Origin of the sequence: Streptomyces bullii (genome assembly GCF_042657145.1) — a bacterium.
GTDB lineage: Bacteria > Actinomycetota > Actinomycetes > Streptomycetales > Streptomycetaceae > Streptomyces > Streptomyces bullii.
On sequence record NZ_JBHSNY010000009.1, the window covers coordinates 1 to 57,074 of the forward strand.

The following is a 57,074-nucleotide window of genomic DNA, read 5'->3' on the forward strand; positions in this document are numbered from 1 at the left end:
AGGGCCCGCTCCCGCTCCACCAGCAGCGGCAACGGCTCACTGCTGGTCACCAGCTCCCGCAGCGGATGACGGGCCAGCACGGCGTCGACCTCCGGGGTGAGCGCCGCCGCCAGCCGCGCCGCGGCCGGGCGGTCCTCGTCGCGCAGGGCAGCCGCGGCGGCCAGCACCACATCCCTCCCGCCGCCGTCGGGCACACCGGCGGCGGCACGCTCGTACAGCTCGGCACCCTCCTCCAGGACCAGCCCGGGGTCGATGCCGGCCGGAACCTTTATCCCGGCGACCCGCCGCCAGGTGGTGACCGGGTCGCCCCACGCCTCCACGCGGTAGGTCCATTCGCCCACGGCGTCCGCGGTGATCTCGGCGCCCCACCGGTCCGTGCCCGGGGCCAGTTCCCGCATCGGCGTCCACGGCCCGGGACGGCCCTCCGGATCCTTCAGGACCACATTGGCGGCGACCGCGTCATGTCCCTCACGGAACACGGTGGCGGTGACCTCGAACGTCTCTCCCACGACCGCCTTGGCCGGCAGCCGGCCGCACTCCACGGCCGGCCGCACGTCCCGCACGGGGATCCGGCCGATCGCCTGGGTCGTCCTCATGAGTCCTCACCTCCATCGTGCTCGACGCCGGGCCGGAGCCCGGTCGGGGATCAGGGGCCGAACTTCCCCCGGAAGGGCGTCATGTGCCTGCCGGGGAACGCTCCGCCGCGGGCGGGCCCCGCCGTACGGCACCGGCCGGGCGGGGTCGTTCCAGCTGCTCGCGCGGCGGGGACTCCTGCAGGTGCGGGCGGGAGAGCCGCAGATAGGTGACGACGTTCGTGCGCAGATACCGCTCGGCGGCGTCCGCCGCCTCCCGCGCACAGCGCTTGCCCATCAGCACGCACAGGGTGTAACCGGAGTCCTCGAAGGTGGCCCGCACCGTGCGGTCGGCCGGTGCCGCGAGCATGACGCGTTCCCAGGCCCGGTAACGCCGCAACTGCCGGGCGACCTCGGCTTTGGCGGGTAGCAGCATGGCGCCGTTCACCTCACCTTTCCGGGCTCGATGGGGCACGTTCTCCCGACGGTCGGGCGGCGGTCGTGCGCGCGATGGCACGGACCCCGTAACGGCGATCGAGTTCTTCACACATGGTGCACGCGTGATGACGCACCGTCTTGTTGGATCTTCAACCACTGGAGTGGGTGCCCCGATGAGCGCTCCACCGCCTCAGGTGTGCGCTCGTGTTGCACGAATGGACTAGCACCCTCAGGCTGAGGGGTGACTCAGAAGCGATAAGCGCTCACGTTCCGTGTTCGGGGCTCGTCCCGCTGGGGCGAGAAGGAGCGGGAGCTTCGCGGTGAGGAGCCAACCGATGAAGACCGCAGTGCCCTGCTACTACCACCTCGAGGTGGAAGTGAGCCCGGAACGGGTGGGACAGGTCAGCCGCATTCTGGCCGCTCACCTGAGGTACTGGGACCTGGAGAACCTGGTCGAGCCGGTCTGCGGCGGTGCCGAGATGCTGCTCAGGGCCATCGACGAGTACGCCACGGACAAGAACACGTCCATCGAGATGTGGTGGAACGGACAGCACCTCATCACCGCCATCGGCGACAACGACCGCGCCCTGCGCCCCGACCAGGAGCTGCGCGGCTGCCTGGAGCACCTCGCCGCGATGAGTGACGGCTGGGGCTGCTGCGCCACCGAGACCGGCAGCAAGGTCATCTGGTTCTCGCAGCGCGCCCGCGCCGGCGAACGCGTCCCGCTGGTGCCCACCGCACCCGCCCCGAACCTGCGCGAGGGCCTCGAGGTGCCCCGCGAGGTACGGGTCGCCCAGCTGGCCGACCCGGCCAGTACGCCGAACGAGGTCCTGGAGGAGGCCCGGTGACCCGGCGGCGCGAAACCCGGACAGGGGTGCCCGCCTGGAGCGGGCACCCCTACCCGCTGGGCGCGGCCCACGACGGCGAGGGCACCAACTTCGCGTTGTTCAGCGAGGTCGCCGAACGCGTCGAACTGGTGCTCGTCGACGACGACGGCAGCCACACCCTGGTGCCGCTGACCGAGGTCGACGGCTTCGTGTGGCACGGCTACCTGCCCGGCGTGGGCCCCGGCCAGCGCTACGGCTACCGGGTGCACGGGCCGTGGGCCCCGGCACTCGGCCACCGCTGCAACCCGGCCAAGCTGCTCCTCGACCCCTACGCGCGGGCCGTCGACGGGCAGATCGACAACCACCCCTCGCTCTACGAGCGCAATCCGGACGGGCCCGACCCGGCCGACAGCGCCGGGCACACCATGCTCGGCGTGGTCACCGATCCGTCCTTCGACTGGGGCGACGACAGCAGGCCCTGCCGGCCGTACGCCGACACGGTGATCTACGAGGCCCACGTCAAGGGCCTGACCCGCACCCACCCCGACGTCCCCGAGGAACTGCGCGGCACCTACGCCGGGCTCGCGCACCCCGCGGTCGTCGAGCACCTGACCTCCCTGGGCGTCACGGCGGTGGAGCTGATGCCGGTCCACCAGTTCGTCCAGGACGGCGTGCTGATGGACCGGGGCCTGGCCAACTACTGGGGCTACAACACGATCGGCTTCTTCGCGCCCCACAACGCCTACGCCGCCCACGGCACGCGCGGCCAGCAGGTCACCGAGTTCAAGCAGATGGTCAAGACACTGCACGCGGCCGGGCTCGAGGTGATCCTCGACGTGGTCTACAACCACACGGCCGAGGGCAACGAGAAGGGCCCCACCCTGTCCTTCCGCGGGATCGACAACTCCTCCTACTACCGCCTGGTGGACGGCGACTGGGAGCACTACTACGACACCACCGGCACCGGCAACAGCCTGCTGATGCGGCATCCCTACGTGCTGCAACTGATCATGGACTCGTTGCGGTACTGGGTCACCGAGATGCACGTCGACGGCTTCCGCTTCGACCTGGCGGCGACCCTGGCCCGGCAGTTCCACGAGGTGGACCGGCTGTCGGCGTTCTTCGACCTCATCCAGCAGGACCCGGTGATCAGCCGCGTCAAGCTGATCGCCGAGCCGTGGGACGTCGGCGAGGGCGGCTACCAGGTCGGCAACTTCCCGCCGCTGTGGTCGGAGTGGAACGGTCTGTACCGGGACGCCGTACGGGACTTCTGGCGGGGCGAGGACCACACTCTCGGCGAGTTCGCCTCCCGGCTCACGGGGTCGTCGGACCTGTACGCGCACAGCCGTCGCCGCCCCCGCGCCAGCGTCAACTTCGTCACCGCGCACGACGGGTTCACCCTGCGCGACCTGGTCTCGTACAACGACAAGCACAACGAGGCCAACGGTGAGGGCAACCAGGACGGCGAGTCCACCAACCGCTCCTGGAACTGCGGCGCGGAAGGCGACACACGCGACCCGGCCGTGCTGGAGCTGCGCGCCCGCCAGCAGCGCAACTTCCTCGCCACGCTGCTGCTGTCGCAGGGCATCCCGATGCTCTGCCACGGCGACGAACTGGGCCGCACCCAGCGCGGCAACAACAACGCCTACTGCCAGGACAACGAGATCTCCTGGATCGACTGGCGGCTGACCGACGAGCAGCGCGACCTGCTGGAGTTCACCCGGCGCGTCATCGCCCTGCGCATCGCCCACCCCGTGCTGCGCCGACGGCGCTTCTTCCGCGGCGAGACCGTGACCCACGCGGGCCAGCCGCTGCCCGACCTGGTGTGGCTCGCGCCGGACGCCCGGGAGATGACCGACGACGACTGGCAGCGCGCCGACGCGCACAGCGTCGGTGTCTTCCTCAACGGCGACGCCATCGCCGAACCCGACCGGTGCGGCAGGCCCGTCGTCGACGACTCCTTCCTCCTGCTCCTCAACAGCCACTGGGAGCCGGTGGACTTCCGCCTGCCGGACACCACCTACGGGGAACGCTGGACGGCCCTGATCGACACCACGGACCCGTCGGGCACGCCCGACGAGGCGGAACACAAGGCACACACCCGACTGACGGTCGGCGCCCGCGGTCTGGTCCTGCTCTCCCGCCCGTCCCGCAGGGCGGCCGGCTGAGAGGGCGGTTGCCCGGTCTGGAGCCTGGCGCGCCCTTTCCCGGACGTCCGGGAAAGGGCGCGCCAGGCCGGTGAGACCCCGCTCAGCGCCCCCGGCGTGACGTCACCGTGAACTGTGCGCCGTCCGGGTCGCGCAGCACCGCCTCGTCGCTGCCCTTGGACAGGACGCTGCCGCCGTGCAGTTCCGCGGCGCGGGTGCAGGCGGACACGTCCGTCACGGTGAAGTGAACCTGCCAGTGCGGCCGGATCGTCGGGTCGGGGGCGGCCTCCAGCGCTCCCGACTCGATGCGCGCCACCACGTCCCCGCGGCTGCGCAGCACCACCTCGCCGCCTTCGTACTGCACCTCGCAGCAGCCGGGAGTGTCCGAGGCCCAGTCGAGGACCTCGCCGTAGAAGATGGCGGCGTCGAAGGCGTCACGCGTGTGGAGGGTGATGAAGGCCGGCTGAGCGTGCCGCCAGGTCTCCCAGTCGGTGAACAGCTCCCCCTCCCAGATCCCGAACGTCGCCCCGTCCCGGTCGGCCAGCAGCGCCGCGCGCCCGGGCGGCAGGGAGATCGGCCCGACCGCGGCCGTGCCCATGCGCTCCTGCACCCGGGCCACCGCCTCGTCCGCGCTGCGCACCGCGAAGTACGGCGTCCACGCCACCGCCATCTGCCACATGGTGGCGACCCCCGCGATACCGGCCACCGGCGCGCCGTCCGCCAGGGCGATGCGGAAGCGGTCGCCCAGCCGGGCCGGCCGCCACTGCCAGCCCAGTACGGCCCCGTAGAACTCCTCGGTCGCCTTCAGGTCCCTGCTGGTCAGGCTCACCCAGCAGGGCGCTCCGAACACGGAGTGCGTGGACATCTTCGCACCGGCGGGGGAGGGCATGTCGTGTTTCATGGCAGTCGCGTCCTGATCTCGTCGGCCGGCAGCCACCGGAGGCATGACACCAGTGTCCGACCGGAACCGCTCGGGGCGCCTGTCGAGTACCCCCGCGACGCTACCGAAACGGCGGCGGAACCCGGGGCGGGCCGCCCGGTGGCACGGTGCGGCGCGAGTGAGGACGATGGATGGGTCGGACCACGGCGCACCGCACCGGAGGTGACCATGCCCACGGACGGGGGCGGCTCGGAGCGGATCTTCGAGCTGCAGGAAGAGGTCCAGCAGCTGAAGGAGGCGGTCGTCTCCCACGCCGTCGTGGACCAGGCGATCGGCATGATCGTCGCCCTCGGCCGGGTGGCGCCGGACGAGGGATGGGCCGTACTGAAGGAAGTCTCCCAGCACACGAACATCAAGCTTCGCAATGTGGCGGAGATGATCCTCATCTGGGGACGCGCGGGTGTCATGCCCCCGGAAATAAGGGCCGAACTGGAGGACGCCCTGGACCGGTTCGGTCCCACGCAGATCCCCGGAGCGCCGCCGGAGCGGTGACCCGCCCGGCGGCGCCGGATGCCGTGCCCGCTCCTCAGCGGACCTCGGTCGTCAGCTCCTCCCGCAGGTGGGCGAAGCAGCTGCTGAGCAGCCGGGAGACGTGCATCTGCGAGATCCCGAGCTGCTCCGCTATGCGGCTCTGCGTCATGCCTTTGAAGAACCGCAGGTAGAGGATGACCCGCTCGCGCTCCGGGAGCGCCTCCAGGCAGGGCTTGACGGCGACACGGTTGACGACGATGTCGTAGGCCGGGTCGGGTCCGCCGATCGCGTCGCCGAGGGCGTACCCGTCGGTCCCCGGCATCTCCGCCTCCAGCGACAGCGCGGAGAAGCACTCCAGCGCCTCCATGCCGGTGCGCACCTCGGCCTCGGTCAGATGCGCGTACTCGGCGATCTCCGCCACCGTCGGGGCACGGCCCGGAGCGGTCTGCGACAGCTCCTTCCCGGCCTGCCGCACCCGGTTGCGCAGGTCCTGGACCCGGCGCGGCACGTGCAGGGTCCACATGTGGTCACGGAAGTGGCGCTTGATCTCGCCGGTGACCGTCGGCACGGCGTACGCCTCGAAGGCGTTGCCGCGCGCCGGGTCGTAGTGGTCGACGGCCTTGACCAGGCCGAGGGCGGCCACCTGGTAGAGGTCCTCCAGGGCCTCGCCGCGCCCCCGGAAGCGGACGGCGATCCGCTCGGCCATCGGCAGCCAGGCCTGGACGAGTTCGTCCCGTAGCGCCTTGCGCTCGGGCCCTTCGGGAAGCTGTGCGAGACGTTCGAACGCCGCGGCGGTGTCCGGGGCGTCGTCGTGGGGGTGCGATGTGGTGCTGCCGGTGCGACGCATGTGCGCACCTCCTGAGCAGGTGCCGAATGGACAGACACCGTGGGAAGCGCGGACTCGGACCTGGCGGAGAACACCGGGGTCGGCGGACCGGATCCCACGGACGTGCCTCCTGTCCGAAGCACTGAAGTGCCCATTCCCGGGCACGGATATTTCGAAACAAATAAGACAATACCGGAATCACGCTCGGCTGGGTCTCTCTGGCGTTCTCTTGGACCGACGGCCAGGCTCAGCCCCCGAGCGGCCTGCGAGATGCCGATGCGCCGTCCGGCGGCGGATCGGGTGCCGGACCAGGTAGCCCGCCCGGGCCGGACCCTGCCGACCGGCGGGCCGCCCGCCTGCTGCTCCCCCGGTGGCCGAGGCGCGGCTGACCGAGCGGCGCAGACGCCGCGCCGCCCTCGTACGGAGCCGGCCGGCCCGGCTGGTCGCGGCGTACCGGCAGGCCCTGTACGCGGCGCTGCCCCGCCCTGCGCAAGCTCGCCGACACCCTGCACGAGGACGCCGAAGAACTCATGAGGCGGAATACCCGCCCCGGAGTCCGCCGTCGCCAGTACCGGGCTCACAGCACCGGCGGGCAGGTCGTTGTGGGTGGTGTGCAGGCTGTGACCCCGAGGCTGATGCTCGCACAGCGGTACAGCGAAGCGTCTCGGCGCAGCCTTCCGGAACGGCCGGCCGATGGTTGCCGTAGGTGCCGGTTCGGCAACGGCGCGCACCCCGAGCGCAATCAGGGTGCCGTCGCTGCGCGCCCCCGGTGACCGGTCGCGGAAGGCGCGACGGGGGCGGCGGCAGCTCCTCGGCTCCGCTGTACTCGATCTCGACGGGGCGCCCGGCGAGAACCGCGATGTCCTCAGTCAGCATCTCCTGGCTGCCGCCGAAGGCGCCGCCCAGGCGTGCGGCGGTGACGTGGACGTTGTGCGGGGACAGGCCGAACAGGCTCCTGATCTGCGGTCACGCACGACATGGCACTCCGGTGCGGTGTGCTGTACCCGGGGGAGGCGGTAGGTCCGGAATGGACGGCGTGGTGTGGATCCGGTGGGCGAGGTTGCCGCCGGAGGCAGGCGAGCCGCGCCGGGCAGGATCGCCTGTTCTCGGCGGCGGGCGGGACCCAGTAGGTGATGCGCACCAGTCGGCAGGCCTCTTCGGCGGTGGCCGCGCTGTAGGCGACGGCGGCGGCGACGCGCTGCCCGACATGACGCACCACGGCGTCCAGGACACGGGTGTCGGGGGGCGTCCTCCGTCCGCTCGTGCAGGGCGGTGGCGGCGGTCCAAGCATGCCGGCGTGCCGGTGCGGGAAGCGCACCACCTTCGTGTGCAGCCGCGTGTCCGGGGTGCATATGTCCAGGGTGAAACGCGCGGTGCCGTACACGTCGGCGCGGGCCGCCGACGGCTCCGGACGCGGGGCGGCTGCCGCGTCGGTGCGGCGGTGTGGGCATCTTGCCGTCGAGGCTCACCCTCGTCCCGGTCTCGTCGATGCCGACGCAATCACCGCCGACAGCAGTCCCCCGTTCCGCGACCCGCGGATCCCAGGAACTTTCTTGAGAAACGCACCCCAATTCCCTTCGGACCGGCTGCAGTCCGCGCAGACGACGGGCCGCCAGCATCGCTGTTGACCTTGGCCGACCCGTAGCTGCTGCCGATCACCAGAATCGCGCTCAGAGCCAGAGCCAATCAAGCGGGGCCCGATACCCACTCGGCAATCCTCAAGCCACGTCCAGCGCGACCCATGTCACGCCACTTTCCCGGGCCTGAACGTCGCGCACCATGAGCGCACGGGTTCCCGCGCTACCGTCGGTGCGAACGGCAGCGCGGGAACCGCTGGGGCTGCGAAACCCAGAACGTCATGGATCTGGCGATAGTTCACCTGGCGTCCCGCGTTAGCAGGCCTCGAAATACGGACGTGCCACCTTCGCCGCGACGGAGACTGGGCGGAACTCCCGGTCGGTGAACACGCGCCAGATAAACTCCCCGGTGGACATGTCGAACCGGTGCCATTCCTCAAGTGGGTCGGTCCGTGCGACGACAGGCCATTCCTCCGGGCGCTTCGATGCATCGGCCAGCCAACAGTACGACGCTTCAGTCACCGATACACCCCAGAGGATGAGACCGCTCTCCTCAAAGACCCGGTACGGCTCAAAGAAGGAACGCACCTGCGGGCTGTCCCGTCGGCTCTTCAACTCCTCCCACCTCCCGACCAGACTATACGGATCAGTGGAGTCCACCGGCAGCAGCAGTTCCAGGTATCCGCAGAAACTGCCGGGGCCGAAGACTTCGCAGATCTCCTTGAAGTCGGCAGGCAGTGGCGTGCCGAACTCGCGCTCGACACCGCTCCACTCCATCTCCTGCCGCCCGGCCTGCCAGCCGGTCAAGGATACGAGTTCCCTCACCCATTCCATGACGTCTCTTTCCTTTCCTGACGTCAGCCCGTACCGGCGACGTACTGCCACGGATACGATCCGCCATCCCCGTCGATGACCTGGGCGTACCCCGTCAACGTGGGTTCCGTGCTCTTGCCCCGGTAGGTTGCGGTGATGGTGTAGTAGACCGTGTTGCCCTTCGCCAGCTCCTCTGTGATGGCATCCTCCCACCCCCGCATGTCGACCTGGTTGACGCGCCAGGGCAGCGATACCAGATTCCGGCGGTCCGTCCCGCTGCCGCCGAAAGTCCGGGCGAGGAGATGTGCGCGGTCATTCCCTGACCTCGGCTTCCATCCCTTCGGAGCGTTGTCCCAGTCGTCGGGCGAGTCCAACGGCCAGGGAGCTGGACTACCGATGATCTTGGTCGTGAGATTCGGTCCCTGCAGTTTCCCTTCGTCGTCTGTGTAGTTGATGTCCGCGGCGGTCAGGCACGCGTTCACGCCGGTGGCGCGTCCCTGGGAATCCAGCGGCTTGTAGAAGACCTGACTCTTCCCCTTGCGGCAGTCCCCCTGGTCGAAGGGGAGCTGGTCGACGGCGGGCGTCCACTCCACCTTCTTCTCCGGAGTGACGAGCAGACCCTTGCTGTAGTCCGGCCGGTCACCCGGTTCCGACTCGTAGCCGCTGGGCGCGGTGGACGTGTTCCAGCCGATGCCGTCCAAGAAGACCTGGACGGCCGTCAACAACCCACCACCGCCTTTCGGGGCCGTCTTAGTGGTCGACCCGCCGCCCGAGAACCAACTGACGGGGTTCCACCACTCGTGGCCGTCGAGTTCTACCCTGCTGGCGGGGTTCCCGCCGGTGAAGGCGTACCGGTTGCCGGTGAAGGGGTCCATGCCCAGGTTCATGTCGGCGAGGGCGCCGCTGTACATGTCCCGGGTGGTGAAGCGGTTCAGGCCCGGGTTGTAGTCGCGGAAGCCCATGTCGTATGTGCCGGACTGGGCGTCCCACCGCTTGGCGTTGAAGCGGTAGGGGTTGTATGCCTCCTTGGTCGGGTCGGCCGCGTCCGGCTTGTCGATGCCCGTGAACTCCGACTTGTCGTCGGCGCCGTAGGCCGTGTAGCCGTATGTGGCTTTGGCGTCGCCGTTCTTGTCCGTGAGGGTCTCGACGTCGGTGTGGCCGTTGTAGCCGTAGTAGCCGTCCTCGGTCGTGCCGTCGCTGTTGTGCTTGACCTGCGACAGGCGCTCGCCCCACGGGCTGTACTGGTACGACTTGGTCAGCTCGCCGGCGACCTTCTCGTCCAGGACCTCGCTGGACAGGCCCAGGTACTGGAAGGTCGTGGTCTTGCCTTCCGCCGTCTTGGACGCGGTGCGGTCCAGCGGGTCGAACGTGAAGGTGGTCGACTTCATCGCACCCGTGGCGTCCATCTTCTGGGACTCCACGACGTGGTCGAAGCCGTCGTACACGCTGCGCTCGATGATCTTGCCGCCCGACGTCACCGACTCCTGACGGCCGAAGGGGTCGTAGTTGTAGGTGGACGTCGTCCCGCCGACAGCCGTGGCGCTGAGCAGGCGGTTGCGGTCGTAGTCGTAGGTGGTGGTGACGTCCTTGATGGTCTGGCTGATGACGTTGGCGTTGTCGTCGTGGACGTAGGTCTCGGTGCCCGCGCCGTTGCCGGTCTTTACCACCTTCTTCAACCGGTCGGCCGGGTCGTAGGTGTAGTCCGTGGTGGACGACAGGTATGTGCTCTTGTCGTCGGCGTTCATCTTCTTCGCGACGTCCTGCGCCTTGTTCCCGTTCCGGTCGTAGGCGTAGGTGTGGGAGTTGACGAGAGTGCCGTTGGGTTTCTTCTCTGTCGACGACTTCAGCACCGCGTCCAGGTAGTACGTGTAGTCGACGGTGTTGCCGTTGGCCTTGGTCTCCTGGAGCTTCAGACCACGGTCGGTGTAGGTGTAGGACGTCACCTTCGGGTTGGTGTCCGTCGCCGTCTTGCCGACCCAGACCGTCTTCACCAGCTCACGCAGGTCGTACGTGTACTTGGAGAACTGGTCCGGGTGCGTAACCGTCTCCGGCTGGCCGTTCGCGTCGTACGTGTACGACGTGGACTTCCTCTCCGTGCCGGACAGCGACTCGGTCACCTTCTGGACCTGGTTGAGGCTCGTGTAGGTGATCGCATACGCGTCGATCTTCGCGGTCGAGGAGGTGTCGTCGATCTGCGTCAGGTTGCCGTTGAGGTCGTAGGAGTAGGCGAAGTCGTTCTTCTCCGTGTCGGCCGGGTCGCCGCTGGTGTCACGGACGAGCTTCACACCGTCCGCGACCACCACGCCGCCGCTGTTCTGGAACAGCTGCAGCTTCGCCGCGTTGCCCTGCTTGAAGGAGTAGGAGCCCAGCGCGACCCATGTGTCCTGGTTCGCGGTCGCGTTCTGGTCGATCGTCTTGTCGACCGTCCCGGTCCCATGGGTGAGCGTGTACTTGGCCGTCGTCGCGGCGCCCGTCACCTTCGGGAACTTCACGTACGCCGTGTACGTGCCGTCCTTGGGGACGTTGAGTGTCCACGTGAAGGCGTCGGTACCGGTACCCGCTGTATGGGTCTCGTGGTTGTAGCCCTGCTGGCCGGCGATGTCTCCCTTCGCCCAGGTGCCGGTCTTCGAGGTGTTCTGGCTGTCGGAGTTGTCCACCAGCACGACCGACTTGCCCACCGGGACGCCGTCGTCCGCCCGCGACTTCAGCGAGCCGTCGGGGTAGTACGACCACGTCATGGTGCGGTCGGAGGAGCCGCCCGCCGAGGTCAGGGTCCGCTTGGTCTGCTGACCCGTCTCGTTGTAGTCGTAGGTCGTGACGATGTCCCACGGGTCCGTGGACGACTTCACCCAGCCGTTGTCGAAGTGGCTGAAGCTGGTGTCGTTGCGGACCGTCTCGCCGTCCGACGGCGGCAGCGAGGTCTTCGCCACCCGGCCCACCTTGTCGTACGTAGTCTCCGTGTAGACGTTGGGATTGTTGTAGCGGGTGTCCGCCGGGTCGTAGGGCAGGTACTGCTTGAACGGACGGTTCAACGCGTCGTACTCGGTACGGGTGGTGAAAGCGGTGGTCGTACCGGCCGCGACGGCACGCGGGGTAATGACCTTTGTGGTGTTGCCGACCTGGTCGTACTCGTACTTCGTCGTGCGGTACGTGATGGTCGACGTGCCGTCGTGCGGGACCTTGACCTCGATCTGCTTGCCGCGCTCGTCGAAGCTGATGAGCGTGGTGTTGTTCTCCGCGTCGGTGGTCGAGGTGACCAGCGAGTCCTTGTCGTAACCCCGCTTGGTGGTCTTGCCGGCCGCGTCCGTGACGACCGTGACCCGGTGGTTCAGATCGTAGTCGGTCTTGGTCGTGTAGTCGGTCGTGTCGGCCGTGGCGTTCTTCTTGGGGTCGATGACCTTGGTGACGTTGCCGACGTTGTCGTACTCGTAAGAGAGCTTGTCGCCCTTCGCGTTGACGACGGAGGTGAGCTGGTAGATCTCGTTGTAGTGGTTCGTTGTGACGTAGTCGGTCGTGTCCGTCGTTGTTGCCGTGCCCTTGGGCTCCGTCGTCGTCTTGAGGTTGCCGACGTTGTCGTATGTGTACGTCGTGGTGCGCGGGTTGGTCTGATTGTTCGCCGGCGCTGTTGCCGACGTGATTTGGTCCGTGGTGTCGTACACCGCAGTCGAAACCGCTCCATTCGGTGCCGTCGACTTGGTGACGTTGTCGTTGGCGTCGTACTCCGGCGCCGGAGTCGTGATCAGAACGCCCGCGTCCTGGTCCTTGGGCACCGTGTTGACCAGCGGCCGTCCGAACGTGTCGTACGTCTGAGTAGTCACCTTCTGGTTGGCGTCGGTGACCTTCGTGACCTGGCCGCGCTCGTCGTACTCGTACTTCTCCGGGATGCTCTTCGCGTCGGTGATCGTCGTCGGGTAGCCCGTCGGGCCGAAGTCGCCGTACGTGGTGGGGTTGCCGTTGGCGTCGGTGGCCTTGGTCAGTTGCCCGTAGGAGTCGTACGTGTACTTCGTGGTGTAGCCGTTGGTGGTCGGCTCACAGACGCCCGTGGTCCAGGTGGCCGTGCCCTTGGGGTCGGTGACCGTCTTGAGGTTGCCGAAGCAGTCGTAGCCGAACTTCCAGGCGCGTCCCTCGGGGGAGGTCTTGCGGACCAGGTCGGCGGAGTAGCCGTCGGCGCGGGTCTGGTACTCGTACGTCGCCGCGTTGGCGGGCCACTTGGAGGGGTCGGTCACGTTGGCCGTGCCCGTCCAGCAGGTGGTCGCCTGGTCCGGCACGCCCGTCTTGTTGTTCTCCGCGTCGCGCTGCCAGAGCGGGTAGCCGGTCTTCTGGTCGTAGCAGTAGGCGGTCTTCGCCCCGTTGTCCTCCTCCAGGTACGTGACGTTGTTGTCCGAGTCCCAGCTCATCTTCGCCGTCTGGGACTTGGCATTCGTCGTCTGGACCGGGCGGCCGAAGTCGTCGCTGAGGTACTTCGTCGTGCGGGACTCGGCATCCGTGATCGTCGTGTCGGTGAACTTTGTGTTCGTGGCGTTGGGCGCGTAAACGAACCCGGTGTCGTAGCCGAGGCGGTCGGTGATGGTCTTGGTCCACCAGTGGTACTTCGGGTCGTCCGTCGGCGGCTGGTTGTAGGCGAGCCGGGTGCTGTTGCCGCGCGGGTCGGTGGCGGCCACCAGCTTGACGTTCTTGTTGCCCTGGACGGCGTCGTAGGTGAACTTGAAGACCTTCGGCTGGCTGGAGCCGTTGCCGTCGACCATGCGGCCCAGCAGGCCCGTGTCGGTGTAGTAGAAGGAGATCCGGCGTCCGGAGATGTCCGTGATGGACGCCACGTGGTCGTAGATGTCGGGGTCGGTGAGGTTGGTGCCTGAGACGAGGGCCCCGCTGTCATTGACGTACGAGTAGGTCGCGTCGCCTCGGAGGTAGTAGCCGATGCGCAGTGACTTGCGGCCGGCCGGGTCGGTGATGTACTTGAGGAACTTCGTCGGCCTGTGGTTGGACTTGCGTTCCTCGTAGGTGTACGTCTGCGTGTTGCCGTTCTTGTCGACCACCGAGGTCAGGTAGCCGTCGCAGCCGAAGAGGAAGCGCGTGCCGTCCGGGCGCAGCATGGTCCAGGCGTCCGGGACCGGGTCCTTGTTGGGGGTGCAGTCCAGGCCCGCCTTCATCGTGATGCGGTAGTGGACGCCTGCCGGGGCCTTCCAGGTGCCGTCGGCCTGCTTGCGGAAGACGTGGGTGGTGCCGTCGCCGTCCGGGAGACGGATTTCGGTGGCGTTGGCGTTGGGGTTGGGGTGGAAGTCCAGGTGCCCGCCCAGCCGGATGGGACCGGCCAGCTGCGCCGACCAGCCCGGACCGGAGACGGTGTCGGAGGTGTCCAGCGAGTTGTAGGCGAACCGCGCGAAAGTCGTCAGACCGCGGCCGGGGTTGGTGAACGCGTTGTAGGACCAGACGCTGTTGCCGAAGGCGAGGTTGTTCATCACCGTCGAGCCGGCGCCGGTGTTCTTGCCGGTGTAGGAGTAGAACTTCTCCAGGCCCAGGGTGTTGGAGGTGGGGTCCTCCACGGCCACGTTCTGCTTCAGCGGCGGGATGCCGCCGGTGCCGGCGGACAGCCAGCTGCCGTCGGAGACCTTGCGCACGTCCCAGCCGAGCACGTACTCGGTGCGCTTGTTGCCGGAATCGGAGTTGATCGGTGTTTTGACCTGCGCCTGGAGCACGGCCGACTGGCCGGGCGCAAGGGCGGGGATGGCCGTGGTGGCCTGGTTGCCGCCGTTGGTGACGTCCGTGCCGTCCGGCAGCTTCCAGGTGTAGGACAGCTGCCGCTCACCGGCTGCCCAGGCGGTGCTGGTGGTGTTGGTGACCGTGAAGTCCACCGTGTAGGTGGAGTTGGGGGTCATACGGGCCGGGGTCTGCGGAGCGTAATAGGTGTCGTCGGTGGTGGAGTCGACGTAGATGACGCGCAGCAGCGGGCCGAGCTGGTAGTCGGACGCCTCCGAGGCCAGGAACAGGGTGCGCTCCTGCGGGCCGGTGGACGACTCGTCCTTCAGCCTGACCATCGCCCCCTTGTTGGAGGTCGGGGTCTTGATCCAGCCCTGGGTGAGCGAGGTGGCGTCCCAGTCGTGGCGGCCCACCTCCGACACCTGCGCGACGGTGTCGGAGACGGTGCCGGAGTGGTCACCGCCAGCCGTGGTCCACGCCGTGGTGGACGTGGCGTTGTTCCAGGTGGCCGACGTCTCGGCGAAGTCCCGGTTCAGACTGCGCAGTTCGTAGATCGCGCCGTCGGTGCCGGTGGTGGTCTCCGCGCCCCACATGAACAGCCGCGACTCGGTCACCGTGGCCGTGGTCGGGATGTCCGACGTGGTGAACTTCATCACCGCGCGGGTCTTGCCGTACGTGGAGGAGTTGTTGCCGACGCTCAGCCACTTCTGGCCCACACCGAAGGACTGGATGGTGTCCTGGTTCGTGGTCGGCTGCGCCGAGGACAGCGTCGTGTCGGCGACGCCGGAGGTCCCCTGGATCAGCCGCATCGTGCGGCCCGTCTTGGGCACGCCCACGATGCGCGTGGGCGAGCCGAGCAGCTGGCCGTCCGCCGTCTTGACCGCGAGCTGGTAGTAGTACGACCGCCCGATCTCCCCACTGTAGGAGTTCGGGGTCGGAGTCGCGGTGGTGTCCGTGTACGTCGTGGCCGACTTGTCGATCGGCGCGATGAGTGTCGCCGCGGACGGCGTGAACGCCTGCTGCGTGGAGCGGTGCAGCTGGTACTCCACGATGTCCAGGCCCGCGTCACCGGTGGTGTTGGAGTACGCCTTCCATGACAGCTCAGGGCCGGTGGAGTGCACCACGGTCGGCGAGTTCAGCGTCGTGCCGACCTTGCCGTAGGTCACCGTCAACCGGGGGATCGTGGACGTTTCGCCGCCGTAGTCGCTGCCGTCACCCGCCTCATAGCGCGGTCCGCCGGTCGGGGCCGTCGACGACTCGTCCGTGGCCTTCAGCACGAAGCCGTTGTTGGTGGCCGTGCCGTCCAGCCACTTCTGCACGGTGTCCGTGACCGGGAACTTGTGCCACTGGTTGTACTCGCCGGTGTTCTTCACGATCGTCGCCGGGTTCACCCAGCGGACCGCGTCCGCGATCACCGCCGTCGAGCTGTCGGTGTCCCCCAGGACGACCTTGCCGGCCGTGCCCTTGGCGAAGTCGATCTGCGCGCCACCGTTGAGCGAGGCCCACACCCCGCCCGAACCGGCCGTCTGGTTCACGGTGTAGGTGGCGGTACCGTCCTGCCCGGTCACCGTGTACGGGGCGGCCGTCGACCGGTCCGAGTACTGCACATAGTGCGCGTCGACCCGGTAGGAAGCCGTCTCCGGGATCCTGGGCTGCCAGGTGTAGGTGTCAGTGGTGATCGAGTCCTTGTTGTACAGGTAGTCGCCGTCGATCCCGTACGTCTGCGACCCCGGCTTCCACGAGCCGACCGCCGCCGTCGTCCCCGCATCCCCGTCGTCCACCTGCACGCTGGTCCCGGACAGCTCGCCCACCAGTGAACTGGTGTTTGACCAGGTCGCCGTCGACTCACTCCACGCCCCGGTCGCCCGGTAGGCGCCCATGGTGACGTCATTGGCGTTGGTGGTGTGCGCCTGGTCGAAGTACATCTCCAGACGCGCCGAGTCGATCTGCGTACCCGAGGGGATCTCGCTCAGCGGAAACTTGATCAGCGACCGGGCCGTGCCCGTGTCGGTCTTGCCCGCCGACAGCTTCCAGCTGGTGTTGAAGTTGACCGACGCCTGGTCCGACAGGACCATGACATCCTGGGAAGCGGACGGGCTCGGCGCGATCGTGATCGTCGGGTCGATGACGACCGGATACTGCCGCTCCTTCGACGCGAGCCACTTCGCATCCGGGGTAACCGTCAGCTTCCAGGAGTCGCCGTCCTTGGTGAGCTTCTGGCTGACCTTGGTGCTGTAGGTCTGGCCGAAGACGGAACGATTCGCCTTCTTCGCGTCCGTCATGTACGGCGCCGGGATCACCAGCTCCGGCGTGTGCGGCAACTCGCCGTACAGCGCGATCGAGCCGTCCTTGCGCGCCTTCGGGGTCAGCCCGTCGGTGTCCAGCGTGAAGGTGAACCTCACCGGTCCGTCGGGGCGTTCGGCGAGAGTGATGTTCTCCTTCACCCGGCCCGGGCCGACCACGTACTCAAGGTCCGCACCGTGCACCACGTCCCGGTAGGTGACCGTGGAACCCTTCGCCGTGGGCTTCAGGTCCTTGTCCACACCGTCCAGACCGAGGGTGACCGACCGGCCGCTCGGCGAGGCGAACCGCACCAGCCGGTCGGCGTCCCCGCCGAACCAGCTGCGTCCGTTGTTGGTGGTGTTGGCGAAGTCGAAGCCCTTGGCCCTCGTGTCACGGACGGTGGTACTGATCGCCTTCCAGGCCGCCTTCTTGCCCGTGCCGGAGCGGTACGACGTCGCAACCGCCGACAGCTCCGCCTCGATCCGGCCGTCCGACAGCTGCCAGAACCGCGCGTGCGCCGTGCGCCGGCCGGTCAGCTCCTTGACCCGCTTCGCCCGCGGAGCGACCTTGCCCTTCGGCAGCTTCTGCCGGTCGGCTATCTCCAGTTCGTCATACGACGGAGGATTTTCACTTCCCTCGTCATCGTCCGAAAACCAGCCTTTGACGGTATCGACAATTCCCTTGCCGTCATCGTCTTCAGCCGGCGCCGCATAGGCGACCTGGGGCAGCGCGGTACTTGTCACCGCGGATACCACCAGGCACGCCATAAGCCTGCCCAGTCTGGGTCTCACGCCAAACCTTTCCTCGAATGTCACGGACCAAACACGCCGCCGGAAACCGTCTCCACCTGTATGGATGAAGGTCACAGACAGCGGCGCCGGGTTTCTATTCACTCCGGTGACACGTTGTCAAGCGCCGGGACATCCAGGCCAGTTGGGGCGAAACTGGGCGGGTGATGTCCGTTATCTCCGTTCACTTGCCAGCCGTTCGCGGCATCCGATATAACCGCCCGGATCAATTCCGAGTACTCCGATTACGAGGGAGACATTTCATGGCCGGCGATATCCGGGAATCCGATGCACCACGCCCGGACCCGACGGAATCGGAAACGCAGGCCGATCCGGAACCGGGCGGCGATCCGGACGACCTGGTTTCGGTCGGCGCCGGGGAAGGCGCGCTGTCGGAGCACACCGAGACTCCGGCCCGCGAGTCCTCCCGCCGCCGGCGCGCGGACCGGGCCGGCTTGTTGATCGCCGGCGCCGCGCTGGCCGCCTGCGGCGGGCTCGTCCTGTACGGCGTGCTCGACACCGGCGACGCGGTCGACAGGCCGGAGCGCCGCATCCCCACCGCCGCGGTGACCTACGAAGTAACCGGCCAGGGCACCGCCGACATCACCTACCAGGCCCGCAGCGAAACCGGCCAGGCCGTCGTCGTCAAAGCAGCCACACTGCCATGGCGCAAGACCGTCCACGTGCCGCTCGGCAAGGACCCGATCGTCAACATCGTCCTCGGCGAAAAAGGTGGACAGGCCCGCTGCGCCCTGGCCATCCGCGGCACACACGTCCAAAGCGCCACCGCCACCGGCACGTTCGGCCGCGCCACATGCTCCGGCACACTGGCCCGGACCGCCGCGACCCGAGGCTGACATCCCGCTGTCAAGCAACGGTCGGCATGTCGCACCAGGCGTGCGAGAGCGGGCAGGGGAAAGGCAGCGAGTCCCTGCCGCGTCCGCCGGAACACCAGCGGCCCAGCCGGCCCAGGGCCGGACCGCGCGCCTGGGCAGGTCCGGAGGATGCGCGCCGCCGTACGGAGCCGAAACGCCGACGGCGAGTCCACCGCCGGAACTGTCCTTGGCTCCGACCGGCTGAAGGGCATCGGACAGGGCACAGGAGGGGTGATCACCACGCCGCTGTTCGTCGGCTCCAACACCCTGCACCCGCCGTCCGTCATGCCCGGCTGCTCCAGGCCGTCGGCAAGACGGAGCCACTCGGCGGCCGGCCCGTTGATCTTGGCGTGGAACGTGATGTACCGCACGCTCGGGCAAGCGCTTTCGAAGGTCGTCGGCGGATTCTTCCTGCGCACGGCTTGATCAGCGATCAAAAGGGGTGAACTGCCAGGCCACAGCGCATTCTGCTCATTTGACAGTGCCCTGAGCACACAGATAGGAAGCAGCTTCCAGAGGTCGAGAGGTGCACTGTGTACGAGCCGAACGTGGTCGGGGACTGGCACGAGTACGACGAGCATGCCGGTCTGCGGGTCCGCGTCCACCGTCTGGAACTCGCCGAGCCGCCGCGGGGACGTGACGACGCCGCCGAGGGCCTGACGTACTTCAGTCTCCGCGTGACCGTCGAGAACCGCGGCAGCCGCCACTACGGCATCCACCTCGAGGACGGCCAGGTCGACGTGCGGATCGGCTCGGACGGTGAGAGCGCGTTCATCGACTGGCGCAACTCGCAGTTCATCGAGGGCTTCGACGTCTACCCGCTGCGCCGGGCCACCGCCGTGCTGTACGCGGCCGGCCCCGAGGCGTCCCTGAGCCATGTGGACGTCCAGGTTCAGCTGCGGGTCGAAGAAGAGTGGACCGACCGGCGGCTGTGGGCGGGCGGCATCGGGGTGCACGAAGGGGTCGTCGGGGCCCAGCCGGGCGCGGCCCGGGAGAGCCTCGCGCACCAGGTGAGCGTCTTCCTGCAGGACCAGGCGGAGGAAGGCACCGCCTGAGCCGGCGTCGGCGCGCCCGTCAGGGCGTCAGTGCGGGATGCCGTCGATGATCTCGCGGGCGCCCTGTCGCAGCAGCGCCACGGCGACCGAGGTGCCGAGCGTGGCCGGATCGAGCCGGCCCGCCCACTCGTGGGCGTTCAGGCGGGTCTTGCCGTCCGGGGTGAACACACAGGCCCGCAGGGACAGCTCCCCACCGCGGTCCACACGCGCGTACCCGGCGATCGGGCTGTTGCAGTGCCCCTGCAGGACGTGCAGGAACATGCGCTCGGCGGTGGTCTCCCGGTGGGTGTCCGGGTGGCCGAGGCCGCTGACGGCGTCGATGAGGTCGGTGTCGTCCTCGCGGCACTGCAGGGCGAGGATGCCCGCGCCGATGGGCGGCATCATCGTCTCGGGGGAGAGGACCTCGCTGATGACGTCCCGGCGGCCGATGCGCTCCAGGCCCGAGACCGCGAGCAGCAGCGCGTCCGCCTCACCGGCGGCGAGCTTCTCCAGACGCCGGTTGGCGTTGCCGCGGAACGGCACGCACTCCAGGTGCGGGTGGCTGGCGGCCAGTTGCGCGACCCGGCGCACCGAGGAGGTGCCGATGCGGGTGCCGTCCGGCAGTTCGTCGAGGGTGAGCCCGCCCGGGTGCACGAGGGCGTCGCGGATGTCGTCCCGCTTCAGGAACGCGGCGAACACCGTGCCCGCCGGCAGCGGCCGGTCGGCGGGCACGTCCTTGACGCAGTGCACCGCGAGGTCGGCCTCACCGGCGAGCAGCGCGGCATCCACCTCCTTGGTGAACGCGCCTTTGCCCTCGACCTTCGACAGGTCGCCCATCCACTTGTCACCGGTCGTCTTCACCGGCACGACCGCGGTGCGCACACCGGGATGGAAGGCCGCCAACTCGGCCCGGACACGCTCCACTTGGGCGAGCGCCATGGGCGAGTCGCGGGAGACGATACGGATCAGTTCAGGGACGGACATGCGGACACGATAGACCCTCGGTGAGGGGTGCCCGTGCCGTATCGCCCGAACCCCGGACCGCCGTCGGCGCGTTCACTCATGTCGTTCACCCCATGACGTTCGCCGCATGTCGTTCACCACACCTCGTTCACCGCGTCGTTCGGCGGACGTCGCCGTCGACCGTGTCGGCGCTCCAGGAGACGAGCCGGGCGGGCAACGGGCCGGACCCGTCGAGCACGTGGGGCACGAACGCCTCGCGCTCGTGCGCCAGCAGTGCCGCCTCCCACACGCAGGGCGCGAGCCCCGCCCGGCCGGAGTTGCCCCGGCCGCACGGCGGGGCCGGTGAAGAGGGCCAGGTCCGACGTGTGGCCCTCGATCCAGGTGTGGACGAGGACGTAGTCCCCGTCGCCGCCGGCGTGCACGATCAGCACGGCGAGCCCGAGAGAGCCCCGCTGTCGCCCCGAGTCGCAGATGGGCCTCGGCGATACGCAGCGCCGCCTCGGCGTCCGCCTCGGCCGCGGTGCGGCCCGGAGCCCGGAGGGCGTACACCTTCACCAGATGACCGGCGGCCTCCCATGTCCCCAGGGGCCGGGCGGAGCGGCCGTGGTGCGCGTCGGCGAGAGCGAGCCATGCCGGGACGCTGTGCGGCGCCGCCACCCGCACGGATCGGGCGAGCGGCGGAGACGGGCCCCGGCCGGGGACCCAGTACGCCGGCCGGAGCCCTGACCGCCGGCCCGCGTCCGGGCCGGCGGCCGGAGCCCGCGCGGCTCAGGCGTTCGGGTCGAAGGCGATGCCGGACGGTTTGGCCGCCGCCAGGTGGGAGGTGAAACTGCCGTCCTTCAGGCCGAAGTTGGCGCTGCCGAAGTCGTGCGCGGTCAGTTTCTCGCGGATGCCCGCCGGGTAGCCGTTCCAGCCGACCAGCGGCGGGTACTGCCAGGTGCCCTTGTGGTTCTCCGGCGGTTCGTCGCCCGAGCCGGCCCGGCGGAAGCAGTGCGTCCTGATGCCGTCCTTGTGGTAGACGATCTTCGGGTGCGTGCCGTCGAAGCGGACCGCCGACCGCGCGTGCACGGTGAAGGAGCCGTGGTTGGACGTCGAGACGTACTGCACCGTGCCGTTCTGCACCCACACCACGACGTGTTCCCAGTCGTGCCGGTGCCCGCCGATGCTGCTGCCGGCGACGGCCTGGTCCTTCTCGAAGTACAGGGCGTAGACGATGGCGCACCAGCCGTTGTTGCACTTGGAGCGCGCGTAGCCGTTGGTGTTGTCGAGGTCGGCGGCGTCGTGGCAGCCGCCGTTGAGGGAGCCGGTCGGCTTCAGGCCGCCGTTGACCGTGCCGTCCGCGCTGATGGCGGGTGTCGGGTAGCAGCCGTCGGTGTCGTAGTCGTAGGCGGGCTGGTACGTCTGTTCCAGCGCATCGGCGTTGGCGGGCAGCGCCGGGGGCGGTGCTGCGAACGCGGTGGTGGGGAAGGCGACGACCAGGGCGGCGGCACCGGCCAGGCCGGTGAGCCATCTCCTGCGGTGGGTTCGGGGTGTAGGCGACGACACTGCGTCCTCCTCTTGGTCCGGGCGCAGCCCAACGGCTGTGGGGAGCGGGGGAGTTCAGCTTCCCGATTAGACGCGTCCATGCCAAGAGGGGGTGGGTGACTCCGTGATGAAGAGCGGCCGAGGACCTGGTGACCGGCGCCGGTTCACCCCAGGTCGTCCGGAAGGTCGGCCGCCGCCTCCTCGGGCGCGAGGTCCGGCCGCAGGCGCACCCAGGACGGCTGGCGCAGCATCCCCTCACGGGTGCGGGTGCTGTAACGGACCTCGCCGACCAGCGACGGCACCACCCAGTGGGCGCCCGGCGCCGGCGGGACCGGGTCGAAGGGGCACACCTCGGTCTCGGCGGCCCGCAGCAGCGCGGCGAGCTCCGTCCGCTCGGTCTCGCTCCAGCCGGTGCCCACCCCGCCGACGTACCGCAGCCGCCCGGCGGCCCGCTGGCCGACCAGTACGGCGCCGGGCAGACCCGTCAGACGGCCCTTGCCGGGCAGCCAGCCGCCGATCAGCACGTCCTCGGTGCGCATGTTGCGGATCTTGACCCAGGCGCGGGAGCGCACTCCCGGCTCGTACGCCGAGTCCAGCCGCTTGCAGACCAGGCCCTCCATGCCGTGCTCGCGGGTGGCGCGCAGGGCCTCGGCGCCGTGGCCGACGAGCGCGGCCGGGGTCGACCAGGACGGCCCGGCGAGGCCGAGGTCCTCCAGTGCGGCACGGCGTCCGGTGTAGGGGAGACGGAGCAGGGAGCGCCGGCCCAGGTGCATCAGGTCGAACAGCACGAGGTGGACGGGAACGGTGGCCGCGCGCCGCGCCGCCCTGCCGGGCGCGTGCGCCAGCCCCATGCGGGACTGCAGCAACTGGAAGTTCGCGCGGCCCTGTTCGTCCAGCGCGAGGATCTCGCCGTCCAGGACCGCGGGCGTGGTGCCGAGGACGGTGCCTAGCGGCAGCAGTTCGGGGTACGCGGCCGTGATGTCCTGCCCGGACCGGGCGCGCAGCAGCACGCCGCCGTCCCCGGGGAGGTAGATCACCACGCGCTGACCGTCCTGTTTCGTCTCGTAGGCCCAGCGCGCGTCCTGTGTGGCGGGCGGCAGAGTGCCGGGCGTGGCGAGCATGGGAGGGATCAGCGGCAGGTCCACGGGTGAGTTGTGGACGCGTCCGTACGCCCTCACGCGCGTTCGCGACCGGTTTCCCCTGAACGGCGCCACTCGGGCGCCCACCGGACGCCGGCGGCACGGCGCGGCCCGGGGTCCGGCCGGCGGTCGCTGGCGAGGGGCCGGCCGCGCGACGGTCCGGCCCGTGGCCGCGCGCGTCTCCCCCCCCGTCGACGGGGGACCGGGTGCTGTCGTGGCGCCCACCGCTGCGGGCCGGTCCTCCGCCAGTGCGTTCCTCGAGGAGTCCGCCGCTCTATCGGTGGCACGCCGGGCACCACGACCGGCGTCCCCGGATCTGACGGCGACCCCGCGTCCACCGCGCGTCTACCGGCCAGTAGGATCACGCGGCAGGCCATCAGAGGAGGAACCGTGCCCCGGTCCGAACGCTCGCCCCTGCTGCTCGCCGGCCTGCTGGCCGCCGCGGGCGTCGCCCACTTCGCCGCCCCCCGCCCGTTCGACGCGACCATCCCGCGCGGCCTGCCCGGCTCCCCCCGGACCTGGACCCGCGTGAGCGGCGCCGCGGAACTCGCGCTGGCCGCGGGCGTGGCGCTGCCCCGGACCCGCAGGGCCGCCGCGCTGGCCACCGCGGCGTTCTTCGTCGGCGTGTTCCCCGCCAACGTCAAGATGGCCCTCGACTGGCGGCACCGCCCCGCGCCGCAGAAGGCCCTGGCGATCGGCCGGCTGCCCTTGCAGGTGCCACTGGTGCTGTGGGCGCGCGGCGTCGCCCGGAACGCAGAGGGCCGGTCGTGACCGGGCGGGTGGAGACCGGCGACACGGTCGAGGACTTCGCCCTGCCGGACGAGACCGGCACCGTGCGCCGGCTGTCCGACCTGCTTGCCGAGGGGCCGGTCGTGCTCTTCTTCTACCCCGCCGCCCTCACCCCGGGCTGCACCGCGCAGGCCTGCCACTTCCGGGACCTGGCTGCCGAGTTCGCCGCCGTCGGCGCCCGGCCGGTGGGCGTCAGCGGGGACCCCGTCGAGCGGCAGCAGGAGTTCGCCGGACGGCACGGCCTGGGCATGCCGCTGCTGTCCGACGCCGACGGCACGGTCCGCGAGCGGTTCGGCGTCAGGCGGGGCTTCACCCTGGCACCCACCAAGCGCACCACGTTCGTCATCGCGCAGGACCGCACCGTCCTCGACGTCGTCCGCAGCGAACTGCGGATGAACGCGCACGCCGACCGGGCACTGGCCGCACTGCGCGCCCACCGGGCATAAGGCGGTACCGGGCGGGCCGACCCCGGTGCCGGGAGTCCGGCCCACGGAAAGGAACCGGGCCGTGACGCCCGGTCACCGGGCGCGGCCCGGGACCGGCTGGGCTCTCCGCGGTTGAACCGGGGCCGTAATCGGATAATCCTGGACGACATGGAGGACGCCTCCGCCGCGGCGGTCATCGACGCCCGCGGCTTTGTGACGGGGTGGAGCGAGGGAGCCCGGCGGCTGACCGGATACCCGGCCGAGGAGGCCGTGGGGCGGGCCGCACGGGAGCTGCTCGCCGAGGAGGTGCCGCCCGCCGCCGTATCCACGCTGTCGGGTGTCGTCAGGGTGCAGCACCGCGACGGTTCGGCCGTGACGCTCCGGGTCAGGGCGTGCGCCGTGGCCGGGGCGGCCGGCGCACCGGACGGATACGTGGTCACCGCCCTGCCGCCCGGCGAGCCGGAGACCAGCCTGGCCGGACAGGCCTTCCAGCAGGCGTCCATGTCGATGTCCGTCTTCGACATCCGCCAGCACTATCTGCGCCTCAACGAGGAGGCCTGCCGCGTCATGGGCGTGTCCGAGGAGGTCCTGCTCGGACGCCACTTCCCGGACACCGTCGAGGAGGCCGAGCACAGCCGGGGCTTCAACTGGCACCTGCGCCAGGTCGTCGAGACGGGAAGGCCGTGCCGGTACGAGAGTTACACGGGCGCCCCGGCCCTGAACCGGGAGCACGCCTGGACCACCGAGATGTGGCCGGTGCACGACCCCTCCGGCGAGCTGATCGGCACCGCCCTCGCGGCGTTCGACAGCACCGAGCAGTACTGGGCACGGCAGCGGCTGGCCCTGCTGAACGAGGCGGCTGCCGCCATCGGCACCACCCTGGACCTGGTGCGCACCGCCGAGGAGCTGATCGACATCGTGGTGCCCCGGTTCGGCGACTTCGCCAGCGTCGACCTGCTCGACTGGGTCCTCGGCGCGGGAGAACAGGAGGCGATGCCCGACACCGAGATCGCGCTGCGCCGGGTCGCCCACGGCTCCGTCACCGAAGGCACCCCGGAAGCGGCCGTGCACCTGGGCGAGATGGACGTCTACCCCGCCTACTCCGCGCCCGCACGGGCGATCCGGGAAGGCCGCGTGATCCTCAGCCAGGCCGGTGAACCCTCCTTCATGCGGTGGGTCGCGGACCGCAACGCCCACGCCCCGCAGGGCCGTGCCTACCGCCGGGGCGTCCACTCGATGATGGCCGTGCCGCTGCGCGCCCGCGGCACCACCCTGGGTGTGGCCGTGGCCATCCGCATCGCGCAGCCCGACGACTACGGCGACGACGACGCCGTGTTCGCGGAGGAACTCGCCAGCCGGGCCGCCGTCTGCATCGACAACGCCCGCCGTTTCGCCCGCGAGCGCACCACCGCGCTGGCACTCCAGCACAGCCTGCTGCCCCGGGGGCTGCCCGGACAGGCCGCCGTGGAGGTCGCCCACCGCTACCTGCCCACCGGCTCGGCGGCCGGCATCGGCGGCGACTGGTTCGACGTCATCCCGCTGTCCGGCAGCAGGGTCGCCCTGGTCGTCGGGGACGTCGTCGGCCACGGCATCCCCTCCTCGGCGACCATGGGCCGGCTGTGCATGGCCGTGCGCACCCTGGCCGACGTGGACCTGCCGCCCGACGAACTCCTCACCCACCTCGACGACCTGGTCACCCACCTCGCCACCGGCGACGGCGCCGACGAGGTCGCTGAACTCGGCGCCACCTGCCTGTACGCGGTCTACGACCCCGTATCGCGCCGCCTCACCACGGCAGCCGCGGGGCACCCCCCGCCGGCCCTCGTCCTGCCCGGCGGCACGACCCGCCTCATCCCGCTGACGGCGGGGCCGCCGCTCGGCGTCGGAGGGCTGCCGTTCGAGGCGACGGAACTGGAGGTGCCCGAGGGGTCCGTCGTCGCCCTCTACACCGACGGCCTCGTCGAGGACCGCGACCGGGACGTCGACCACGCCACCGACGAACTGTGCCGCGCGCTGGCCGTGCCCGCCGACTCGCTCGACGCCCTGTGCGACACCGTGCTGAAGGCGGTCCTGCCGGAGGAGCCCAGCGACGACGTGGCGCTGCTGCTGGCCCGCACCCGGGCGCTCGGCGCGGACCAGGTCGCCACCTGGGACGTCCTGCCGGACCCCGCGCACGTGGCCGCCACCCGACAGGCCGCCACCGAGCAGCTGTCCGCGTGGGGACTGGACGAGGCCGCCTTCGTCACCGAACTCGTCGTCAGCGAACTGGTCACCAACGCCATCCGGTACGGCGCGCCGCCCATCCAGTTGCGCCTGATCCGCGACCGTACGCTCATCTGCGAGGTCGCCGACGGCAGTTCGACCTCGCCGCACCTGCGCCGGGCGCACGCCTTCGACGAGGGCGGCCGGGGACTGCTGCTGGTCGCCCAGCTCACCCAGCGCTGGGGCAGCCGGCAGACCCCCAGGGGCAAGACGATCTGGTGCGAGCAGTCGCTGACACCGCTGTTCTGACCACGGCCACCGGCTTCAGCGCCGGGTGCCGTCCGCCGCGACCTGGGCGAGGGTACGGCCGGACTTCACCGAACGCGCCCGGCGGGGATCGGGAGCGCCGTGCCCGCGCGATCCGCCCTCGGCCGTCCTCACCAGCAGCCACGCCTCCTCGTCCCGCCCGCCGCGGAAGCGGGTCAGGGCGTACTCGCCGCGCAGCTTCGCGCCGTGGAGGCGGAACCGGGCGTGGCCGCGGTCCAGCGACTCCCCGAAATCGACGGGCCGGCCCCGGCGGTCGTGGCTCAGCGGCTCGTACGTGCCGTGGTCCCAGACGATCACGGTGCCGCCGCCGTACTCGCCGCGCGGGATCACACCCTCGAACTCCTCGTACTCAAGGGGGTGGTCCTCGGTGGGCACGGCCAGCCGCTTGTCCTTCGGATCCGACGAGGGGCCCTTGGGGACCGACCAGGACTTCAGGACGTCGTCCACCTGCAGCCGGAAGTCGAAGTGCAGGGTGCGAGCGTCATGGATCTGCACGACGAACCGGGGCTCCCGGCCGGAGGCCGCCCGGTGCCCCCGGGGCTCCCCGGTCCGCTCGAAGTCACGCTTGCCGCGGTAGTCCCGCAGCCGGTCCCGCTCACTCACCTGCGGCTCCTTCCCGTCCTGCCGGTCCGGGTACCCGGTGGGAGCTCGACCTCTCCGGGGCCGTGCCGTCCGTGCGGCGGCACGGATAGGGTGAGGAAAGATCAACCGGACCGGTGGGGGATGAGGGCGGCGGACGGCATGGACAGCGCCGAGGAGAAGCGGACGACGGGACCCGCGCGTCCCACCTCGCGGGACGTGGCCCGCCTCGCCGGCGTGTCGCACACCGCCGTCTCCTTCGTGTTCAACGGCCGGGCCGAGGGCAACCTCTCGCCCGCCACCCAGGAACGCATCCGGCAGGCCGCCGCGCAGCTCGGCTACCGCCCCGATCCCGTCGCCCGCGGTCTGCGCCGCCGCCGTACGGCGGTGATCGGCCTGGTCACCGACGAGATCGCCTCCTCCCCGTTCGCCGGACGGCTGCTGCGCGGCGCCATGGAGACCGCCTGGGCCGGTGAACACCTGGTGCTCACCGTGGACTCCGGCGGCGACCCGGCCAAGGAGGACGCGGCGGTCGCCGAGCTCCTCGACCGGCGGGTGGACGGCATCATCTACGCGGCGATGTCCCTGCGCCGCGTCCGCGTCCCCGAGGGCCTGCACCGCACGCACTCCGTGCTGGCCAACTGCCTGCCCGAGGACGACTCGCTGCCCGCCGTCATCCCCGCCGAACGCGCGGGGGGCCGCACCGCCGCCCGGCTGCTGCTGGAGCAGGGGCACCGCCGTGTCGCCCTGGTCGGCGGGCAGGACGACATCGCCTCGGTCGAACGGCTGCGCGGCTTCCGGGACGCGCTGCGCGCCGAGGGCATCACCGTGCCCCGGGAGTGGGTCGTCCGGACCGGGGGCGAGATCTCCGGCGGGTACCAGGGCGCCACCCGGCTGCTCGACGGGGTCCGCGCCGAGCAGCGCCCCACCGGGATCTTCTGCTACAACGACCGGGTCGCGGCGGGCACCCTGCACGCCGCGACCCGGCTCGGCATCGCCGTGCCCGAGGAGCTGTCGGTGGTGGGCTACGACGATCAGGAGCACATGGCCGCGCACCTCACCCCGCCCCTGACCACCGTTGCGCTGCCGCACCGGGCGATGGGCGAGGCCGCTGCCCGGCTGCTGCTGGACGCCATCGCCACGGGACGGACCCCGCCCGCCACCACGCGGCGCCTGGCCTGCCCGGTGATCAGCCGTGCGTCGGTGGGACCAGCTCCCATCCCGTGACCGTCGCCCCGTCCGGCACGGTCAACTGCCGTACGTCGTCCGGTCGTCGGTAGATCCGCTCGGTGATCACGGCCCGGTCGCCGACGAACAGTTCGTACAGCGAACCGTCGACCAGGACGCGCAGGCTCAGCTCCACGTGGCACGGGACGCGCACCACGACCGGTGCCGCGTCCTCGCCCTGCGTGCGGGGCCGGCCGGAGCGGTCGAGGACTACGGTGCCCTCGCCCGGGTCCAGACGGACGGTGAGGTCCGCGCCGGCGGCCGACCGCAGCAGGCTCACGGCCATCGGGGTGCGGGCGGTGACGGACAGGTCGTACGCCTCCGGGAGCGGGCTCCGGCCCGGCGCCGTGACAAACGGCTCGGCGGCGCGCAGCAGGTCCAGCTCCGGGGCGGGGGTGACGCGGAGCGTGCCGTCGGGATGGACGTCGACGACCCGGGGCGCGGTGAGAACGCCCGCCCAGCCGGCCCGCTCGCACTCCTCCTGGTCGCGGGCCTCCCACGACCATCCCCACATCAGGGCGCGGTCCGGCTCCTGGAGCACGGCGGGGGCGTAGAAGTCCCGCCCGTGGTCGAGCCGGCCGCCGGTGCGTGGCTCCAGGCGCAGACCGCCGTCGCCGCCTGGCACCAGACGCCCCGTCAGGTAGCCGGTGCGCAGCGGCGAGCCATCCCACAGCGACACCACCAGCACCCACGCGCCGCCCCGAGCGGCGTACAGCTGCGGGCACTCCCAGCCGGTCGCTCCGGTGCCGAACGCCTCGACGGCGACCGGGTCGGTGCCGTCCAGGAGCACCCCGGCGAACCGCCAGTCGGTCAGTTCGTCGCAGTCGTACAGCAGCACCGACGCCGTGCCGTCGGCGTGCCCCGCGCCGACCAGCGCCCAGCGTCGGCCGCCGTGCCGGAAGACGAACGGGTCGCGGAACATCACCACGTCGAGGCCCGGGGGCGGGCCCGTCACGACCGGCGTGGGCAGCGGCGTCCACTCGGTCAGCGCGGGGTCCTCCGGGTCAGCCGCCCGCGCCAGGCAGATCGTGCCCAGGCCGACGTGGTCACGGTCGACGCCCGTGTACACCGCGGTCGGCACGCCCCCGTCGTCGACCACGCACCCGGACCAGCAGCCCGCCTCGTCCGGGCCGCCCGGCGTCGGGGTGAGCGCGAGCGGATGGTGCTCCCAGCGGGCCAGGTCCGGGCTGGAGACATGGCCCCAGTGGACGTTCGCGTGCACCGGGGCATCCGGATTGTGCTGGTAGAAGAGGTGGTAGCGACCGCGCCAGCGGAACGGGCCGTTGGGGTCGTTGATCCAGTTGGCGGGCGGGCGCACCCGGAAGCGTGGGGCGTCGGGGTGGTGCGGGGGAGCGGCGAGGCTCAACGGTTGACTCCTGCGGAGGTGATGCCCTCGCGGAGAGGGCGCTGGCCGACGACGAACACGGCGACGGCGGGGATCATGGACAGCACGACACCGGCGAGCACGACGGAGATGGAGCCCGTGCCGAGGTTGCCCTGGAGGGAGACCATCCCCAGCGGCAACGTGTAGTTCTGGGCGGAGGTCTCCAGGATCAGCGGCCGGAAGAACTCGTTCCAGTGGTAGTTGAAGGCGAGCACGCCCACGATCGCCAGACCGGGCGCGGCCAGCGGGGCGTACACGGACCGGAAGGTCCGCCACGGCCCGGCGCCGTCCAGCATCGCCGCCTCGCCCAGGTCCTTGGGCATGCCCAGGAAGTACTGGCGCATCAGGAACGTGCCGAAGGCGGTCGGGAAGGCCGGGACGATCAGCCCGAGCAGGGTGTCGGTCAGGCTCATCGACTTCAGCACCAGGAACACCGGCACGATGGTGACCTGCAACGGCACCATCATCGTCGCCAGGACCAGAGCGAACAGCGGCTTCTTGAAGCGGAACTCCAGGCGGGCGAAGGCGTATCCGGCCAGGCCCGCCGTGACCATCTGGCCGACCGCGATCAGCGCGGTCACCAGCGTGGAGTTCAGCGCCAGGAGCCACACGTCGATCTGGTCGAACACCCCTCGGTACGCCTCGGTCGACGGGTTCGTGGGGACGAGCTGCGGTGGCAGGCTGAAGGCCTCGGCGGGCGTGCGCAGCGAGGTCGAGACGGTCCACACGACCGGTCCGAGCGTCAGCAGGGCGCACACGGTCAGCCCGGCGATCCGCGCCCAGGGCGCGAGCCCGTACCGGACGCGGCTGACGGACAGGGTTGCTCGGCTCATCGTTGCTTGGCTCACGGAACTCACCCGGCTCACTGGTAGTGGACGAAACGCCGGCTGAGCCGGAACTGGAGGGCGGTGACCGCCATGATCAGCACGAAGAGCAGCACGCCCACCGCGGACGCCTCACCGAAGCGGAGCTGTTCGAAGGCCCTCTCGTAGATCACCATCACCACGGTCCGGGTGGAGTCGCCGGGCCCTCCGTCGGTGAGGACGTACGGCTGCTCGAAGACCTGGAGCGCGTTGATGATGCCGACCACCGACGCCACCAGCAGCGTCGGCGACAGCAGCGGCAGGGTGACCGTCAGGTGCTTGCGCAGCCCGGTCGCGCCGTCCAGGGCGGCCGCCTCGTGGATCTCCTTGGGGATGTTGTTCAGGCCCCCGACGAACAGCAGGAACGAAAACCCGAACTGCTGCCACACATAGACCAGGACGACGGTCGCCATCGCCGCGTTCTCCGACGTCAGCCACGGCACCGGCGCGATCCCGACGAGGCCGAGCAGCCAGTTCACCACCCCGAAGTCCTGGTTGAACAGGTACTTCATCACCACCGAGATCGACGCGGCGGACAGCACCAGCGGGAAGAAGAACGCCGAGCGGAACACCGAGCGCAGCCACACCGGCATGCGCCCGTTCACCGCCAGCGCCAGCACGAGCGCGACCGTCAGTTGCAGCGCCACCGCGAACACCATGAAGACCAGCGTGTTGCGGAACGACACCAGCACCGTCGAATCACTGAACATCTCACCGTAGTTGGCGGCTCCGGCGAAGCGCGGCGCGTCGATCACGTTCCAGTGGAACAGGCTCAGCACCACCGACCCGACGATCGGCACGACCGTGAAGACGACGATGCCGACGATGGTCGGCGTCAGGAACAGCGTGGCCAGCAGCCGTGTGCCCCGGTCGCGCGCGGAGAGGCGCGGCGCGGCGGTGGCCGGCGGGGCGGCCGCGGGGCGTGCCGCCGGTACGGCCGGTATCTGGGTGTTCGTCATGCGTCACGCTCCATGGCCTTCTCCAGGTCGCCCTGCATCCGGCGCAGCGCGGGACGCACCGCGCGCGGCGAGGACAGGGCGGTGCCGGTGTGCTTGAGCAGGACCTGCTCGACCTCGGCGACCTGCGGCGGCGCGGGGATCGGCCCGGTGTCGGGGAACTTGTCGAGGGTGTCGTAGAAGACCCGCCAGTGCGCCGGGCCCATCTCCCGGTAGCGGTCGGCGGTGAGCATCGAGCGGCGGGCCGGGGTCGTCTGGTTGGTCTCGAACAGCCGCATCAGGGTGTCCCTGCGGGTCGCGTACTTGATGAACTCCCAGGCCTCGTCCTGCTTGCGTGAGGTGCGCAGCAGCGCGTAGCCGGCCGCCCCGTACTGCATGCGCTGGGTGCGCCAGCGCGGGAAGTACTGCACGTCGAACCCGTCGGGCTTCATGCCCGCCAGGTGCAGGCCGCCCGCCCAGAAGCCGCCCGCGGGCGTGACGCCGACGCGGCCGGTGGAGAACACGCCGATGAGGTTCTGGCCGTTGCCGCCCTCGGGGCGGGTGCACAGGCCCTCCTGGATCAGCGAGGCGAGGTAGTCGTACGCCTCCTCCACCCGGTCGTGGGTGGCCTGCGGGGTGGTCCAGCGGAAGCCGCCGCCGCGTCCGCGCCGCTGGGCGGCGGGGTAGAAGCCGTCCCACAGCCAGGAGCCGCCGGGCGCCTTGGACTCGGCGAGCAGGTTGGTGTCGTTGGCGAACAGCCAGGGCACCACCCCGCCCCACAGCCGGTTCGTCCAGAAGTACGGCGTGAACTGCGAGCCGCTCGACTTCTTCATGTCGCGCAGCAGCGCGGTGAAGTCGTCGCGGGTCCAGTCGGGCGGCGGGAAGTCGGCGCCCGCCCGCTTCAGCACCTGCGTGTTGAAGTACATGTCGGCCGCGTTGAACTCCACCGGCAGCTGGTACAGGCTGCCCTCGTACATCATCGACTCCACCAGCGAGGGGTGGACGTCGGCGAAGTACTCCTTCAGCTCGGCCGCGTCCCGCTTCACCCACCGGTCCAGCGGCACGCCGAGCCGCTGCGCGAACAACTGCACCCCCTCGGTGGCCACGTAGACCAGGTCGGGGGCGGTGCCCGCCGCGATCTGCGTGAGGATCTTCGCGAAGAAGTCCGACCAGTCGACGGCCTGCACGGCGTTGATGCGGACCTTGATGTCGGGGTGGACCTCGCGGAAGCCGTCGGTGAGCGTGCGGATGGCGGTCGGGCCATAGGCCGGGCCGAGCGTGGCGATGACGAGGGAGCCGTCGTCGCGGCCGGGGATGTCGGCTCCGGTGAGCCGGTCCCAGCCGGCGGCGGTGCCGGCCAGGGCGGCGGCTCCCGCGCCGTAGGCGCCGTACCGCAACAGGGTGCGGCGGGAGAGGTGCGAGTCGGTCATCGGGCGGGCCTAACTCGTGTTAGTCAAGGATTGATGCCCTGATGATGGGAACCGTGCACGGGCATGTCAAGACGCGGGAACGCCTGACCTTTAACGAGTTAGGAGCACAGCTGCGCCGCACGGACGGCGGGGAGGCCCTGTCGCCCCGGACGGGGATCGCTGTCACGATCTCCGGGAAGGACCACGCCCACGGACGAGCAGCGGAGCGCGTATGACGACGGACGGCCGCAGGACGGACCACGCGGTGCGGGACGCCGGGATCGAGGTGAAACCGGCCGCCGGTCACATCGGAGCCGAGATCACCGGCGTCGACCTGGCCGGTGACCTGGACGACGCCGTGATCGCCGCGATCAGGGCGGCCGTGCTGCGCTGGAAGGTCGTGTTCTTCCGCGGGCAGCGGCTGGACCACGCCGCGCACGTCGCGTTCGCGCGCCGCTTCGGCGATCCGGTCGTCCTGCCCCGGCGAGGCAAGGCCTCGCCGCCCGGCTTCCCGGAGATCGAGACGACCGCCGACCGGCTGGAACTCGGCGGCCGGTACGGCATGGAGCACGACGAGTGGCTGCGGCGGCGCCGCCACACGCTGCTGCGTGGCTGGCACTGCGACCACGGCGCCCGCGTGGACCCGCCCGCCGCGACGATCCTGCGCGCCGAGACCGTCCCGCCGTACGGCGGCGACACCACCTGGTCGAACCTGGCGGCGGCGTACGCCGGACTGTCCGGCCCGGTACGGGAGTTCGTCGACGGGCTGCGCGCCGAGCACCGGCTGGGCGTCGGCTACCAGCCGCGGCCCGGCGACGACGCCTACGTCCGCCACCTGCTGGACCACCAGGTCGCCACCGTGCACCCGCTGGTGCGGGTCCACCCGGAGACGGGCGAGCGGATCCTGTACGTCAACGGCTACTACGTCGAGCAGATCGACGGCCTGTCCCGGGCCGAGAGCACCGCGATCCTGCAGATGCTGCTGGAGCAGGCGGTCCGGCCCGAGTACACGGTCCGGTTCCGCTGGGAGCCCGGCAGCGTGGCCTTCTGGGACAACCGGGCCACCATGCACCTCGCGCCGAGCGACACCGCCCACCTCGACCACCCCCGGATCATGCACCGGGTGATGCTCGCCGGTGACGTCCCGGCCGGGGTGGACGGCCAGCCGTCGGCGGCGATCGTCGGGAGCGAACCCGGCCGCTGGTGACCGGCCGGGGGAGTCACCCCAGGGGAATCGTCACCTCGTCCTCGACCGGAGGGTCGGTCTCCTGCGCGCGGTTGCCGGTGGCCGCGTAGCAGCGCAGCCGGACTGACTCCGGGCCGACGTCCAGGCGCAGGAAGCACTTGAAGAACGGCGGGCTGTACGTGGCGGAGCTCGGCGAGAACAACTGGGTGTAGATCTTGCGCACCGGCAGCCGGAACCGCTTGGCCCGGTCGGGGCGGCGGGCGGTGCCGAGCAGCCCGGCGACCAGGCGGACGCGCCGGGTGACGCGGGCGTCGCCGCCCGGCGCGCGGGTGGGCGGGATGCCGAGCCGTTCGGCGATCACGGCCGTCGCCTCGGCCTCGGTGAGGGTGAAGAAGCGGCGCAGCCGCAGCCGGCGCCCGTAGAGCCGGCTGTAGAAGGCGAGGGAGTCGCCGCGCAGCGGGTAGCAGCGGAAGTCCCGCTCGGTGACGCCCGCGACCGAGACCCGGGGGATGGTGTGCGTGGCGTGCATGAACGCGCCGCCGCCGCCCGCCACCACGTACTGGAGGGTGCGGCCGTCGTCCAACCGCACCGGATAGCGCTGGTAGTTGTGGATGTCGCCGCCGATCGCCGCCACGTAGTGGTGGGCCGGGTCGCGGACGATCTCGTCGACGGTGCCGCCGTCCTCGATGGCGCAGGGTTCGTGCCTGCCGTCCACGTACAGCGGCGAACCCGTGATGAGGATCTTCGGGCGCGGTCCTTGGGAGACCTCGCGCAGCCAGGCGCCCTGCTCGGCGTCGACCGTGCCCAGCAGACCCGTGTCGATGCCGACGATCCGCACCGGCCCGGCGTCGATCGCCCAGTAAGGGCCCGGCTGCACAGCCTGCTGGGCGGGCGCCGACCGCATCGTCCGTGCCTCGGCGAGGTGCCGGCCGTCGTCCGGACGGGGCCGGTGCCACAGCAGGGAACGCAGCCAGGCCCGGGTCAGCGGGCGCGGTGCGGGCTCGGGCGGCAGGGGCGGGGCGTCGTCGCAGAAGACGCGCATGAAACCGCCGAGGTCCTCGTACCAGTCGTGGTTGCCGGGTATCGCGTAGACCGGTGCCCGGTAGTCCTGGTACGGGCGGAAGAACTTGGTGCCGTAGTCGTCGGCGCTGCCCACCGGATAGATCACGTCGCTGGCGACGACGGCGAAGCTGGTGTCCCGACCGACCTTCAACATCCCGGGCACGACGGCGTACTGCGGGTCGTCGCCCTCGCCGGTGTCCCCGATGACCAGGAAGGAGAACCGGTCCGGGTCGGTGCGCCGGATCACCTTGTCCGCGGGCGCCCCGGCGGCCCGCCGCTGCGCCACCCAGCGGCTCCGGGTGCGGCCGGTGGGGTCCCCGAACCAGGAGGCCAGCACGCCGTTGCGGGCGGCCCAGAGCATCCTCGGGTCCAGCCAGGAGACCTTCTCGGTCCTGTGCGGCATCAGCCGCCGGTACACGCCGAGTTCCGCTGTGCCCCAGCCGGCGCCTTCGGCGGTATCGCGTGAGGAGTCAGACACCGGTGCACCGTAACAACGATCCACCGGCCGGCCGGAGCCGGGTCCATCACCACCCGGGGCGGGACTCCGCGCGGACGGCGGGGAGTTGACGGCCGCACGGCGAGCCGGGCACCGGGCCGGTCCGGTGCCCGGCGGGTGGGCCCGACCTTCTCGCCGACGCGCGCCGGGCGTGAGCCGGCCGGGCGTCAGAACGTGCGTTGCAGCAGGTCGAGCAGGGCCGTCCAGTGGCGCTCGTCCGCCGCCTTGTCGTACGCGGCCGTGTCGGCCTGGGTGAAACCGTGCTGGGCGCCGGCGTACACCTCGCAGCGGTGGCGGACCCCGGCCGAGGTCAGTGCCTGCTCCAGCCGCTCGATCTGCTCCGGCGGCATCCCCGGGTCCTCGTCGGCGTGACCGAAGTACAGCTCGGCGGTGACCCGGTCGGCCACCAGATGCGGGCTGTCCGGCGCCTCGGTCGCCAGACGGCCGCCGTGGAACCCGGCCGCCGCCGCGACACGGTCCGGATACGTGCCGGCGGTGAGCAGCGCGAGACGGGCCCCCATGCAGTAGCCGGTGACGGCGACCGGGCCGTCGGCCGCGGCCGGGCACTCGGCCAGCCGGCGCAGATACGCGCCGGCGTCCCGCATCGCCGTGCCGGCCGTGAGGGCCCGCATGATCGGGCCGAGACGCTCGAAGATCTCCGGACGCGCCCCCGGGTCGATGAACTCGGGCAGCTCGACCACCGGGGCGCGCCCGTGCCGGAAGAACACGTTGGGCACCAGGACCGTGTAACCGGCCGCGGCCAGCCGGTCCGCCATGGACCGCAGCCGCGGACGGAGCCCGAAGGCGTCCATGTAGAGCAGCACCCCCGGCCGCGGGCGCCCGTCGGCGGGATGCGCCAGATAGGCGTCGGCTGTGCCGTCCTCGGTGGGGATGTCGACAGCGTTTCCCTGTACGGCGGTCATGGCTGGGCTGCCTCTCTACGGACGTCGGCCACAGATCCGCACCCGCGCAGGGGGCGGAGCACGGCCATCCTGACAGCCCCGGCCGGGCACGCGTCGCCTGCCCCTGCCTCTCTGACCTGGCCGTTAACGGGCCTTGGCGAGCCCATTACTCGAACCGTGCGGTGTCCCCCGCGCCGCGCCGGACGATCTCCGCCTCCCCGCCGGAGAAGTCGATGACCGTCGTCGGTTCGGTGCCGCACTCGCCGGAGTCGACCACCGCGTCCACCACGTGGTCGAGCCGGTCCTTGATCTCCCAGCCCTGCGTCATCGGTTCCTCCTCGTCCGGGAGCAGCAGCGTGCTGGACAGCAGCGGCTCGCCCAGCTCGGCGAGCAGGGCCTGGGTGACGACATGGTCGGGGATGCGCACGCCGACGGTCTTCTTCTTCGGGTGCAGAAGCATGCGCGGCACCTCCTTCGTCGCGGGCAGGATGAAGGTGTAGCTGCCCGGCGTCGACGCCTTGATGGCGCGGAACACGTCGTTGTCGATCCGCACGAACTGGCCGAGCTGCGCGAATTCCTGGCACACCAGGGTGAAGTGGTGCCGGTCGTCCAGCCGGCGGATGGTGCGGATCCGGTCGATGCCGTCACGGTTGCCGATCCGGCATCCCAGGGCGTAACACGAGTCCGTGGGGTAGGCGACAAGAGCGCCCGAACGGACGCTGTCGGCGACCTGGGTGATGGTGCGGGGCTGGGGGTTGTCGGGGTGCACGTCGAAGTACTTCGCCATCCGTCGAGCTTATGCCGCTCCCGCACCTCGCCGGTGCAGGCCGGGCCCGGCCCACGGACGGCACGCCCGCTCGGGACGGACCCCCCGTTCGGGTGAGGTAACGTCCCCGACCGAGACCGGGGAGGCGCGAGGACGAGGGGAAGACCGAGGTGGCCGGAGGAGAGGACGGAACAGGGCGCGACGGAGGGACGGCCGGCGCACGTCCCACCTGGGCGCGCGAACTGCTCGACCATCTGCGGCCGGCCGGGCGGGACGTCGGCCGGGTCGTCGACTGGCTCGCCGGCACCCTGCGCGCGACGGCGGCCCTCCTGGACGCCGGGGGCTCCCTCCTCGCCGGAACACGGCTGCCGGTCGAGGACGGCCTCGTCGCCGACCTCACCGCGCGCCGGCTCGCCTCCGCCGCCTGGGAGGGGCACGGGCGCCACCTGCGCCTGGTCCGGGTCGACCATCCGGCGGGCCCCTGCGTGCTGGCCGTCTCCCGCGACACGCCCTTCGACCGCCCCGCCTCCGACATCGTCACCCACACCGCCCAGGTGCTCGAACTGCTGCTGACCGCGCACGAGTCGACCGTGGCCGGGCACCGGCTGAGGCGTGCCACCTCCGATCTGCGGCTGGCGATCCTGCAGCTGCTGATGGTCGAGGACACCGTCGCGGCCCGCCGGGTCGCCGCCGGTCTCTGGCCGGGCCTGCTCGACACCGACACGGCGTGCGTCTACGTCGTCGAGAGCAGCCCCGCGGCGCGGGACCGGCTCGCCGAGGAGTGCCTGGACACCACCGGCGAGGAGGCCCTGGTCGTGCGATGCCCCGCCATGGCAGGGCATGTGATCGTCGTCGGGCCGCGCGAGACCACGGGCACCGACCTGCGGTCCCTGGTCGGCCGGCACCCCGGCACGTTCCTCGGCGGCAGCGTCCGGCAGAGCCTGGCCCGGACCGCCACCGCCTACGGACAGGCCGTCAGCGCCCTCGCCGTCGCACACTTCCGGCCGGACAAGACGGCGGTCTACGCCGAACGCACCCACCCCGAGCGGCTGATGGACCCGCGGGCGCTGCGCGGCTGGACGGGCCGTGTGCTGCGTCCGCTGGACGCGCTGCCGCACCACACGCGGGCCGAACTCCTCGCCACCACCCGGCTCGGGCTGGAGTTCACCGCCGTCAACGCGGCCAAGGTCCTGGGCGTGAGCCGCAACACCGTCCGCGCCCGCATGGAGCGCGTCGAGGCCCTGCTGCGCACCGACTTCACCGACCTCACCGTCCGCGCCGTCGTCCACCTGGCGCTGAACACCCAGGTCGGCCTCGCGGACGGACAGCCCGACGGCGACGCCGCACCCCCCGGCCTCCGGGTCGCCGACCTGCTGGCCGGGCCCGCGCTGCGCACCTGGGCCGGGGACCTCCTGGGCCGGCTGGAGGCGGACGCCCGGGACCTGCGCCGCACCGTGCGCACCTGGATCGCGGCCGGAGGCAACGCCGAGCGGGCCGCGCAGGCCCTGGGCGTCCACGCACAGACGGTGCGCGAGCACGTCCGCAGCGCCGAACCCGTCCTCGAACGCCAGCTGCTCGCCGCCGGCACCGACCTGTACGAGGTCGTGCTGGCCCACCTGGCGGTGGGTGACCTCGACCCGCCGGTCTTCCCCGGACCCCCTTCCGGCGGGACGAATGCGGGCCATTCGGACTCACCTGTGCACGGCTGAGCCTTCCGGCGCCCACAGCGGGCATCGACGCGGTTCACAAGGCCCGCCGCCTGCCCGTAGGTTCGACGGGCCGCCAGGGCACGACCGGAACGGGGGACCGGTCGCGCCCCGGCGGCCCGTCACCGGAGCGCTCGGCTCAGCCGTGCCTCAGCCGCGCAGCCGTACCGGGATCTCCCGCCAGCCGAAGGCGATGAACGACGGCACCTGCCGCAGCCCCTCCTCGCCCTCGGCGAGCCGCAGGCCGGGGAACCGGTCGAACAGCGCGGGCAGCGCCGTCAGTGCCTCCACCCGGGCCAGCGGCGCGCCGATGCACCGGTGCACGCCGATCCCGAACGCGAGATGGTCGTCGGCGGCGCGCGTGGCGTCGAAGACGTCCGCGCCGGGCCCGTAGTGCGCCGGGTCCAACCCTGCTGCGGCGTACGTCGTGATGATGGCGTCGCCCGCCGGGACGGTGACACCGCGGACGGTCAGGTCGGTGACGGCGAACCTGAGCGGCAGCGAGGCGATCGGCGGGTGCGCGCGCATCGTCTCGTCGACGACGGCGCCCCAGCCGACCTCCCCGGAGCGCACCCGGGCCAGCTGCCCCGGGTCGCGGAGCAGGGCGACCGCCGCGTTGCCGATCAGGTTGACGGTGGTCTCGAACCCCGCCCCGATGACCAGCAGCAGCGTGTACAGCAGCTCCTCGTCGCTGAGCCTGTCGCCGTCCCCGTCCCGGACCCGGATCAGCTCCGTGGTCATGTCGTCGCCGGGGTGCGCCCGCTTGTGGGCGATGAGCGCGGGCAGCACCGTGCCGATCTGGTGCTGCACGGACGCGGCGTGCTCCGGGCTCGGGTCCGAGGTGTCGATGATGGCCGCGATCAGCCGGGCCGTGTCCTCCCGCAGATCCTCCGGGACGCCGAACAGCTCGCAGATCATCCGCATCGGCAGCGGATGGGCGAACCGCTCCCGCAGGTCGACCGGGCCGTCGCCGGCCGCGTCCAGCGCGTCGAGCAGCTCGGCGGTGATCGCCTCGACACGGGGCCGCATCGCCTCGGTGCGCCGGTGCGTGAAGCTGGGCGCGACCAGTTTGCGCAGTCGTGCGTGGTCGGTGCCGTACGTGGAGAGCATGTTGACCACGCCCACCCAGCCCAGGATCCACGCCCAGGACGGGCGCTCGCCGATCTCGGGCCACAGCCGCCAGTGCAGGCGCGGGTCCTTGCTGACCCGGGGATCGAGGATGAGCTCCTTGAGGACGTCGTACCCGGTGGGTGCCCACGCGGGGATGCCGCCGGGCAGCGCGACGGGCACGATCGGGCCCAAAGCGCGCAGCCGGGCGCTCTCGGCGGGGATGTCGGCGCCCAGCGGGTCGAGAGCGATGCGGTCGGTGACGGTCACGACGGGCCTCCTGGCTGGTCGGGAGAGCGGGGAGTGAAACGCACGGGCAGCGCCGTCAGCGAACGGTGGAACGGGCCGGGCCGCCAGGTGAGCCGCCCGCGGGGCAGCACGGGTTCGAGGCCGGGCAGCCACTGGGTGAGCCGTTCGATCGCCTCGGTCGCGATGAGCAGGGTGGGTTGTCTGGCCGGGCAGGCGTGGGGTCCCGCCGACCAGGACAGGTGCGAGGCGTCGCCCGGGTGCCGGGACGCGCCGTGCTCCCGCTCGGCGGCGTGCGCGAGCGCCCCGTACGAGACGACCACGGGCACCGCGGCCCGGATCCACACGCCGTGGAAGCCGACGGGCCTGCGGGCGTAGTGGATGCCGTAGTTCGCAAGGGGCGTCTCGTGGCGCAGCACGTCCAGCACCGCGTCCATCACCGGACGGGCGCCGCTGGTCAGCGTCGAGTAGTACGCCGGGTTGCCGAGGATCCTGGACAGCGCGTTCGACACGAGGTTCGCCGTCGGCTCGTGGCCCGCGCCGAGGGTGAGGAACACCTGCCAGGTGACTTCGTCCGGGGTCAGTCCGGCGGGGTGGTCCAGCAGCCGGCTCGGCAGGTCGTCGCCGCGCCGCTGGGTCCTGGCCGAGATCAGCTCCAGCACGTATCCGCCGTACTCGGCCTCGCCCTCGGCCGCCTGGGCGCCGCCCTCCATCATCTTGCCCAGCGCCGCGTCGAGCCGGTCGCTCTGGTCGTCGGACAGCCCGAACAGGTCGTTGAACACCAGCGCCATCAGCGGTCGGGCGAACTCGCCCACCAGGTCGGCCTCGCCGCGCGGCCCGAACCGGCTCACCAGCAGGTGCACCGCCCGGTGCACCCGGGCCCGCAGGTCGTGCGGCTCGATCAGATCGAAGGCGTCGATGAGGGTGGTGCGGTAGCGGACATGGGCGGCGCCGTCCGCGAACAGCGTGTTGGGCCGCCAGCGCATCATGCCGAGCACCGGCAAGTCGTCCGGGACCGTGGCCTGCCACGGCCGCGGGTCACGCGAGAAGGTCTCCGTGTCGTGCAGCAGGTCCAGCGCGGCCCGCCGGTCCGTGACGACGTACGCCGGCACCCCGGGCGCGAGTTCCGCCCAGCCGATCGGCCCCTGGGCGCGCAGGGCTGCGTAGTAGCGGTAGGGATCCACGGCGAAGCCGTCCTCCCACAGCCGCACGGGTGTGGTGAGGGAGAAGGCCTGCTGGGCGGGGGAGTGGGTGGTCACCGGCGCTCCGGGGTGTGACGGTCGATCAGGTGCCGGACCAGTGCGAGCAGCGCGTCGGCGCAGGAATTCCGCTCCCGCGCGTCGCACGTCACCAGCGGTGTGGCGGGCTCCAGGTCCAGGGCGGTGCGCAGCTGCTCCTCGGTGTGGTGTCGGGGCGCGTCGGGGAAGGCGTTGAAGGCGACCGCGTACGGCAGTCCGGCCTCTTCCACCAGCCCCAGCACGTCGAACGAGGCGTCGATCCGGCGGGCGTCGACCAGCACGAGCGCGCCGAGCGCCCCGTAGGCGATGTCGTCCCACAGCGACCGGAACCGCTCCTGGCCGGGCGTGCCGAACAGGTACAGCACGACCTCGCCCGGGAGACTGATCCGCCCGAAGTCGATGGCGACGGTGGTCGTCGTCTTGTCCCGCACCCCGGCCAGATCGTCCACCTGGCAGGACGCCTCGGTGAGCCGCTCCTCGGTGTGCAGCGGCCGGATCTCGGACACGGACCCGATCAGGGTGGTCTTGCCCACCCCGAAGGGCCCGGTGACCAGGATCTTCACCAAGTCGCGGGCGGCGCGGGGCAGATGGATGCCGACGGCACCGTGGGGGTCGCCGGACCGGCAGGGCCTAGGGGTGCTTGAGGGAGCGGAGGCCATCGGCGACTCTCTTCAGCAGGTCGGGGTCGAACCGTGCGGCGGGCGGGATCGGCGGGCGGGCCAGTGCCAGGTCCCGGTCGACGAGATCGGCGGCCAGCACCCGGACCGCGGAGACCGGCAGCCGCAGCAGCGCCGCGGCCTCCACGACCGTCAGCGGCCCGCCGTCCAACGCGTCCAGCAGGGCCGCCTGGGCGGCCGGCAGGCCGGCGGGCGGAGGCGCGCCGCTGCCGGTGAGCACCGACAGCCGCTCCAGGTCGTGACGGCCGGGTTGGGCCACGCCGCCGGTGGACAGGTACGCGGGAACCAGGGGACGGCCACCGGGGCGGCCGGTCATGCGGTCGCGTCGCCGTCGGCCTCCCGGGGCGCGGCGGCCATCGCCTTCTCACCCAGCCGCGCGACCTGCGAGTGGACCCGGTGCGCGAGCATGTCCAGGCGCACCTCGGGATCCCCGTACGCGGCCACACAGGTGCCGTGGTCCGTCGGCACGATCAGGACGTACCCGTGGTCGGACTCGATGACGACCTGCCGCACCTCGGCACGGTCCCGGTCGGCGAACGCGGCGGCGGCGGTCCGGCACGCGCCCTGCACGGTGCTGGTGATGGCGGCCACCCGCTCGGCCGACGGCTGCTCCAGCGCGTCGGTGTAGCCCTTCACGAGTCCGTCCCGGGTGAGCAGAACGGCGGCCACGACACGCGGCACCTGCAGGATCGGGTCCAGTACCCACGCCGTGTCGCCCCCATCGCGGCTGGTCATCGGGCCGCTCCCCCTTCTTCCTGTTCTTCCTGGTCGGTACGGATTTCCTCGTGGCCCTTCCGGCCCGGTTCGGTCCCGTCGTGGCCCGGCTCGGTCCGAGGTTGGCCGGTGGCGGTCGCGGTCCGGTCGGTCCCGCCGCCCGCGGCTTGCGTACCGGTGAGTCCGGCGTCCTTACGTACGGCCGGGGTGGCCCGGCTGTTCGGTCCGGCCGGGATGCCCCAGCCGTCCGGACCGGCCTCGGCGCGCGCGGCGGCGGTGCCGGACTGCAGGGCGCCGAGTGCGGCGGCGGCCTCCTCGGGGCTCCGCGGCGGAGCCGTCGGCGCGGGCGCGTCCGGCGTGGCGGCCCTGCTCCGGCCGCGGCGCCGGCGCTGCGGCAGGCCTCCGGTGTCCCGCGGATCCTGGTGCCCGGCGGCGGGGGAGGGGGCGTCGTCCTGGTCGGACCCGTACCCGTGGGACACGGCGAACCTGGCCGGCTCGTCGGGCGCGGCCCTGCGGGGCGGCTTCCGCGGTGCGGAGCCGCGGGTCGGGCGCGGGGCGCTGGCGGCCGGCGGCCGCTCCTCGGGATCGATGCGGGTCAGCAGGTGGCTGTCGACCCGCAGCACCGCGCGCACACCGCCGTACGGGGACGGCGACGACAGGTCGACGCCCAGGTCGAACTGCCGGGTCAGCTGGCCGATCGCGGCGAGCCCCATGCGCGGCGGGTCACCGAGGTCGGTGAGGAGGATCGGATCGGTTCCGGCCACCATCCGCTGCGCGCGGGCCCGCTCGTCCTGGCTCATGCCGAGGCCCGCGTCGTCGATGGTGACGCACACGCCGTGGTGGACGTGCTCCAGGTTGACCACGACCTCGGTGTCCGGCGCGGAGTGCCGCAGCGCGTTGTCGAGGAGCTCGGCGACGATGATCGCGACCGGTTCCACGGCGTGCGACACCAGCGCGGTGCCCGGCTCCAGATGGTTGTGGACCTCGACCCGCTGGTAGCCCGCCAGCCGGGCCTGTCCGCCCGTGACCGCGTCGACCAGATGGGACTCCGCACGGGCCAGACCCACCCAGGCCCCGCACACCACCGCGGCGACCTGGGCCCGGCGCAGCGACTGTTCGTTCTCGTGGTCGAGTTCGAACAGGGTTTGGGCCAGCTCCGGGTCGTCGTAACGCTGTTGCAGCCCGCGCAGCGCGTCCTGGAGGCGGTACAGGGCTGCCTGGATCTCCCGCGTGGCCCCGCGCATGCCCGCCTGCGCGGCGGCGTCGATCCGGGTGCGCTGCGCGGCCAGTTCGGCGCGCAGCCCGTCCAGTACCCCGTCCAGCGCCGTGCCCAGCGGCGAGCCGGCGGTCTGCGAGTGCAGCGGGCCCGGGACCGGCACGTGCGGGTGCGCCGGCTGCCGGGCGGCGGCGGGCAGCCGCCGCGCCGCCAGGTGCTCCACCTCGGAGATGAACATCCTTGACGTGCCGTGGAGCTGGGCGCGCAGCGCGGCCGTCTTCTCGCGCTGCGCGGCCAGTTGGCGCCGTGATCGCAGCAGCCCGCCGCCGAGGGCGAGCGCGGACAGGGTGCCGACGGCGAGACCGCCGACGGCCAGGTCCGGTAATTCGATCATCGAGGCGGTTCCAGGGGTGGTCGGGCAGCACGGAGTACGAGGGCCCCTTGGGCGAGACACTCGGAGGACAGTACACACCGTCATCGACCGCTCTCGCACGGTGTCTCGGCACTTCGTTCCGAAAGTGACCGGCGTCTCTCCGCTTCTGCGTGGAGTGGGTGAATTTCCGTGGAGGAGAGGGGAGTTGTGCCTTCTGGGGCGGTCCGCCGGCCGACGGCGCGGGAGGCCGGGCGGCGACCGCGGGACGGTGGCAAGGCGAGCACCGGTTTCCTCCGGCCACTCGCTCGGACGCTGTGTGCTCCGGCGGAGGACGGGTACCCGGCCCGCGCTGAGGAGTCCGCTCCCCGGGTGCCGCGGGCCCGGGCCCGTGCGGACCCGGAACGACTACCGCGACAACGAGTGCCGCGAAAAGGAGGCCCGCATGACCAGTGACACCGAGACCGGCGGCGTGACCGGTACCCAGGACAAGGACTACAACCTGATCTGGTACGTCGAGGCGTGCCTGAGCAACGCGCTGCGGCTGGAGAGCTACATCCAGGACGCGGAACGAGCCAAGGACACCGAGGTCGCGGACCTGTTCCGCAAGGCGCAGGCGGACAGCCGCAAGGGCGCCGAGCTGGGCAAGAGCCTCCTGCGCTCGCGACTGAACGGCGGCTGACGAGCGCCGGCCCGCAGGGCCCGGACACCGTGGCGAGCGCGGTGCCCGGGCCTTCGTCGTGCCGCTGTCTCTTCTGGGCCCGGCAGCGGTGACGACCGCCCCTGCCGCCGGTTACCGTACGCGTCAGTAACCGGACCGGTGATCGCAGGAGGCCCCCATGCCGCAGCTCGAAGTCGACGGCGCGCGACTGACGTACGACGACGAGGGGCCCCGGGACGGCGACGGCGTCCCCCTGGTGTTCGTCCACGGCTGGACGGCGAACCGGCACCGCTGGGACCACCAGATGGAACACTTCGCCTCCGAGCGGCGCGTGGTCCGGCTCGACCTGCGCGGGCACGGGGAGAGCACCGGAGCCGGGGCGCGCACCATCGAGGAGCTGGCGAACGACGTCCTCGCCCTCCTCGACCACCTCGGGATCGACCGGTTCGTGCTCGTCGGCCACTCGATGGGCGGCATGATCTCCCAGACCATCGCCCTCGCCCATCCCGAGCGGGTGGAGCGCATGGTGCTGGTGAACTCCATCGGCCGCATGGCGTACAGCCGCGGGCGGGGCCTGCTCATGGCCGCCTCCACCCTCGTCCCCTTCCGACTGTTCGTCGCCGCCAACATCCAGCGCGCCTTCGCCCCGGGGTACCCGCGCGAGGAGATCCGGGAGTACATCCGGGCCTCCGCCGCCACGCCCCGGGAGGTGGTGATGACGCTGTACTCCGCGATGCGGGCCTTCGACGTCCTCGACCGCGCCGGGGAGATCCGCGTGCCCACGCTGATGGTGCACGGCTACCACGACGTCCAGCTGCCGGTGAAGCAGATGCTGCGGCTGGCGAAGGGCTGCCCGGACGCGGTGATCCGCATCCTGGACGCCGGCCACGAACTGCCGGTGGAGAAGCCCGCGGAACTGACCGCGACCCTCGACTGGTTCCTGTCCCGCTGACAGAGTGGGCGCACCGACCGGGGGGAGCGGGGCGATGGGTGCGGCACGCCAGGGGCCGGGCGCGTGGCGAGAACGGGATCTGCGCCTGCGAAGGGAACGGCTGCGCGCCGCCCGGCGCGCCCGGGAGCAGGCCGACCTCAGGCGCCTGACGGGGGTGACGCCGGCCGAGATCCGCCGCCGCGTCCGTGCCCGGTGGCGGCGGGCCTGGGCCGTGGCCGCCGTCGTCCTGGGGGCCGTCCTGCTGTCGCTGGGGGTGGGGGAGCTGGCCGACATGCGCGAGCCGGCGGGCGGCCGGGACGGCTCGCCCCGCGGCTCCGCCGACGCCGCGGAGACCGGTGCGGAGGCCTCCGTGGCGCTGGCCCTCGCCCTGCTGGCAGCCGGGTCCTACGGCGTGTGCGCCGGGGTGGTCCTGCTGCGCCGCGCGCGCCGGGCACTGCCCGAGGGGCTGGCCCTGTGGGGCCTGACGACCTGGTTCGCCGTCGTCGGCGCCATCCCGGCCTACCGCTACGGCGATCTCCTCGGAGGCCCGGCCGCCGTGACGGCGGCGTGGACCGCGCTGGTGCTGGTCCTGGTCTGGCTCGCGCACCGCGAGTCCGGGCTCTGACTCCACAGCGGCCGCGACGGCCGGTGAGTGACGCCACCGGTCGGGTACCCGGGCGGTCCGCCGCCACCGGCCGGGGGCCGCCCACCGGCCCGACCCCGCGACGCCCCCGGCCACGAGTCCAAGGAGCTTGCGAACATGACGGACGTATCCGGCACCGGTCCCGCTCCCGGTGACGACCGCAAGGTGCTCACCAACCGCCAGGGCCACCCGGTCCACGACAACCAGAACCAGCGCACCGTCGGCGCCCGCGGCCCCGCCACGCTGGAGAACTACCAGTTCCTGGAGAAGATCAGCCACTTCGACCGCGAGCGCATCCCCGAGCGGGTCGTGCACGCCCGCGGCGTGACCGCCTACGGCTACTTCGAGGCGTACGGCACCTGGGGTGACGAGCCGATCGGCCGCTACACCCGGGCCAAGCTGTTTCAGGAACAGGGCAAACGGACCGACGTGGCCGTCCGCTTCTCCACCGTCATCGGCGGACGCGACTCCTCGGAGGCCGCCCGCGACCCGCGCGGCTTCGCCGTGAAGTTCTACACCGAGGACGGCAACTGGGACCTCGTCGGCAACAACCTCGGCGTCTTCTTCATCCGGGACGCCATCAAGTTCCCGGACGTCATCCACGCCCTCAAACCGGACCCCGTCACCTTCGAGCAGCAGCCGCGCCGCATCTTCGACTTCATGTCCCAGACGCCCGAGGCGATGCACATGCTGGTCAACCTGTTCAGCCCGCGCGGCATCCCCGCCGACTACCGCCACATGCAGGGCTTCGGCGTCAACACGTACAAGTGGGTCAACGCCGACGGCGAGACCAAACTCGTCAAGTACCACTGGATGCCCAAGCAGGGCGTGCGCAGCATGACCGCCGAGGACGCGGCCAACGTACAGGCCGAGACCCTGGGCCACGCCACCAAGGACCTCTACGAGGCCGTGGCCCGCGGTGACCACCCCGAGTGGGAGCTGCTCGTCCAGATGATGGACGACCACGACCACCCCGAGCTCGACTTCGATCCGCTGGACGACACCAAAACCTGGCCCGAGCAGGAGTTCCCGCCGAAGCCGGTGGGCCGGATGGTGCTCGACCGGATGCCGGAGAACTTCTTCGCCGAGAACGAGCAGATCTCCTTCGGCACCGGCGTCCTCGTCGACGGCCTGGACTTCTCCGACGACAAGATGCTCGTCGGCCGCACCTTCTCCTACAGCGACACCCAGCGCTACCGGGTCGGCCCCAACTACCTGCAACTGCCCGTCAACCAGGCCAGGAACGCGGACGTGCGCACCAACCAGCGCGACGGCCTCATGACGTATCACGTGGACGGCGCGGGCGAAAACCCCGACGTCAACTACGAGCCGTCGATCAGGGGCGGGCTGCGCGAGGCCGAGCATCCGACGCACGACGAGCAGGGACCGGAGATCCGCGGCCGGCTCACCCGCGCACGCATCCCCCGCACCAACGACTACCTGCAGGCCGGGCAGCGCTATCTGCTGATGGAGGAGTGGGAGCGCGACGACCTGGTGAAGAACCTCGTCGACCAGCTCTCCCAGTGCGACCGGCCCGTGCAGGAGCGCATGGTGTGGCACTTCCTGCTCGTCGAGAACGACCTCGGGCTGCGGGTCGGTGACGGCCTCGGCATCAGCCCGCAGGACGTCGCAGGGCTCCAGCCGCTGGCGAGCCAGGACCTCACCGACGAGGACCGCGAACGGCTGGCCAACCTCGGCAAGAACCCGCCCCGTGACGTCGAGGGACTGACCATGACCCACTGCGTCCCCGACGAGCACCACGTCGTGACGCGCTGAACGGTCACCGGCTCAGCGCCGTACGGGCCACGGTGAGGGCCTGCTCGGCGTAACCGCGCCCGAACAGCACGGCGTGCACCAGCAGCGGGAACAACTGGTGCACGCCGACGCGCTCCGTCCAGCCGTCGGCGAGCGGCGCAACCTCCTGGTAGCCGTCCAGCACGCCGTCCAGGTGGGGGCAGCCGAAGAGGTGCAGCATCGCCAGGTCGGTCTCCCGGTGCCCGCCGTGCGCGGCCGGGTCGATCAGCCACACGTGCCCGTCGTCCGCCCACAGCACGTTGCCGTTCCACAGGTCGCCGTGCAGCCGGGCGGGCGGCTCGGCAGGCCCCGCCAGCTCGGGCAGCCGCTCGCACAGCCGCTCGACGACGGGCGCCTCTCCGGGGCGGACGGTGCCCTGGTCGACCGCGCGCCGCAGGTACGGCAGCACCCGGTGCTCGGCGTACCAGCGCGGCCAGTCGGCGCCGGGGACGTTGCGCATCGGCGCGCGCCCGATGTACGCGTCGGTCGGGCCGTCCGGGGGCGGGGCACCGAACGCGGGCGCGCCGGCGGCGTGCAGCGCGGCCAGGCCCCGCCCGAACCGGACCGCCGCCTCGCGGCCGGCCCGCCCCTGCGGGACCCGGTCGGTGACCAGCCAGCTGTCGTCCTGGCCGTGCACGGCCGGTATCCGGACCGCGCCCGCGTCGGCCAGCCAGCGCAGCCCGGCCGCCTCCGCCCGGGTCGCCCCCGGGCCGTCCCCGCGCTTGACCACCACCACCCGGCCGCCGTCCACGGTGACCTCGGCGAGCGACCCGGACAACGCGCGCTCACCTGCCACGGCCCACCCGGTGAGCCGCGCGGCGGCGGCCCCGGGCCCCTCGCCGTCCGCGCCGGCCGACCGGCCGGTCCCCTCATGGGCGGTCATACGCGGACCTCCACCCGGGCGCACGGCGCCGCCGGGGCCCCGTCGGCCGTGTCGGGTTCGCCGTTGATCCACCAGTAGTGCACGGCCCCAGGGTACGAACGCGGCCGGGCAGCCGGGAGGGGGCAGTCGTACGGCCTGACGCCGTCGTCTCGTCTCCCGATGTCTCCGCCCCGGCCGCTGCCGCGCCCCGACATTCGCCGCAGGAACCGTCACGCGGGACGGTGAAAACCCGCCGCCCACCGCTCGAACGCCCCGGCACACGGGGACCAGTCGAGGCATGACGAGTTCATCGTTCCAGCGCCACATCACGTTGCCCGCCCCTGTCTGCGAAGAGGCCGCAGAGCATCTGGAGCAGGCCGCGCGGCGGGCCATCGACGGAGTGGCGGTCTGCCTGAAGGCGTTCCGTGCTGCCGCCGACAGCGACTACGCGCTCCCCGTCCCCGTCGTCGAACAGGCCGCCGCCTGTCTGCTGGTCCTGGCCACCGAGACCGCCCAGACGGTACGCCCATCGGCCCTCAAGGCCACCATCAGCGTCGCCCTGCGCCTGCGCGACGCCGTCCAGACCGCCCACCAGCCGGTCCTCGACCACAGGCTCTGGTGAGCCGCCGGGACCCGCCGGACGATGTGGCCGAAGCCACAACGCGGACGAGGTCCCGCTCACGTCCCCCCGCCCGAGCCGGCCGCTACCGTTTCCGTGCATCCTCTCCCCAGCAGCTCGGACGGCCCGGCAGTGCAAGCAGATCTCTCCCCGGTGATAGCGGCGACCGCCCAGTGGCTCACGCGTGCCTTCCCCGCCTCCGGCGGCGCGCTGGCCTCCGCCCTGTGCGAGGTGCAGGCGCGGCAGGCCGTGACGGTCGCGGCATGGCTCAGGTACCCGACGGCGATGGACGCCGCGCTGCTCGGCATGGCGGGCCCGGGCGGCTCCGCCCGGCTCGACTGGGTCACCGGCTCCGACCCGGCCGCGGCCGGCGACCTCGACGCCCACGCCTGGCGCACCTGGGTCGACGAGGTCGTGGCGAGCTGGGCGGCCTGTCTGCTCGCCGACCCCGAGCTGGCCGCGCTCGCGGTGGCCGCGGTCGCCGACGGCAGCCACGCCACCGGCACACCCGCAGCGTTCCGGCGGCTGCTCGCTCCCGACGACAGCGACCGGCGGGCGGCGGCGCTGCTGCGCCACCCCGACCTGCTCGCCCCCGTGGCCGACCTGCACCAGCCCCACCTCGTCGACCTCCTGAAACCGGGACGCACGCTCATCGCCTGACGCCGTACCGGGCGTGTGCTCGCTGTGTGCGGGGCGCGTGCTCATCGCTGAGGCCCTGTCGGGCTTCTGCCGCCGCCATGCGGTGCGCACGCTCATCGCCTGACGCCGTACCGGGCGCCTGCCGGTTGGACAGCCGTCGTCGGCGCCGACAGCGCCGATGAGCTGCGGTGACGGGCATCCGCCGCCCTTCGCTCACCCTCCGTGATTCACCGGTTTGCCGTACGCGACCGTGCCCCCGCCCCGCGCTGGGCGGACGCTGATCGTGGGCTCGACGGCCTCGGCCACCCTCGGCGGCCCGAGGCGGGACCGTCGTGCCGGGCACCGACGCCGCTGACGGAGGAGAGACCGAGATGACCACCGCCCCGACCCGGAACTGGGAACACGCCGTCGTCACCGGCGGCGCGGGATTCGTCGGCTCCCATCTGTGCGCCGCCCTCCTCGACGCGGGCGCCGCCGTCACCTGCGTGGACGACTTCAGCACCGGCCGGCCCGAGAACATCGCCCCGTTGCTCGAACGCCCCGGCTTCACCCTGGTGCAGGCCGACGTGACCGACGGACTGCCCGTCAAACGGCCCCCCGATCTCGTCCTGCACTTCGCCTCCCCGGCATCCCCCGCCGACTACCTGCGGCTGCCCCTGCACACCATGGAGACCGGCAGCCTCGGCACCCGCAACGCCCTGGAACTCGCCCACGCCTCCCGGGCCCGTTTCGTCCTGGCCTCGACGTCGGAGGTGTACGGCGACCCCCAGCAGAACCCGCAGGACGAGCGCTACTGGGGCCACGTCAACCCGGTCGGCCCGCGCAGCGTGTACGACGAGGCCAAGCGCTTCGGCGAGGCCCTGACCACCGCCCACGCCGAGACCCACGGCACCGACACCTGCATCGTGCGGCTGTTCAACACCTACGGCCCCCGCATGCGCGGCCACGACGGACGCGCCGTACCGACCTTCGTCCGCCAGGCCCTGGCCGGCGAACCCCTCACCGTGACCGGCGACGGGCGCCAGACCCGGTCGCTGTGCTACGTCGACGACACCGTCAGCGGCATCCTCGCTGCGGCGGGCCACGGCATGCGCGGCCCGGTCAACATCGGCAACCCGTCCGAGATCACCATGCTGGACCTGGCGCGGCTCGTCATCGAACTCGCCGAGTCGGACTCGCAGATCCGCTTCATCGAGCGCCCGGTCGACGACCCGGCCGTGCGCTGCCCGGACATCACGCTGGCCCGCGACAAGCTCGGCTGGGAACCGCGGGTGAGCGCCGAGGACGGCCTGCGCCGCACGATCGCCTGGTTCCGGGAGGAAACCGACCGCTGACCGCCGGCCCGCCGACCGGCACGGCAGCCCCGCCGGCCGAGCGAGCCGAGCGCACCGCGGTCCCGGCCCGGTCCCGCCCCGATTCCCGAAAGGCCCGCAACCCATGCGCATCCTCGGAATCAACGCCCTCTTCCACGACCCCGCCGCCGCCCTGGTGATCGACGGGCGGACCGTCGCCGCCGCGGAGGAGGAACGCTTCTCCCGGCGCAAGCACGGCAAGCGGCCGGTGCCGTTCTCCGCCTGGGAGCTGCCCGAGAAGGCCGCCGCCTGGTGCCTGAAGCGGGCCGGCCTGCGCCCGGGGGACCTCGACGCGGTCGCCTACTCCTTCGACCCGGCGCTCGCCAGGCCCGCCGAGGCCATGGGCCTGGACGACCCCTGGGACCACCTGCGGCTGACCTACGCGCGCGAGGCCCCCGGCTTCCTGAGCACCGCGCTGCCGGGCCTGGACCCCTCCCGCGTCCGCTTCGTACCGCACCACATGGCCCACGCCGCCTCCAGCGCCTTCGCCGCCCCCGACGCCGGGAACTCCTCCGTGCTGGTCCTGGACGGCCGCGGCGAACGCGCCTCCCACCTGGCCGCCCGCCGGGTGGGCGACCGCCTGGAGGCCCTGCACGCGCAGGAGCTGCCGCACTCCCTCGGACTGGTCTACGAGGAGCTCACCGAGCACCTGGGATTCCTGCGCTCCTCCGACGAGTTCAAGGTGATGGCGCTCGCCTCCCACGGCAGGCCCCGCATGCTCGCCGAGCTCCGCCGCCACGTGTACCCCACCGGCGACGGAGGCTTCCACGCCACCGGCGTGCCCTGGCACGAGCTGTGCGCGCCGCGCCGCCCGGACGAGCCGTGGACCCAGGACCACGCCGACATCGCCGCCGGCGCGCAGGCCGTGCTGGAGGAGACCCTGCTCGACCTGGTGCGCTGGCTGCACGGCCGGACCCACGACAGCGTGCTCACCCTGGCCGGGGGCGTCGCCCTCAACTGCGTCGCCAACTCCCGCATCGCCCGCGAGGGCCCCTTCTCACGGGTGTGGGTGCAGCCCGCCGCCGGTGACGCCGGCACCGCCCTGGGCGGCGCCCTCCTGCTGTCCGCGGGTGAGGGCGACCAGCCCGAGCCCATGACCGGAGCCGACCTCGGCCGGGACTGGTCCGACGCGGAGCTGGGCGCCTGGCTGAAGACGGCCGCCGTACCCTTCGAGCGGCCCCCGGACATCGCCGCGACCGTGGCCCGTGCCCTCGCGGACAACGCGATCGTCGCCTGGTTCCAGGGCCGTTCCGAGTACGGCCCCCGGGCCCTGGGCCACCGCTCCCTGCTCGCCCACCCCGGCCACGCCGGCAACCTGGAGCGGCTCAACGACGTCAAGGGCCGCGAACAGTTCCGGCCCGTGGCGCCGATGGTGCTCGCCGACCGCGCCGCCGAGATCTTCGACGGGCCGCTGCCCAGCCCGTACATGCTCTTCGTGCACGACGTGGCCGAGCAGTGGAAGGACCGCATCCCCGCCGTCGTCCACGTCGACGGCACCGCCCGCATCCAGACCGTCGACCCGGCGCAAGAACCCCTGGTCGCCCGGATGCTGAGCGAGTTCGAGGCGCTCACCGGGCTGCCCGTGGTCGTCAACACCAGCCTCAACACGGCCGGCCGGCCCATGGTGGACGACCCGCGCGACGCACTGGAGTGCTTCGGCTCCTCGCCCGTGGACCTGCTGGCCATCGGCCCGTACGCGATCCGGCGTGGGGACCTGTTCCGCTCCGACGACGGTGGAGGCCTGCGATGACCGAGTCCGACGGCATGACCGCGTACGCGGTGGTGATCCCCACCCTCGGCCGCCCCAGCCTGGGCGCCTGCCTGCGCGCGCTCGCCGCGACCGGCGGGCCCGGCCCGGAGAGGGTCGTCCTCGTCGACGACCGGCCGGGCCCCGGCGGGACGCTCGCGGCCGACGTCCCGCCCGCCCTGCGCACCCGCACCGTCGTGGTGCGCGGCGCGGCCCGCGGGCCCGCCGCGGCGCGCAACAGGGGATGGCGGGCGGCCGGGGACGTGCCCTGGATCGTCTTCCTCGACGACGACGTCATCCCCGGCCCCATCTGGGGCGACGACCTGGCCCTCGACCTCGCCACGGCGACCGGCCGGACCGCGGGCGTCACCGCCCGTGTCGAGGTACCGCTGCCCGCCGACCGCCGGCCCACCGACTGGGAACGCAACACGGCGGGCCTGGCCACCGCCCGCTGGATCACCGCCGACATGGCCTACCGCCGCGCCGCCCTGGAGGCCGTCGGCGGCTTCGACGAACGCTTCCGGCGGGCCTTCCGGGAGGACGCCGACCTCGCCCTGCGGATGCTCGACGCCGGCTGGACGCTCGCCGGGGGCCGCCGCACCACCACGCATCCCGTACGGCCTGCCGGACGCTGGATCTCCGTCCGCCTCCAGGCGGGCAACGCCGACGACGTCCTCATGACCCGCCTGCACGGCCGCGCATGGTGGCGCCGCGCGGGCGCGTCCCGGGGACGCCTGCCGGTCCACCTGGCCGTGACGGCGGCCGGAGCGACGGCCCTGGGGTGCGCCCTGCTCGGCCGGCCCCGCGCCGCCGCGGCCTGTGGCGCCGCCTGGCTGGCCGGCACCGCCGAGTTCGCGCTGGCCCGGATCCTGCCCGGACCGCGCACCCGGGACGAGATCACCACCATGGCCCTCACCAGCGCGCTCCTCCCGCCCGCCGCATCCTGGCACTGGCTGCGCGGGCAGCTGCTGTACCGCTCGATACCGCCGCGCCGGCCCTCCGAGGCCGGTGAGCCGGAACCGCAGCCGCGGCCGGCGGTCAGGGAACGGCTGCGGTCATGACCCGCCCCACCGCCCCGAGGACCCTGGTGACCGGCCCCTGGCTGCTCGGCGGGCCCACCGGTACGCCGCCGCCCCCGTGCGACCCGGACGCCACGCTCCCGGCGGCCGTCCTCTTCGACCGCGACGGCACCCTCGTCACCGACGTGCCCTACAACGGGGACCCGGAGAAGGTCGCGCTCATGCCGACGGCCCGGGAGGCGGTGGCCGCCGTACGCGCGGCGGGCATCCCGACAGGGGTCGTGACCAACCAGTCGGGCGTCGCCCGCGGCCTGCTGACGCACCGTCAGGTCATGGCGGTGCGGCGGCGCGTCGAGGAACTGCTCGGGCCGTTCGCCGTCTGGGCGGTGTGCCCGCACGGCCCGGCGGACGGCTGCGGCTGCCGCAAACCCGCCCCCGGCCTGGTGCTGGCCGCCTGCCGACGGCTCGGCGTTCCCGCCCACCGGACCGTGGTCATCGGCGACATCGGGACCGACATGGACGCCGCGCGCGCCGCCGGGGCCCGGGGTGTCCTGGTGCCCACCTCCCTCACCCGCCCCGAGGAGATCGCGGCGGCCGACGCCACCGCCTACGACCTGCTCGGTGCCGTACGCCTCCTGTTGCCGCCCGCCCTGAGGCGCTCCGTGGCCCGGACACGGGAGGAGGCACGATGACCCGCCCCCGCCGCCGACTGCCCCGCACACTGGTCGTCCGCCTGGACAGCGCGGGCGACGTGCTGCTGGCCGGACCCGCCGTACGCGCCGTGGCGGCCGGATCGGCCCACACCGCGCTGCTGTGCGGACCGCAGGGCGCGGCGGCGGGGCGGCTGCTGCCCGGCGTGGACCAGGTTCTGACCTACGACGCCCCCTGGGTGGGACTGGAGCCCCCGCCGGTCACCCGGGACGCCACCCGGCAGCTGATGCGGACGCTGACGGCCGGCCGCTTCGACCGGGCCCTGGTGCTGGTGTCGTACCACCAGAGTCCGCTGCCCGTCGCCCTGCTGCTGAAGCTCGCCGGCATCGGCTGGACCGCCGCCGACAGCGAGGACTACCCCGGTGCCCTGCTCGACCTGCGGCACCGCAGGCTGCCCCGCCGCCACGAGGCCCTGGCCGCCCTGGACCTGGCCGTGGCCGCCGGTTTCGCACTGCCGCCCGGCGACGACGGCAGGCTGCGCGTCACACCGCCGCCGGACACCACCCACCTGACCGGTCCCGGACCCTACGTGGCCGTCCACCCCGGCGCCGCCGTGCCCGCCCGCGCGTGGAGCGCCCGGCGGGCGGCACGGGCCGTGGCCGCGCTGTCCGCCGAGGGCTACCGGGTCGTCGTCACCGGAGGCCGGGCGGAGCGGGAGCTGACCGCCCGGGTCGCCGGCCGGCACGGGCTAAACCTCGGCGGCGCCACCGACCTGCGGCAACTGGCGGGCGTGCTGGCCGGGGCGCGCGTGGCCGTGGCCGGCAACACCGGCCCCGCACACCTCGCCGCCGCGGTCGGCACACCCGTCGTCAGCCTCTTCGCGCCGGTCGTCCCCGCCGAGCGGTGGGCGCCGTACGGCGTCCCCCACGTCCTGCTCGGCGACCAGCTCGCGCCCTGCGCCGGCACCCGCGCCCGGCACTGCCCGGTGCCGGGCCATCCGTGCCTGGACGGGATCGGCGACGCCGAGGTGCTCGCCGCCGTGGCCGCACTCGAAGAGGGCCGGGCCGGCCGGGGGGACCCACGGGACCAGGGGGAGCAGACGGAGCGAGGAGCTGCCGTATGAACATCCTGCTGTGGCACGTGCACGGCTCCTGGACGACGGCGTTCGTGCAGGGCCCGCACACCTACGTCGTCCCCGTCACCCCGGGCCGCGACCCGGACGGCCTCGGACGGGCCCGCACGTTCTCCTGGCCCTCCTCGGTACGCGAGGCCACCCCCGAGGAACTGTGCGACACGCCGGTCGACCTCGTCGTCCTGCAACGCCCGCACGAACCGGAACTCGCCGAACGCTGGCTCGGCGGGCGCCGCCCCGGACGGGACGTGCCCGCCGTCTACCTGGAGCACAACGCGCCGGAC

General features: G+C 72.0%; 49 protein-coding genes (1 of these 49 running past the window's edge). 24 read left to right on the forward strand and 25 right to left on the reverse strand.

The annotated features are described in order from the left end of the window. Together ACFPZJ_RS25115 and ACFPZJ_RS25120 are read right to left on the reverse strand one after the other, a co-directional pair. Positions 1-596, reverse strand: a 596-nt coding sequence (locus ACFPZJ_RS25115) for a maltotransferase domain-containing protein (protein WP_381025805.1), incomplete at its 3' end; no start/stop codon positions are given. Between the two features lie 79 nt (positions 597-675). After that, positions 676-1,008 carry a DUF5133 domain-containing protein gene (locus ACFPZJ_RS25120; RefSeq protein WP_381025808.1) on the reverse strand — a complete coding sequence of 111 codons (333 nt, stop codon included), beginning with the start codon at positions 1,006-1,008 and terminating at the stop codon, positions 676-678. A gap of 337 nt (positions 1,009-1,345) precedes the next feature. On the opposite strand from ACFPZJ_RS25120, the gene ACFPZJ_RS25125 reads away from it, so the two are divergent. Then, positions 1,346-1,858, forward strand: coding sequence for a pep a2 (locus ACFPZJ_RS25125; RefSeq protein WP_381025811.1), 513 nt, complete (start codon positions 1,346-1,348; stop codon positions 1,856-1,858). Beyond that, entirely contained in the window at positions 1,855-4,005 is a 2,151-nt protein-coding gene (glgX, locus tag ACFPZJ_RS25130; protein WP_381025813.1) for a glycogen debranching protein GlgX, read from the forward strand. The genes ACFPZJ_RS25125 and glgX overlap by 4 nt, the downstream gene beginning before the upstream one ends. Positions 4,006-4,087: 82 nt before the next feature. Here the strand turns inward: glgX and ACFPZJ_RS25135 are convergent, their stop codons facing one another. Then, complete coding sequence (locus tag ACFPZJ_RS25135; protein ID WP_381025816.1) at positions 4,088-4,885, reverse strand: VOC family protein; 798 nt, start codon at positions 4,883-4,885, stop codon at positions 4,088-4,090. A gap of 207 nt (positions 4,886-5,092) precedes the next feature. Here ACFPZJ_RS25135 and ACFPZJ_RS25140 point away from each other — a divergent pair, with 207 nt between their 5' ends. Then, the gene (locus ACFPZJ_RS25140) at positions 5,093-5,416 is read left to right on the forward strand and encodes an ANTAR domain-containing protein (RefSeq protein ID WP_381025818.1); all 324 of its coding nucleotides are present in this window, start codon (positions 5,093-5,095) and stop codon (positions 5,414-5,416) included. Positions 5,417-5,450: 34 nt separating this feature from the next. On the opposite strand, the gene ACFPZJ_RS25145 is transcribed toward ACFPZJ_RS25140, so the two are convergent. The 3 genes from ACFPZJ_RS25145 to ACFPZJ_RS25155 all read right to left on the reverse strand — a co-directional run bounded on the left by ACFPZJ_RS25145 (position 5,451) and on the right by ACFPZJ_RS25155 (position 17,358). Continuing rightward, entirely contained in the window at positions 5,451-6,242 is a 792-nt protein-coding gene (locus ACFPZJ_RS25145) for an RNA polymerase sigma factor SigF (protein ID WP_381025821.1), read from the reverse strand. A 1,871-nt stretch (positions 6,243-8,113) separates the two neighbouring features. Continuing rightward, positions 8,114-8,605, reverse strand: a complete 492-nt coding sequence (locus ACFPZJ_RS25150) for an SMI1/KNR4 family protein (RefSeq protein WP_381025824.1) — start codon at positions 8,603-8,605, stop codon at positions 8,114-8,116. A gap of 50 nt (positions 8,606-8,655) precedes the next feature. After that, positions 8,656-17,358, reverse strand: a complete 8,703-nt coding sequence (locus tag ACFPZJ_RS25155; protein ID WP_381026650.1) for a golvesin C-terminal-like domain-containing protein — start codon at positions 17,356-17,358, stop codon at positions 8,656-8,658. Positions 17,359-17,642: 284 nt separating this feature from the next. On the opposite strand from ACFPZJ_RS25155, the gene ACFPZJ_RS25160 reads away from it, so the two are divergent. From ACFPZJ_RS25160 to ACFPZJ_RS25170, 3 genes are all read left to right on the forward strand, one after another. After that, the gene (locus tag ACFPZJ_RS25160; RefSeq protein WP_381025827.1) at positions 17,643-18,236 is read left to right on the forward strand and encodes a hypothetical protein; all 594 of its coding nucleotides are present in this window, start codon (positions 17,643-17,645) and stop codon (positions 18,234-18,236) included. A gap of 147 nt (positions 18,237-18,383) precedes the next feature. Beyond that, positions 18,384-18,680 carry a hypothetical protein gene (locus ACFPZJ_RS25165; RefSeq protein WP_381025830.1) on the forward strand — a complete coding sequence of 99 codons (297 nt, stop codon included), beginning with the start codon at positions 18,384-18,386 and terminating at the stop codon, positions 18,678-18,680. Between the two features lie 107 nt (positions 18,681-18,787). Further along, positions 18,788-19,309, forward strand: a complete 522-nt coding sequence (locus ACFPZJ_RS25170) for a hypothetical protein (protein ID WP_381025832.1) — start codon at positions 18,788-18,790, stop codon at positions 19,307-19,309. Between the two features lie 27 nt (positions 19,310-19,336). Here ACFPZJ_RS25170 and hemC read toward each other — a convergent pair whose 3' ends face one another. From hemC to ligD, 4 genes are all read right to left on the reverse strand, one after another. Then, complete coding sequence (gene hemC, locus ACFPZJ_RS25175; protein ID WP_381025835.1) at positions 19,337-20,272, reverse strand: hydroxymethylbilane synthase; 936 nt, start codon at positions 20,270-20,272, stop codon at positions 19,337-19,339. A gap of 127 nt (positions 20,273-20,399) precedes the next feature. Further along, on the reverse strand, positions 20,400-20,540 hold the full coding sequence (locus ACFPZJ_RS25180) for a hypothetical protein (protein ID WP_381025837.1): 141 nt from the start codon (positions 20,538-20,540) through the stop codon (positions 20,400-20,402). Positions 20,541-21,019: 479 nt separating this feature from the next. After that, positions 21,020-21,796 carry an NPP1 family protein gene (locus ACFPZJ_RS25185; protein WP_381025839.1) on the reverse strand — a complete coding sequence of 259 codons (777 nt, stop codon included), beginning with the start codon at positions 21,794-21,796 and terminating at the stop codon, positions 21,020-21,022. 143 nt (positions 21,797-21,939) lie between these two features. Further along, positions 21,940-22,920: a non-homologous end-joining DNA ligase gene (gene ligD, locus ACFPZJ_RS25190; RefSeq protein ID WP_381025842.1), complete on the reverse strand. Its 981-nt coding sequence runs from the start codon at positions 22,918-22,920 to the stop codon at positions 21,940-21,942. 384 nt (positions 22,921-23,304) lie between these two features. Between ligD and ACFPZJ_RS25195 the strand changes: the two genes are divergently transcribed. The 3 genes from ACFPZJ_RS25195 (at position 23,305) to ACFPZJ_RS25205 (ending at position 26,639) form a co-directional block, all read left to right on the forward strand. Then, positions 23,305-23,685, forward strand: coding sequence for a DoxX family protein (locus ACFPZJ_RS25195; RefSeq protein ID WP_381025845.1), 381 nt, complete (start codon positions 23,305-23,307; stop codon positions 23,683-23,685). Beyond that, positions 23,682-24,149, forward strand: a complete 468-nt coding sequence (locus ACFPZJ_RS25200; RefSeq protein ID WP_381025848.1) for a peroxiredoxin — start codon at positions 23,682-23,684, stop codon at positions 24,147-24,149. Before ACFPZJ_RS25195 ends, ACFPZJ_RS25200 begins: the two co-directional genes overlap by 4 nt. A 147-nt stretch (positions 24,150-24,296) precedes the next feature. Next, the gene (locus tag ACFPZJ_RS25205) at positions 24,297-26,639 is read left to right on the forward strand and encodes an ATP-binding SpoIIE family protein phosphatase (protein WP_381025851.1); all 2,343 of its coding nucleotides are present in this window, start codon (positions 24,297-24,299) and stop codon (positions 26,637-26,639) included. A 15-nt stretch (positions 26,640-26,654) separates the two neighbouring features. Here ACFPZJ_RS25205 and ACFPZJ_RS25210 read toward each other — a convergent pair whose 3' ends face one another. Further along, the gene (locus tag ACFPZJ_RS25210; protein WP_381025853.1) at positions 26,655-27,260 is read right to left on the reverse strand and encodes a DNA polymerase ligase N-terminal domain-containing protein; all 606 of its coding nucleotides are present in this window, start codon (positions 27,258-27,260) and stop codon (positions 26,655-26,657) included. A gap of 138 nt (positions 27,261-27,398) precedes the next feature. On the opposite strand from ACFPZJ_RS25210, the gene ACFPZJ_RS25215 reads away from it, so the two are divergent. Further along, positions 27,399-28,463, forward strand: coding sequence for a LacI family DNA-binding transcriptional regulator (locus ACFPZJ_RS25215; RefSeq protein WP_381026652.1), 1,065 nt, complete (start codon positions 27,399-27,401; stop codon positions 28,461-28,463). Here ACFPZJ_RS25215 and ACFPZJ_RS25220 read toward each other — a convergent pair. From ACFPZJ_RS25220 to ACFPZJ_RS25235, 4 genes are read right to left on the reverse strand one after another with little or no spacing between them, the layout of a single operon-like run. Then, positions 28,426-29,829 (reverse strand): glycoside hydrolase family 32 protein, encoded by a 1,404-nt coding sequence (locus tag ACFPZJ_RS25220; RefSeq protein ID WP_381025855.1) that lies wholly within the window; start codon positions 29,827-29,829, stop codon positions 28,426-28,428. The genes ACFPZJ_RS25215 and ACFPZJ_RS25220 overlap by 38 nt on opposite strands. Continuing rightward, positions 29,826-30,680 carry a carbohydrate ABC transporter permease gene (locus ACFPZJ_RS25225; RefSeq protein ID WP_381025857.1) on the reverse strand — a complete coding sequence of 285 codons (855 nt, stop codon included), beginning with the start codon at positions 30,678-30,680 and terminating at the stop codon, positions 29,826-29,828. The genes ACFPZJ_RS25220 and ACFPZJ_RS25225 overlap by 4 nt, the downstream gene beginning before the upstream one ends. 29 nt (positions 30,681-30,709) lie before the next feature. Further along, positions 30,710-31,669, reverse strand: a complete 960-nt coding sequence (locus tag ACFPZJ_RS25230) for a carbohydrate ABC transporter permease (protein WP_381025860.1) — start codon at positions 31,667-31,669, stop codon at positions 30,710-30,712. Then, entirely contained in the window at positions 31,666-33,075 is a 1,410-nt protein-coding gene (locus tag ACFPZJ_RS25235) for an extracellular solute-binding protein (RefSeq protein WP_381025862.1), read from the reverse strand. Before ACFPZJ_RS25235 ends, ACFPZJ_RS25230 begins: the two co-directional genes overlap by 4 nt. 211 nt (positions 33,076-33,286) lie before the next feature. Here ACFPZJ_RS25235 and ACFPZJ_RS25240 point away from each other — a divergent pair, with 211 nt between their 5' ends. Next, positions 33,287-34,261 carry a TauD/TfdA dioxygenase family protein gene (locus tag ACFPZJ_RS25240; protein ID WP_381025864.1) on the forward strand — a complete coding sequence of 325 codons (975 nt, stop codon included), beginning with the start codon at positions 33,287-33,289 and terminating at the stop codon, positions 34,259-34,261. 13 nt (positions 34,262-34,274) lie between these two features. On the opposite strand, the gene ACFPZJ_RS25245 is transcribed toward ACFPZJ_RS25240, so the two are convergent. The 3 genes from ACFPZJ_RS25245 to ACFPZJ_RS25255 form a co-directional block, all read right to left on the reverse strand. Then, on the reverse strand, positions 34,275-35,780 hold the full coding sequence (locus ACFPZJ_RS25245) for a metallophosphoesterase family protein (RefSeq protein ID WP_381025867.1): 1,506 nt from the start codon (positions 35,778-35,780) through the stop codon (positions 34,275-34,277). Between the two features lie 185 nt (positions 35,781-35,965). Further along, the gene (locus ACFPZJ_RS25250; protein ID WP_381025869.1) at positions 35,966-36,721 is read right to left on the reverse strand and encodes a dienelactone hydrolase family protein; all 756 of its coding nucleotides are present in this window, start codon (positions 36,719-36,721) and stop codon (positions 35,966-35,968) included. Positions 36,722-36,866: 145 nt separating this feature from the next. Next, a complete protein-coding gene (locus ACFPZJ_RS25255) occupies positions 36,867-37,487 on the reverse strand; it encodes an L-threonylcarbamoyladenylate synthase (RefSeq protein WP_381025871.1) in 621 nt (206 codons plus the stop codon). 149 nt (positions 37,488-37,636) lie between these two features. Here ACFPZJ_RS25255 and ACFPZJ_RS25260 point away from each other — a divergent pair, with 149 nt between their 5' ends. Next, complete coding sequence (locus tag ACFPZJ_RS25260; protein ID WP_381025873.1) at positions 37,637-39,175, forward strand: helix-turn-helix domain-containing protein; 1,539 nt, start codon at positions 37,637-37,639, stop codon at positions 39,173-39,175. Positions 39,176-39,322: 147 nt separating this feature from the next. On the opposite strand, the gene ACFPZJ_RS25265 is transcribed toward ACFPZJ_RS25260, so the two are convergent. Genes ACFPZJ_RS25265 through ACFPZJ_RS25290 form a run of 6 tightly spaced genes read right to left on the reverse strand, consistent with a single transcriptional unit; the run spans position 39,323 to position 44,764 of the window. Continuing rightward, positions 39,323-40,549: a cytochrome P450 family protein gene (locus ACFPZJ_RS25265; protein ID WP_381025875.1), complete on the reverse strand. Its 1,227-nt coding sequence runs from the start codon at positions 40,547-40,549 to the stop codon at positions 39,323-39,325. After that, positions 40,546-41,784: a cytochrome P450 family protein gene (locus tag ACFPZJ_RS25270; protein ID WP_381025878.1), complete on the reverse strand. Its 1,239-nt coding sequence runs from the start codon at positions 41,782-41,784 to the stop codon at positions 40,546-40,548. The genes ACFPZJ_RS25265 and ACFPZJ_RS25270 overlap by 4 nt, the downstream gene beginning before the upstream one ends. Further along, entirely contained in the window at positions 41,781-42,422 is a 642-nt protein-coding gene (locus ACFPZJ_RS25275) for a GTP-binding protein (RefSeq protein ID WP_381025880.1), read from the reverse strand. Before ACFPZJ_RS25275 ends, ACFPZJ_RS25270 begins: the two co-directional genes overlap by 4 nt. Then, the gene (locus ACFPZJ_RS25280; protein WP_381025882.1) at positions 42,394-42,756 is read right to left on the reverse strand and encodes a DUF742 domain-containing protein; all 363 of its coding nucleotides are present in this window, start codon (positions 42,754-42,756) and stop codon (positions 42,394-42,396) included. Before ACFPZJ_RS25280 ends, ACFPZJ_RS25275 begins: the two co-directional genes overlap by 29 nt. Further along, positions 42,753-43,175 (reverse strand): roadblock/LC7 domain-containing protein, encoded by a 423-nt coding sequence (locus ACFPZJ_RS25285; RefSeq protein WP_381025885.1) that lies wholly within the window; start codon positions 43,173-43,175, stop codon positions 42,753-42,755. Before ACFPZJ_RS25285 ends, ACFPZJ_RS25280 begins: the two co-directional genes overlap by 4 nt. Then, positions 43,172-44,764 (reverse strand): ATP-binding protein, encoded by a 1,593-nt coding sequence (locus ACFPZJ_RS25290; protein WP_381025887.1) that lies wholly within the window; start codon positions 44,762-44,764, stop codon positions 43,172-43,174. Before ACFPZJ_RS25290 ends, ACFPZJ_RS25285 begins: the two co-directional genes overlap by 4 nt. A 421-nt stretch (positions 44,765-45,185) precedes the next feature. On the opposite strand from ACFPZJ_RS25290, the gene ACFPZJ_RS25295 reads away from it, so the two are divergent. The 4 genes from ACFPZJ_RS25295 to ACFPZJ_RS25310 all read left to right on the forward strand — a co-directional run bounded on the left by ACFPZJ_RS25295 (position 45,186) and on the right by ACFPZJ_RS25310 (position 48,751). Beyond that, the gene (locus ACFPZJ_RS25295) at positions 45,186-45,422 is read left to right on the forward strand and encodes a hypothetical protein (RefSeq protein WP_381025890.1); all 237 of its coding nucleotides are present in this window, start codon (positions 45,186-45,188) and stop codon (positions 45,420-45,422) included. Between the two features lie 157 nt (positions 45,423-45,579). Further along, on the forward strand, positions 45,580-46,353 hold the full coding sequence (locus tag ACFPZJ_RS25300; protein ID WP_381025892.1) for an alpha/beta fold hydrolase: 774 nt from the start codon (positions 45,580-45,582) through the stop codon (positions 46,351-46,353). A gap of 34 nt (positions 46,354-46,387) precedes the next feature. Further along, the gene (locus ACFPZJ_RS25305) at positions 46,388-46,957 is read left to right on the forward strand and encodes a hypothetical protein (protein ID WP_381025894.1); all 570 of its coding nucleotides are present in this window, start codon (positions 46,388-46,390) and stop codon (positions 46,955-46,957) included. 135 nt (positions 46,958-47,092) lie between these two features. After that, complete coding sequence (locus ACFPZJ_RS25310) at positions 47,093-48,751, forward strand: catalase (protein WP_381025897.1); 1,659 nt, start codon at positions 47,093-47,095, stop codon at positions 48,749-48,751. Between the two features lie 4 nt (positions 48,752-48,755). Here ACFPZJ_RS25310 and ACFPZJ_RS25315 read toward each other — a convergent pair whose 3' ends face one another. Next, on the reverse strand, positions 48,756-49,652 hold the full coding sequence (locus ACFPZJ_RS25315; RefSeq protein ID WP_381025899.1) for a fructosamine kinase family protein: 897 nt from the start codon (positions 49,650-49,652) through the stop codon (positions 48,756-48,758). A gap of 277 nt (positions 49,653-49,929) precedes the next feature. Between ACFPZJ_RS25315 and ACFPZJ_RS25320 the strand changes: the two genes are divergently transcribed. The 8 genes from ACFPZJ_RS25320 to ACFPZJ_RS25355 all read left to right on the forward strand — a co-directional run. Further along, positions 49,930-50,253: a hypothetical protein gene (locus tag ACFPZJ_RS25320; protein ID WP_381025901.1), complete on the forward strand. Its 324-nt coding sequence runs from the start codon at positions 49,930-49,932 to the stop codon at positions 50,251-50,253. A 129-nt stretch (positions 50,254-50,382) separates the two neighbouring features. Then, a complete protein-coding gene (locus ACFPZJ_RS25325) occupies positions 50,383-50,910 on the forward strand; it encodes a hypothetical protein (RefSeq protein ID WP_381025904.1) in 528 nt (175 codons plus the stop codon). A gap of 350 nt (positions 50,911-51,260) precedes the next feature. Continuing rightward, a complete protein-coding gene (locus ACFPZJ_RS25330) occupies positions 51,261-52,223 on the forward strand; it encodes an NAD-dependent epimerase/dehydratase family protein (protein WP_381025907.1) in 963 nt (320 codons plus the stop codon). Between the two features lie 103 nt (positions 52,224-52,326). After that, positions 52,327-53,991, forward strand: a complete 1,665-nt coding sequence (locus ACFPZJ_RS25335) for a carbamoyltransferase family protein (RefSeq protein WP_381025910.1) — start codon at positions 52,327-52,329, stop codon at positions 53,989-53,991. After that, the gene (locus tag ACFPZJ_RS25340) at positions 53,988-55,049 is read left to right on the forward strand and encodes a glycosyltransferase family 2 protein (protein WP_381025913.1); all 1,062 of its coding nucleotides are present in this window, start codon (positions 53,988-53,990) and stop codon (positions 55,047-55,049) included. Before ACFPZJ_RS25335 ends, ACFPZJ_RS25340 begins: the two co-directional genes overlap by 4 nt. Continuing rightward, entirely contained in the window at positions 55,046-55,699 is a 654-nt protein-coding gene (locus tag ACFPZJ_RS25345) for a D-glycero-alpha-D-manno-heptose-1,7-bisphosphate 7-phosphatase (protein ID WP_381025916.1), read from the forward strand. The genes ACFPZJ_RS25340 and ACFPZJ_RS25345 overlap by 4 nt, the downstream gene beginning before the upstream one ends. Next, positions 55,696-56,781: a glycosyltransferase family 9 protein gene (locus ACFPZJ_RS25350; protein WP_381025919.1), complete on the forward strand. Its 1,086-nt coding sequence runs from the start codon at positions 55,696-55,698 to the stop codon at positions 56,779-56,781. The genes ACFPZJ_RS25345 and ACFPZJ_RS25350 overlap by 4 nt, the downstream gene beginning before the upstream one ends. Further along, positions 56,778-57,074, forward strand: partial view of a glycosyltransferase gene (locus ACFPZJ_RS25355; RefSeq protein WP_381025922.1) — the start only. Its footprint extends 669 nt past the window's final position; only the first 297 of its 966 coding nucleotides appear in the window; its start codon is at positions 56,778-56,780; the stop codon falls past the right edge of the window. Before ACFPZJ_RS25350 ends, ACFPZJ_RS25355 begins: the two co-directional genes overlap by 4 nt.

Excerpts from the sequence above, each read along its gene's own strand:
- ACFPZJ_RS25300 (WP_381025892.1), top strand. The coding sequence starts at position 45,580 with ATGCCGCAGCTCGAAGTCGACGGCGCGCGACTGACGTACGACGACGAG.
- ACFPZJ_RS25215 (WP_381026652.1), top strand. The coding sequence starts at position 27,399 with ATGGACAGCGCCGAGGAGAAGCGGACGACGGGACCCGCGCGTCCCACC.
- ACFPZJ_RS25275 (WP_381025880.1), bottom strand. The coding sequence starts at position 42,422 with ATGGCCTCCGCTCCCTCAAGCACCCCTAGGCCCTGCCGGTCCGGCGAC.
- ACFPZJ_RS25250 (WP_381025869.1), bottom strand. The coding sequence starts at position 36,721 with ATGACCGCCGTACAGGGAAACGCTGTCGACATCCCCACCGAGGACGGC.
- ACFPZJ_RS25240 (WP_381025864.1), top strand. The coding sequence starts at position 33,287 with ATGACGACGGACGGCCGCAGGACGGACCACGCGGTGCGGGACGCCGGG.
- ACFPZJ_RS25305 (WP_381025894.1), top strand. The coding sequence starts at position 46,388 with ATGGGTGCGGCACGCCAGGGGCCGGGCGCGTGGCGAGAACGGGATCTG.
- ACFPZJ_RS25145 (WP_381025821.1), bottom strand. The coding sequence starts at position 6,242 with ATGCGTCGCACCGGCAGCACCACATCGCACCCCCACGACGACGCCCCG.
- ACFPZJ_RS25350 (WP_381025919.1), top strand. The coding sequence starts at position 55,696 with ATGACCCGCCCCCGCCGCCGACTGCCCCGCACACTGGTCGTCCGCCTG.
- ACFPZJ_RS25140 (WP_381025818.1), top strand. The coding sequence starts at position 5,093 with ATGCCCACGGACGGGGGCGGCTCGGAGCGGATCTTCGAGCTGCAGGAA.
- ACFPZJ_RS25290 (WP_381025887.1), bottom strand. The coding sequence starts at position 44,764 with ATGATCGAATTACCGGACCTGGCCGTCGGCGGTCTCGCCGTCGGCACC.
- ACFPZJ_RS25335 (WP_381025910.1), top strand. The coding sequence starts at position 52,327 with ATGCGCATCCTCGGAATCAACGCCCTCTTCCACGACCCCGCCGCCGCC.
- ACFPZJ_RS25280 (WP_381025882.1), bottom strand. The coding sequence starts at position 42,756 with ATGACCGGCCGCCCCGGTGGCCGTCCCCTGGTTCCCGCGTACCTGTCC.
- ACFPZJ_RS25165 (WP_381025830.1), top strand. The coding sequence starts at position 18,384 with ATGCGCGCCGCCGTACGGAGCCGAAACGCCGACGGCGAGTCCACCGCC.
- ACFPZJ_RS25125 (WP_381025811.1), top strand. The coding sequence starts at position 1,346 with ATGAAGACCGCAGTGCCCTGCTACTACCACCTCGAGGTGGAAGTGAGC.
- ACFPZJ_RS25225 (WP_381025857.1), bottom strand. The coding sequence starts at position 30,680 with ATGAGCCGAGCAACCCTGTCCGTCAGCCGCGTCCGGTACGGGCTCGCG.
- ACFPZJ_RS25135 (WP_381025816.1), bottom strand. The coding sequence starts at position 4,885 with ATGAAACACGACATGCCCTCCCCCGCCGGTGCGAAGATGTCCACGCAC.
- ACFPZJ_RS25315 (WP_381025899.1), bottom strand. The coding sequence starts at position 49,652 with ATGACCGCCCATGAGGGGACCGGCCGGTCGGCCGGCGCGGACGGCGAG.
- ACFPZJ_RS25160 (WP_381025827.1), top strand. The coding sequence starts at position 17,643 with ATGGCCGGCGATATCCGGGAATCCGATGCACCACGCCCGGACCCGACG.
- ACFPZJ_RS25155 (WP_381026650.1), bottom strand. The coding sequence starts at position 17,358 with ATGGCGTGCCTGGTGGTATCCGCGGTGACAAGTACCGCGCTGCCCCAG.
- ACFPZJ_RS25235 (WP_381025862.1), bottom strand. The coding sequence starts at position 33,075 with ATGACCGACTCGCACCTCTCCCGCCGCACCCTGTTGCGGTACGGCGCC.
- ACFPZJ_RS25310 (WP_381025897.1), top strand. The coding sequence starts at position 47,093 with ATGACGGACGTATCCGGCACCGGTCCCGCTCCCGGTGACGACCGCAAG.
- ACFPZJ_RS25230 (WP_381025860.1), bottom strand. The coding sequence starts at position 31,669 with ATGACGAACACCCAGATACCGGCCGTACCGGCGGCACGCCCCGCGGCC.
- ACFPZJ_RS25255 (WP_381025871.1), bottom strand. The coding sequence starts at position 37,487 with ATGGCGAAGTACTTCGACGTGCACCCCGACAACCCCCAGCCCCGCACC.
- ACFPZJ_RS25205 (WP_381025851.1), top strand. The coding sequence starts at position 24,297 with ATGGAGGACGCCTCCGCCGCGGCGGTCATCGACGCCCGCGGCTTTGTG.
- ACFPZJ_RS25345 (WP_381025916.1), top strand. The coding sequence starts at position 55,046 with ATGACCCGCCCCACCGCCCCGAGGACCCTGGTGACCGGCCCCTGGCTG.
- ACFPZJ_RS25340 (WP_381025913.1), top strand. The coding sequence starts at position 53,988 with ATGACCGAGTCCGACGGCATGACCGCGTACGCGGTGGTGATCCCCACC.
- ACFPZJ_RS25330 (WP_381025907.1), top strand. The coding sequence starts at position 51,261 with ATGACCACCGCCCCGACCCGGAACTGGGAACACGCCGTCGTCACCGGC.
- ACFPZJ_RS25295 (WP_381025890.1), top strand. The coding sequence starts at position 45,186 with ATGACCAGTGACACCGAGACCGGCGGCGTGACCGGTACCCAGGACAAG.
- ACFPZJ_RS25320 (WP_381025901.1), top strand. The coding sequence starts at position 49,930 with ATGACGAGTTCATCGTTCCAGCGCCACATCACGTTGCCCGCCCCTGTC.
- ACFPZJ_RS25285 (WP_381025885.1), bottom strand. The coding sequence starts at position 43,175 with ATGACCAGCCGCGATGGGGGCGACACGGCGTGGGTACTGGACCCGATC.
- hemC (WP_381025835.1), bottom strand. The coding sequence starts at position 20,272 with ATGTCCGTCCCTGAACTGATCCGTATCGTCTCCCGCGACTCGCCCATG.
- ACFPZJ_RS25120 (WP_381025808.1), bottom strand. The coding sequence starts at position 1,008 with ATGCTGCTACCCGCCAAAGCCGAGGTCGCCCGGCAGTTGCGGCGTTAC.